The following is a 55527-nucleotide window of genomic DNA, read 5'->3' as shown; positions in this document are numbered from 1 at the left end:
CGTGAGGCCCTTCGTAGGAATTCGGTTCGGGGTGGTCAGTCGAAAGACAACCCCCGAAGCTTACCTAACGTAAGCGTTCCGGGTTGTTGCCGATTGCTAGCCTGGACGAATGGCTGAACCAGGTTTTTCGACGGTGCCCTACCCGGGCCTACCGCCCATGCCTCCCCCGGTCGACTACCCGGAGCGTAAGCGCAAGGCGCCCAGGTGGCTTGCGCCCGCAGCCGTCGTAGCGACGTTGGTAGTGCTCGCGTTGCTCCTCGGCTTCCTGACGAAGAATTCCGGTGTGTCTCACCGCCCCAGCGAGGCGAAGATTCAGGAGACGATCCAGGGCTACCTGAACGCGATGGCCAAATTCGACACCGTGACGCTGGCACGCAACGCCGGCTGCGGACTGTATGACGCGGTGCGCGACAAGGACACCGATGACACGATTGTGCGCGCCAACGCCCAACAGTTCGTGAGCACGTTCGGGACCGCGACGGTCAAGTCGATCGACAAGATCGTGTACTTCTCCGAGTACCAGCTAAAGGTGTTGTTCACCGCGTCAAGTCAGAAGCGCAAGGACACCCCGCAGGGGCAGGCCGAGCTGCTGATCAACGACGGCAAGATCTATGTCTGCTCCGCGTACATGCGCGGCGCCAACGCGTTCTGATCAGTTGAAGGAATCGCCGCAGGCGCAGGAGCCGGTGGCGTTCGGGTTGTCGATCGTGAAACCCTGCTTCTCGATGGTGTCGACGAAGTCGATCGAGGCGCCCTGGATGTACGGGGCGCTCATCCGGTCCACGGTGAGCTTCACGCCGTCGAACTCGGAAACAAGGTCACCGTCGAGGGTGCGGTCGTCGAAGAACAGCTGATACCGCAGGCCCGCGCAACCACCCGGCTGAACTGCGATGCGCAGCGACAGGTCATCGCGGCCTTCCTGATCCAGCAGCGCCTTGGCCTTGACCGCGGCGGCATCGGTCAAGACGGCACCGTGGGTCTCCTCGGTGGAGGTGGCGGTCGATTCGTCTTGGACAGTCATATGGGATCTCCCCTGCGTCGAAGCTCTCGGGCGGACGTCCGTATCGGAAACGTCTTATGACCTCAACGGTACCTCGTGTGCGGCTATTCCTACATATATGCCCCAGCCACGACGCAACCCCCCGGCGGGCCTCGCCGATCCCAATCGATACCCAGAGGGGGTATCGCGTGATTGTGATACCGTTCGGCCATGGCGATTGGCGCGCAAGGTCGCGGCCGTTTCGCGCTGGTGATGTTGTTCTTCGGCATGCTCGTCGCGCTGCCGACCATGCTGCACTGCGTGCCCGGCGGCAAGCATCCGGCACCCCCGGCCGCCCATCATCTGAGCCTGGCCGCACTAACCATCGCCGACTCACCGACGCCGGGCCTCAGTACGGCAGCCGACCATGCGCACGCCGACAACGCCGTGCGCACCGCCCTGTGCCGGAGCGTTGACGGACTCGCGGCAGCACTGCGGGGAAACAACGAAGTGTGGACTCCCGCGGCAGTCGTCACGACGATCGTGGCCGCGGCCGTTGCGGTGCTGCTGTTCTTTGGCATCTCTCGCGACCCCCCGTTACGGGTCACGGGAGCGGCCTTACGGCGGTCAGGGCGTGTGCTGCTGACCGATCTGTGCATCATCCGACGCTGATCTGGACATTCCAGGCCTTGGCTTAGGCCATCACGGGCGCTGTTCGCGGGCTGCCTATCTGCAGTTCGCGGCGTACCACGGGCCGCCCACGTCCAAGAGTTTGTCCACCTGGCCAGCACATGTCCATGAGCATGCGCCGCTTCCCGATTGGGGCTACCCCGCCATGACCTCATTTTTCGATATACACGACACCGAACATCCAGACACCTTGCATCTGGCCTGCTCAGACGGGCCGGTCGTGGTCCATACCGCCAAAACCGCCGTCAGAGGCGAGCTGCTCACCGTCCGCAACATGGGGAACGTGGTGCCCACCGATCCCGCCGACGCCTCCGTCGACGCCGTCCTGGACTACGCCGTCAACCAGCGTCACGTGCGCTCGATCGTGGTGTGTGGGCACTCAAACTGCGGTGCGATGAAAACACTCCTGTCCGAATCGATCGATACTCCCACTAGCCCCGTCTGCCGGTGGCTCGACTATGCGCGCGAGACCCTGATCGCCTATCGCGACCACCACGTGGCCAGGGTCGGCGCGGCCGCCAGCGGATTCGACAATGCCGACCAGCTCGCCGTCGTCAACGTTGCCATTCAGGTCGAACGGCTTGTGCGCCACCCGATCCTGGTGGCGGCCACGGTCTCGGGGCGACTACACGTAAGCGGAACTTTCTACAGCGAATCTGATGCTCGTCTGTATGCAGTCAGCACCAACGGGCTTCCCGCACCGCAGGGTGGATGATCACTAATACCCCTACCCCGTATATGAATACGATTCGTATGGCGTGCAATCCTTCGTATGTTCCATCTCTCATGCATGTTTGGTTGTGATCGTTTGCATGACCACCACTATACCCCCCAGGGGTATAGTGGTGGTCATGCAAACACACAGAGATCATCGCCAGCATTCGACTCCGGATTCGCACAGACCAACGTCGCGGTGGTTTGCGTTGGGAGGCAAATTCTCTGCAGCAGCGGTCATGGCGGCGGGTGCGATGACGTTGCAGGCATTCGCCTCACCGAATCTCGCGAGCGCGCACAACATCGGTGGCGGCGGCAACGCCGACGCCACCGTGCAGCATCTGAAAGAACACGGCTACTCGGTGCAGCTGAACGGCATCGCGGATGCACCGCTGTCTCAATGCGTCGCCACCGATGTCACCGGAATCCCCAGTGATGAAACAGTTTTCACTACCGTCTACGTGACGGTCTCGTGCCGTGCACACACCAGCTGATGGCTAGAAATCGGCCTCACGTGCGACCTTGGCCGCCAATCCGGCCAACTGGCCGGCCGCGTCCGCCATGGCCAGCTGTACGGACCCTGCGAACTGGGTGATCGATTCCGCGCGTGCGATACCCGCCCGCTTGTACTGATCGGCGGTCAACGCCACCTGCCCGGCCAGCACCAGCACCGGGGTGCCGGACGCCTCGGCACCTGCTGCCACCGCTCCGGCGACCTTGCCGTGCAGGGTTTGGTCATCGAACTTGCCCTCGCCGGTGATCACCAGGTCGGCGTGCGTGAAGGCGCTGTCGAGACCGGTGCGCTCGGCGACAATCCGCGCTCCCGATTCACGACGGCCGCCTAGTGCCAGCAGCGCCGCGCCGATCCCGCCGGCCGCCCCAGCTCCGGCGCGATCGCGCACGGATCGACCGGTTCCGGTCTCCAACTGGGCGGCCCAGTCGGTGAGCCGCGCTTCGAGCCGTCGCACGGCGTCCGGGTCGGCGCCCTTCTGCGGGCCGAACACCGCAGCCGCTCCCTCCGCACCGAGCAACGGATGCTCGACATCACTGGCGACCACCAATTCCGTTGTAATCAACCGACGCTGTGCCTCCCTAATCCCCGCCTCGCCGGTCCCGCCCAGACCCGCTATGAGCCCCGCGCCCCCGTCGGTGCAACTGCTACCGCCGAGGCCCACCACGATCCGTGTCGCCCCATCGCCCAGGGCGGCGGCGATCAGCTGTCCCACGCCGGTGCTGTGGGCCTGCCACGCGGTGTCGACGGACGGCGCCCCGCCGAGCAGCGGCAGCCCACATGCCTGGGCGCATTCGATGTAGGCGGTAGTTCCGTCACGCAGCCAGGCCGCATCGACGTCCTCGTCCAGTGGCCCGCGAACACGCGCCGTGTATCGAGTGGCCGCCGGCAGCTGCGCGGCCAGCACATCGATGAATCCTGGCCCCCCGTCCGATTGCGGACTGAGGACCAGAACATCGCCGGGCCGAGTCCGCCTCCAGCCGTCAGCGATGGCGACCGCCGCCTCGGTAGCGGTGAGCGTGTCACCGAAGCTGTCGGGCGCCACCAGAATCTGACTCATTCGCGCAGGATAATCTGGGCGTGTGAATCTGCTCGGCCGAAAGAAATCCACCTCCGAAAACGACGCTGCTGACGCGCACGGTGAGACGGACGCCACATCAGCGGCGCAGGCCGGAAAGGGCCGCCCCACCCCGAAGCGCGATGCCGGCAAGCGCCGCGGACCGATCGCCCCGGCGCCGTTGACCAGCTCCGAGGCCCGCCAGCGGCGCAAGTCGCTGCGTGGCCCGAAGCTCTCGCGCGCGGAACGCAAGGTGGAGAACACGGAGCGCCGCGCTCGGATGTCCGACAGCCGCGAAAAGATGATGGCCGGCGACGAGGCGTACCTGCTGCCCCGCGACAAGGGACCGGTGCGCGCGCTCGCCCGCGACATCGTCGACTCGCGGCGCAATGTGCTGGGGCTATTCATGCCGCTGGCGCTGTTCCTGATCTTCACCATGTTCGCGGTGCCGTCCCCACAGATTCAGATCTGGATGACTCCGGCGATGCTGGTGCTGATGCTCGTCATGATCGTCGACGGAGTGTTCGTCGGCAGACTCGTGAACAAACGTGTGGCCGAACGCTTCCCGGCCAGCGACGAGGGCGGATTCAAATTGGGTTGGTACGCCGCGAGCCGCGCATCGCAGATGCGCAAGATGCGCGCACCACGTCCCCGGGTGAACCGCGGCGAGCCGGTCTAGCCTCACTGTGTCCGACGCTCTTCGCGCAAGCGGCTCATCACCTGCCACGACCACCCTTGTCCTCGGCGGTATTCGTTCGGGGAAGTCGCGTTTCGCCGAATCGCTGCTGCCGACCACCGGACCCGTCCGGTACCTGGCCACCGGGTCCTCTGTGCGCGATGACGTCTCATGGACGCAGCGGGTCGACGCGCACCGATCCCGACGCCCCGACCATTGGGTGACAACCGAGACGACCGATATCGCCGGCGAGCTGCGCGCGGGCGCCGCGGTACCGACACTCATCGACGATCTCGGCGGCTGGCTGACAGCGGTCATGGATGCGCGCGGCGCGTGGGATGCCGGAGCCGAGGCCGTGACCGTCGATGTCGACGAACTGGTCCATGCCGTCGCCACCTACTCCTCCGACCTCGTGATCGTGAGCCCGGAGGTTGGGTTGACCGTCGTGCCCGCCACCGCGTCCGGGCGACTTTTCGCCGATCAGCTGGGCGCACTGAATCAGGCCGTCGCTAGGCGCTGCACGCGGGTGCTGCTGGTGGTGGCCGGTCAGCCGCTGGTCATCAAGGGAGCCCCCGCATGAGCGAGGCACCGCGATTCAGCCCCATCACGGCCCCCAATCCCGATATGGCCGAGGCCGCGCGTAACCGCCAACGCCAGCTCACCAAACCGGCCGGCGCGCTGGGGCGACTCGAAGAGCTCTCAACCTGGATATCGGCCTGCCAAAACCAGTGTCCCCCTGTGACATTCCAGAAACCAAGGGTGGTGGTCTTCGCTGGTGATCACGGGGTGGCCGCCGGCGGAGTGTCCGCCTATCCCCCGTCGGTGACCGCGCAAATGGTGCGAAACATCGACGCGGGGGGCGCGGCCGTGAACGTGCTCGCCGCGCTAGCGGGGGCCGGAGTGCGGGTGGTCGACATCTCCGTAGACACCGCGGCGTCACTGACCGGACACCATGGCGCCCACAGGATTCGCCGTTCCAGCGGAAACATTGCGGTGGAGAACGCCCTCACCACCGAGCAAACTCACGCCGCGCTGGCCACCGGGATCGCGTTGGCCGACAACGAAATCGATGGCGGCGCCGATCTGCTGATCGCGGGCGATATGGGCATCGGAAACACGACGCCCGCAACGGTGTTAGTGGCGGCGCTCACCGGAAGCGAACCGGTCGCGGTGGTGGGCCGCGGTACCGGAGTCGACGATGCCGGATGGACGCGCAAGACCGCCGCGGTCCGCGATGCCCTGCGCCGAACCAAGGATGTACGTACCGATCCGGTGGCGCTGCTCACCTGCGCGGGCGGCGCCGACCTGGCGGCGATGACCGGGTTCTTGGCGCAAGCGGCGGTGCGACGCACCCCGGTATTGCTCGACGGGCTAGTGGTGACCGCTGCCGCGCTAGTAGCCGAGCAGCTGGCACCAGGGGCACGGCAATGGTGGCTGGCCGGGCACCGTTCCACCGAACCCGCGCATACCCTTGCTCTGCAACGCCTTCGGCTGGATCCCGTGCTGGATCTGGAGATGCGCCTGGGTGAAGGCTCCGGTGCTCTCGTCGCGCTACCGGTGTTGCAGGCCGCCGCCGCTACTCTGGCGCAGATGGCCACATTCGACGAGGCCAATGTTGACGGCGCCGAGGGCTCGTCATCATGAACCACCTGCTGCGTGCTCTGCGACCCATCGGCGGCGCTTTCGAATTCGCCACCGTGACACCGGTTCCCGCACGCCTGGCCGGCACGCTCTCGGGTCCGGTGCTGGGCGCGCTGCCGGTGGTGGGCGCCGTGTTGGGCGCCCTCGCAGCGGCCACGGCGTGGCTGACGTCACAGCTGTACACCGGCCCGATCGCAGGCCTGGCGGCGGTGACCGTGGTGGTGCTGGCGACCCGCGGCCTGCACATCGACGGATTGTCCGATACCGCCGACGGGCTGGGCTGCTACGGGCCGCCCGAGCGTGCACTCACGGTGATGCGCGATGGATCCGCAGGGCCGTTCGGTGTTGCCGCGGTAATGATCGCCCTACTGGCACAAACACTGTCGTTCGGAATGTTGGTCTCCTCGCAGGCCTGGCTGGCCATCGCGGTGGCGATCGCCACCGGACGGGTCGGCGCGGTGCTGGCCTGCCGCCGCGGCGTACCCGGGGCCGCTCAGAGCGGTTTCGGCGCCCGGGTCGCCGGTTCTCAGCCGCCGTTGGTGGTCGGACTGTGGGTGCTTGGTGCCGCGGGCGTCGCGGTGTTCGCCGATACTGGGCGCCCTTGGCACGGTCCGGCGGCGGTGTTGGTCGCGCTGGTCGCCGGGGCGCTGCTGGTGCGTCATTGTGCGCGCAGGTTCGGCGGGATCACCGGAGACGTGTTGGGTGCCAGCATCGAGCTGACGACAACGCTTGCCGCCCTGGGGCTGGCCGCGGCGTAATGCCCACGCGAAGATTCACCAACAGTTTCGCCACCGAGTCGGCCTGTGCGGTCGCATCATCTGGCGCAATGGTCCACCATTCGAAACTATGGCCCGCAATCCGTTGACCCCAGCCGGTGAGACACCGGACATGGGGATTCCTCAGCCGATGTCCCAGTCGATGTCGATGGCCGAGCAGTACGAGTGGCATCGCGGGTATCTGCGCCGTCACGCGGTATCGCGACGGAACTTCCTGCGTGGGTCGGCCGCCGCAGCGGCGGTCGCCGCGCTGGGGGTGTCGCCGTTCGGCCGCCGGGCGTATGCGGACGATGCCCCGCTCGGTGTCGCGGGCAGGCGTGTCGGGTACGGCGCGGACTCCTCCAGCCAGCTCGGCTTCTCTGCGCAGCTGTCCAGGAATCCGCACGGTACCAAGATCTTTCTCGACCACGGCCCGACCCCCGAACTCGGCGCCTCACTCGAAGCCGAGGTCCGCAACCTCGTGACGCAAATCCCGTCCAGCGATCACGGAGTGTTGGGTGCCGAACAGTTCTATGTCCATGCGCCCGTGCACGGGATCGGCGGGGGCACCGAGCATTTCTATCGTTGGCGTACCGGCGACGGTTTCCTGAGCGACGTCCGTTCCGCCTCCACGGCCATTCCGTCTGTACGAAATGCGCTCACCTCCTTCCGCTTCACCATGATGGGCGATCAGGGCACCGACGAAACTCCCACCCAGCCACCGGGTCTGGCCACCGGTGAATACGACGACAGCTCGTACACTGCGGACAACGACCCGACCGCCTCACACACGCAGAACGTCCTGAATCAGATCGTGGCGTGCCGACCCGACTTTCACATCCTGGCCGGCGATATCGCGTATGCCGACCCCTCGGGAATGGGCAGGAAACCCCAATTCGTGCCGTCGGGCGGCAAGGCCCCGTCCGGGTTTGATAAGTACAACCCGTTCGTCTGGGACGTCTACCTGACGTCGATCGAACCGAGCGCTTCCACCACGCCATGGATGTTCGCGACCGGTAACCACGACATGGAAGCCGCCTACGGGAACCACGGCTACGGCGGCCACCTGGCCCGTCTCGGCTTCCCGGGCAATGGGCCCAGCGGTTGCCCCTCGGCATACTCGTTCACCTACGGCAACGTCGCCGTGCTCTCCCTGGACGCCAACGACGTTTCTTACGAGATCCGGGCGAATACCGGGTACTCTGGAGGGTCCCAAACCGGTTGGGTGGGAAGGACTTTGGCAGCCTATCGCGCCAACCCGAATATCGATTTCATCGTGTGCTTCTTTCACCATTGCGCGTATTCGACGACGCTGTCGCACGCCAGTGACGGTGGCGTGCGCGACGCATGGTGCGAACTGTTCGATCGCTACCAGGTGGATCTGGTGCTCCAGGGGCACAACCACGTCTTCGAGCGCACCGACCCCATCCGCGCGGGACGGCCGACCAGGGAAGCCGGCGACAACTCGACAGTCGACCCGGAATCCGATGGCACGGTGTACTACACGGTGGGCTCCGCGGGCCGACCCCGCTACGACTTCCAACCGGGCGAGCCCGAGGGCTATCGAGGCCGTGAACTAAGCGACACACTGGTTCCCAACAGCTACGTATGGGCACCCGACGGCAGCAAGCACATCGAAGCGGTCGCGTGGTCTCGCGTGCGCTATCGCAATTACGCCTTCATTCGGGTCGACGTGCGTCCTGGAACCTTGGTCAGCGAGATGGACGTCACGGCGGTCGACGAGTACGGCCGCGAGTTCGACAGGGTGACGTATCAACGGCGAGTTCGGGGCTAGCCGAGCTTGGTGATCCAGCCGTGCGTGTCGGCGAAGGTGCCGCGCTGGATTCCGGTCAACGTGTCCCGCAGCGCCATGGTCACCTCGCCGGGTTCCCCGTCACCGATGATGTACTCGCCACCCGAGTACTTGACGCGGCCAACCGGCGTGATCACCGCGGCGGTACCACAGGCGAACACCTCGGTGATCTCCCCCGAGGCCGCCTTCTTCTCTAGCTCGTCGACATCGATCTTGCGTTCCTCGATAGCGAAACCGGCGTCGGAGGCCAGCTGCAACAAAGACTTTCGCGTCACGCCGGGCAGCAATGAACCGGAAAGCTCGGGGGTCACCAGGCGGGCCTCACCGTCGCGACCGAAGACGAAGAACAGGTTCATCCCACCCATTTCTTCGATGTACTTGCGCTCAATGGCGTCCAGCCACACCACCTGATCGCAGCCCTCGTCGGCGGCCTGCGCCTGGGCAACCAGCGAGGCGGCATAGTTGCCACCGGTCTTGGCGGCGCCGATACCGCCCGGTGCCGCACGCACATACTCATGCGAGAGCCACACGCTGACCGGCCTGATGCCCTGCGAGAAGTAGGCACCGGCCGGGGAAGCGATGAGCAAGTATCGGTATTCGGCGGCGGGGCGCACGCCAAGACCTGCCTCGGTAGCAATGATGAACGGTCGCAGATACAGCGATTCCTCCCCGCCACCCGCGGGCACCCAGTCGGCGTCGACAGCCATGAGCTGACGCAGCGACTCAATGAACAGCTCCTGAGGCAGCTCCGGAATAGCGATGCGGCGGCAGGACTGGATCAACCGTTCGGCGTTAGCCTCGGGCCGGAAGGCGGCGATGGTTCCATCGGGTTGCCGGTAGGCCTTGAGCCCCTCGAAGACCTCCTGCGCGTAATGCAGGACGATCGCCGACGGGTCCAGCGTGATAGGCCCGTACGGCGCCACTTGCGCGTTGTGCCAACCATTTTCGGTGGTCCAGTCGATGGACACCATGTGGTCGGTGAAGTACTTTCCGAATCCCGGCGCCGCCAGTACCTCAGCCCGCCGGGCCGCGCTGGCCGGTGACGGGTTGAGTTGCCTGGTGAACTCGGGAAGCGGATTCATGCTCGGCAGTCTAGCTGTCCGTTGTCGCCAAATCCGAACCGATTATCCGACCTTGACGTCCACGAATGGCGGCTTGACGACCTCGCATTCGATCTCCCGGCCGCGCACGTCGACGACGACGCTTGCTCCGTCCGCGATCTGCGCGGCGGTGTCCAGCAATGCCAGGGCGATGCCGGTCTTGAGCGTCGGCGAGAACGTCCCTGACGTGGTCACACCCACCGGCCGACCATCGGATAGCACCGTGAGCTCGGGCCTCAGCACTCCGCGGCCGGTGGCGCGCAGGCCCCGCAGGGTGCGGCGCGGACCGTCCGCCTTTTCGCTGGTGAGCGCATCGCGGCCCCAGAACGCATCCTTCTTCCAGCCGACCGCCCATCCCGCCCGCGCCTGCACCGGGCTGATATCGGCGGATAGCTCGTGTCCGTGCAGCGGATAGCCCATCTCGGTCCGCAGCGTGTCTCGCGCGCCCAGACCGGCGAGTTGGCCGCCCGCCGCGGTGATCGCCGGCAGCAGCGCATCGAACACCGCGCCCGCCGAATCCCAGGACGGCAGCAGCTCGTAACCGTGTTCCCCCGTGTAACCGGTGCGGCACACCCGCACCGGTACACCGCCCAGCGTCGCATCGGCGTACGCCATGTACTCCATATCCGTTGGCAGCCCGAGTCCTTGCAACACCTCGGCCGACTTGGGCCCCTGCACGGCGAGCACCGCGAAGTCGCGGTGCTGATCGGTGATGGTGATGCCGTCGGGCGCCTCGGCCTGCAACGCGGCCACGACCGCGGCGGTGTTGGCGGCGTTGGGCACCAGGAAGATCTCGTCGTCGGAGACGTAGTAGGCAATGAGATCGTCGACGACACCGCCGGTTTCGGTGCAACACAACGTGTACTGCGCCTTACCGGGCCCAATCTTGTTGAGATCGTTGGTAAAACACGCGTTGACGAATGATGCGGCGCCCGGTCCGCGCACCAGGGCTTTGCCGAGGTGGCTCACGTCGAACAGTCCGACGGCCTCACGGGTGGCGGTGTGCTCCCCCACCGTGCCGGCATAGGACACCGGCATGTTCCAGCCGCCGAATTCGGCGAAGGTGGCGCCCTGCGCGGTGTGCTGGTCATGCAGGGGTCCGGGGACCGGGTTAATGGAGGGCTGGGTCATGGCGTTCACCCTAATTGGCGCATCACTAGGCTGGGATGTCATGAGCGCATACACCGCACCTTCGTTCACCCTGGCCACCTCCATTCCGCAACGCGGAGTCTCCACCGCGGTGTTGCTGGTGGGTGTGCGCCCCAGCGAGAAAGCGTCGGACAAGGGTCCCAAGGTGGTCGATGCGCAGCTGCTGGACAACAAGGCCGTCAAGTCGATCGAGGCCGCGCTCAAGGCGGTGGGAGCCACCGGCTCGAACGAGCAGCTCACCCGGGTAGCTGTCGACGGGTTGCCGGTGGCCAGCGTGCTCGCCGTCGGACTGGGTAGCGCAGACAACCTCGGCCCCGAGGCGATCCGTCGAGCGGCGGGCGTGGCCGCCCGGTCTCTCGACAACGTCGAGACCCTCGTGACGACGCTCTCGGAACGCGATGTCGACGCCAGCGTGCAGGGCCTGGTGCTGGGCGGGTACCGCTTCGTGGCGTTCCGCAGCACCAAGACCGCACCGAAGGACACTGGGCTGCAGAAAGTTACGTTGCTCGTCGGCGACAAGGGCCGCGCGCAGAAGGAAGCCATGGATCGCGGCCTTGCCGTGGCATCGGCCGTCGCTACCGCGCGTGATTTCGTCAACACCCCGCCCAGTCACCTGTTCCCCGCCGAATTCGCCAAGCAGGCAAAGGCATTGGCGACGGCTGAGGGCATCGAGGTTGAGGTACTCGACGAGAAGGAACTGGCCAAGGCCGGTTACGGCGGCATCGTCGGCGTCGGCAAGGGTTCCTCGCGCCCGCCGCGTCTGGTGCGGCTGACCTACCGGGGAAATCAAGGAAAGAAAGCTCGGTCTTCTAAGAAGGTCGCGCTTGTCGGCAAGGGCATCACCTTCGACACCGGCGGCATTTCCATCAAGCCGGCCGGCGGTATGGAGAACATGACCTCCGATATGGGCGGGGCCGCAGCGGTGATCGCGGTAACCCTGCTGGCCGCCCGGCAGCAGCTGCCGCTCGACGTGATCGCGACGGTACCGATGGCCGAGAACATGCCGTCGTCGACGGCGCAGCGTCCCGGTGACGTGCTGACTCAACTGGACGGCACCACCATCGAGGTGATCAACACCGACGCCGAGGGCCGACTGATTCTGGCCGACGCGATCGTGCGGGCCTGCCAGGACGAGCCGGACTATCTAATCGACACCGCGACGCTGACCGGCGCGCAGGTGGTGGCGCTGGGTCTGCGCACCCCCGGGGTGATGGGCACCGACGAGTTCCGGGATCGCGTCGCGACAATCTCGCAGTCGGTGGGCGAGAACGGTTGGCCCATGCCGCTACCCGAGGAACTGCGCGATGACCTCAAGTCCAGGGTGGCCGACATGGCGAACGTCACCAATCACCGCAACGGCGGCATGCTGGCCGCCGGGCAGTACCTGCGCGAGTTCGTGGCCGACGGCGTGCAGTGGGCACATATCGATGTCGCGGGCCCGGCCTTTAACACCAGCGGGCCGTGGGGCTACACGCCCAAGGGCGGAACCGGTGTGCCAGTGCGGACCATCTTCGGGGTGCTGGAGGACATCGCCAAGAACGGGTGATCCCCCTCAACCCTCCGCGGCGCGACGCTTCAAGATCTTCTGCCGGGCGTCGTAATCACGCTTGCGTTGCGGATAGCCGGTGCGGTGCACGTCGTACACCGGAATCTTGAGCTTCTCGGAAATCCGCCGTGCCCCGGCCACCCCGCCGACGCGTCGACGGGTCCATTCGCCGTCGCCCGCGATCAGGATCACCGTGACATCGGAGAAGTTGGTCTGCGGCTCGACGTAGGCCTCGACGCCGGTGTGTGCCGCAGTCCACATGGCGAGGTAGCGCAGATCCTCGTTGGTGCCCCGCTGGTGGGGGTCCCTCCCGCGTGCGGGGGATTGGCCTTTGCTTCGGAAGGCGTCGATCCATGCCATTCGTCCATGGTGCCAGCTAATTCTGAGAACGCGCTGTCATCCCACCAAGAATCTCTTCAGCCTGCTGGTCTGGCCGGCGACGAGCCGCACCGTCGACTTCGGCACGTCCAGGTACTCCGCGAGCAACGCGATCGCGGCCTTGTTGGCCTTGCCGTCGATCGCTGGCTCCCGCACGAACAGAGTCAGCGCGCCGTCGTCGGCAACCTCCACTACTGGCCCCTTGCGGCTGCCGGGCTTGATGACGCAGACGACTGTGCGCTCGCTCATACATCGATCTTGGACCCGGGCAGGCGCGTCGTTCCACTCAGTGACAGGATTGACCCGGCGGACACGTCCCTGTGGTAAGCCAGAGGTGTCTGTGTTGACAGTGCGTGCTGCGAAGCGGCTTTCGACCTAATTTCAGGAGTGGAAAACCATGGCCTTCTCCGTCCAGATGCCCGCCCTCGGTGAGAGCGTGACCGAAGGGACGGTGACACGGTGGCTCAAGCAGGAGGGCGACACGGTCGACGTCGACGAGCCACTGCTTGAGGTGTCGACCGACAAGGTGGACACCGAGATCCCCGCCCCCACATCTGGCGTGCTGACCAAGATCACCGCCCATGAGGACGACACCGTCGAGATCGGCGGTGAGCTTGGCGTGATCGGCGAGGCCGGCGAGGCGGCAGCGCCCGCTCCGGCGGCTGCCCCTGAGCCTGCTCCTGCACCAGCCCCTGAGCCCACTCCCGCGGTCGCTCCGGCTCCCGCGGCAGCTGCCGCTCCGACGGGTCCGGGCACCTCGGTCAACATGCCTGAGCTTGGCGAGTCCGTCACCGAGGGCATCGTGACCCGCTGGCTCAAGAAGGTCGGCGACGAGGTCGGCGTGGACGAGCCACTCGTGGAAGTTTCGACGGACAAGGTCGACACCGAGATTCCGTCGCCGGTGGCCGGTGTGCTGCTGAGCATCTCGGCCAATGAGGACGACACCGTGGCCGTCGGTGGCGAGCTTGGTGTCATCGGGGCCGCGGGTGCCGCGCCTGCCCCCGTGCCAGCGCCTGCCCCGGCCCCGGCGGCTGCTCCCCCGGCACCTCCCGCACCTCCGGTTCCGGTTCCCGCCGCGGCGCCTGCTCCCGCGCCAGCAGCTCCCGCCGCACCCGCACCCGCGCCGGCCGCCGCACCCGCGCCGGCCGCCGCTCCCGCCGCCGGTGACGACAACCCGTACGTCACCCCGCTGGTCCGCAAGCTCGCGGCCGAGAACAACGTGGACCTGTCCGCGCTGTCCGGTAGCGGAGTTGGCGGACGGATTCGTAAGCAGGACGTGCTGGCCGCCGCCGCGGTCGCGAAGTCGGCGACATCCAGCCCGGCACCAGCACCGGCGCAAATCCCCGCCGCCGCTCCCGCCGCATCGCTGGCACATCTGCGCGGAACCACGCAGAAGGTCAACCGGATTCGTCAGATCACCGCCAAGAAGACCCGGGAGTCCCTGCAACAGACCGCGCAGCTCACCCAGACCCACGAGGCCGATGTCACCAAGATCACCTCGCTGAGGTCCCGCGCGAAGGCCACCTTCGCCGAGCGCGAGGGCGTGAACCTAACGTTCCTGCCGTTCTTCGCGAAGGCCGCGGTCGAGGCCCTTAAGGCGCATCCGAACGTCAACGCGAGCTACAACGAGGACACCAAGGAAATCACCTACTACGACGCCGAGCACCTGGGTATCGCGGTAGACACCGATCAGGGTCTGCTGTCCCCGGTGATCCACAACGCCGGCGACCTGTCACTGGCAGGCCTGGCCCGTGCCATCGCAGACATCGCCGCGCGTGCCCGCTCCGGCAACCTCAAGCCCGACGAGCTCGCGGGCGGTACCTTCACCATCACCAACATCGGTAGCCAGGGCGCCCTGTTCGACACCCCGATCCTGGTGCCGCCGCAGGCAGCCATGCTCGGTACCGGTGCAATCGTGAAGCGTCCCAGGGTTATCCGTGACGACGCGGGCAATGAGTCCATCGGTATCCGGTCGGTCTGCTATCTGCCACTGACCTACGATCACCGCCTGATCGACGGAGCCGACGCGGGGCGGTTCCTCACCACCATCAAGCATCGCCTGGAAGAGGGGGCTTTCGAGGCGGACCTAGGGCTGTAGCGCATGCGTGTCGTCATCGCCGGGTCGTCGGGGGTGATCGGGTCGGCGCTTGTCGCGTCGCTGCGGGCCGCCGACCACACCGTGGTCCGGCTGGTACGCCGCGACCCGATGAACGCTGACGAACAGCGCTGGGATCCTGCGAGCGGGCAGGTCGCCCCGGGCGCCCTCGATGGTGTCGACGTGGCGGTCAACATGTGCGGTGTCGGCGTTGGCGACAAACGTTGGTCCGGCGCATACAAGCAGGAGATCTACGACAGTCGCGTCATCCCCACGGAGGTACTGTCCGGTGCCGTCGCCGACGCCGGAGTGCCGGTGTTGATCAACGCCTCGGCAGTCGGCTACTACGGCGACAGCGGTGACCGCGTTATTGACGAAACCGCCCCCAGCGGTACCGGTTTCCTCGCACGAGTGTGTGTCGACTGGGAAGGCGCAACCGCTGAGGCCGCGCACGCGGGCACCAGAGTGGTGATCGTCCGAACCGGCCTGGTGCTGTCCCCCGTTGGCGGGCTGTTCGGCCGGTCGCGCCCGCTCTTCTCTCTCGGCTTGGGCGCACGGCTGGGCAACGGTCGCTGGTACATGCCGTGGATCAGCCTTGAGGACCAGATCCGCGCACTCGAATTCGCCATGACCGAGCCGACGCTCTCGGGCGCGATCAATCTGACCGGCCCGGCGCCCGTCACGAACGCCGAGTTCACCGCCGCCCTCGGCAGGACACTGCATCGACCAACCCTGCTGGCGGCACCGCAGTTCGCCCTGCGCGCCCTCTTCGGCGAATTCGCCGATGCCGATCTGACCCGCAGCATGCGCGTCATCCCCGCGGTTCTCGAACAGCACGGATTCGAGTTCGAGCACCACACCATCGGCGAGGCGCTGGCCTACGCCAACAACACCCGACCGGTGAAGTGAGATAATGGAACCCGTGCACCGCTCCCATGGATCCATCCGGTCCAGCGCAGAGCCCGTCGTCGTGCGGGACCTGGGCACCATCGGCTATGAGGCGGCCTGGGAGCTGCAGCGCGACCTCGTCGATGCCCGCGTCGCCGGAGGCCCGGACACCCTGCTTACCTTGCAGCACCCGGCCGTGTACACCGCTGGGCGCCGCACCGAAGCACAGGAACGACCGATCAACGGCGCACCCGTCATCGACACCGACCGCGGCGGCAAGATCACCTGGCACGGCCCGGGACAGTTGGTGGGGTACCCGATCGTGCGGTTGGCCGAGCCTATCGACGTGGTGAACTACGTTCGGCGCCTTGAGGAATCGATCATCGCGGTGTGCGCGCAACTGGGCCTACAAACCGGTCGTGTCGACGGCCGCTCCGGGGTGTGGCTGGCCGCGGGCGGCGGGAAACCGGAACGCAAGATCGCCGCAATCGGGGTGCGTATACAGCGCGGGGTCACCATGCACGGGTTCTCTCTCAACTGCGATAACAGCCTGGACGCCTATCTGCCGATCGTCGCGTGTGGCATCAGTGATGCCGGAGTGACAACCCTGTCCGCCGAATTGGGCCGGGACGTCACCGTGGCCGAAGTCCATGATCAGGTGGTTTCCTCGGTGCTCGACGCGCTGGAGGGCCGGCTGGCCGTCGGGGCAGCGGGCGGGAACAACGCAGGGGCAACCGCATGAGCGAACCCCGCAAGCTGCTGCGACTGGAAGTTCGCAACGCCCAGACCCCGATCGAACGCAAGCCGGAATGGATCCGCACCCGCGCCAAGATGGGCCCCGAATATAAGGAGCTCAAGTCACTGGTGCGCTCCGGCGGGCTACATACCGTGTGCGAGGAAGCCGGATGCCCCAATATCTTCGAATGCTGGGAGGACCGCGAGGCCACCTTCCTCATCGGCGGTGAACAGTGCACCCGCCGCTGTGATTTCTGCCAGATCGACACCGGCAAGCCCACCGACCTGGATCGCGACGAGCCGCGCCGGGTCGCCGAAAGTGTCCACACCATGGGATTGCGGTATTCGACGGTCACCGGGGTGGCCCGTGATGACCTGCCCGACGGCGGTGCCTGGCTGTACGCCGAAACCGTGCGGTACATCAAGGAGCTCAACCCGGCCACAGGCGTCGAGCTGCTCATCCCGGACTTCAACGCCGTCCCCGAGCAGCTCGAAGAGGTGTTCGCGTCTCGCCCGGAGGTGCTGGCGCACAACTTGGAGACGGTGCCGCGGGTGTTCCGCCGCATCCGGCCCGCATTCAGCTATGAGCGAAGCCTGTCGGTGATCACCGCGGCACGTGAGGCGAAGTTGGTGACCAAGAGCAACCTGATCCTCGGCATGGGTGAGACCAACGACGAGATCCGCGACGCGCTGGTGGCGCTGCACGAGGCGGGCTGCGACATCATCACAATCACCCAGTATCTGCGGCCCTCGCCGCGGCATCATCCGGTGGACCGTTGGGTGAAACCGCAAGAGTTCGTTGAGCTTTCGGACTTCGCGGAGGGTCTCGGGTTCGCCGGCGTGATGGCCGGGCCGCTGGTGCGCTCCTCGTACCGGGCCGGACGGCTGTACGCGCAGGCGATGGCGCACCACGGGCGGGTACTTCCCGCCGCACTGGAGCACCTGGCGTCGGCCGGATCTGCCGCCCAGGAGGCGGTCAATCTCATCGCTCGCTGAGTCTTAGACTCGGCATATGCCTAAATCACTGAATCCCGCCGAGGCCAAGGTCGCCAAGGCCGAGGCGAAGGCACGTCGCAAGGCCGAATCGAAGACGCGCCGCACCCAGATGTGGCAGGCCTTCCAGATTCAGCGCAAGGAAGACAAGCGGCTGCTGCCGTACATGATCGGCGCCTTCGTGCTGATCGTCGCGGTGTTCGCGGTCGCCGGATACTTCTCGGGCGGGATCAGCGTGTTCATGTTCCCGATCCTGGGCGTGGTGCTCGGCGGGCTGGTGGCGTTCATCATCTTTGGCCGGCGGGTGCAGAAGTCGGTGTTCACCAAGGCAGAGGGCCAGAAGGGCGCCGCCGGCTGGGCGCTGGACAACATGCGCGGAAAGTGGCGGGTCACCACCGCGGTCGCCGGCACCACCCAGCTGGATGTGGTGCACCGTGTCATCGGCCGTCCGGGCATCATCTTCGTCGCCGAGGGCGCTCCCGGCCGCCTCGGCCCGCTGCTGGCTCAGGAGAAGAAACGCACCGCGCGCGTCGTCGGCGACACACCGATCTATGACGTCATCGTCGGCAACGAGGACGGCCAGGTGCCGCTGTCCAAGCTGGAGCGCCACCTCACCAAGCTGCCCGCCAACATCACCGCCAAGCAGATGGACTCCCTGGAGTCGCGGCTGACGGCGCTGGGTTCACGCGCCGCGGCGATGCCGAAGGGCCCGAATCCAGGTCAGGCCAAGATGCGCGGCGGTATGCAGCGCACCATCAGACGGCGCTGAGCTCCTCCCCTGCCGCGAGCGCGACGTTATGCACGTCATACACGGCGTGTTGGCGTGCGCAACGCCGCGCTCGTCGAACCGGGATTACTGGCTGAACGCCAGCTCCAGTTTGTGGTGCCGACGCACCATAATGCTCGGAACCCACTGCGCACCACCGGATTTGACGGAAAATTCGCGCGTTTCGTCTAGCAGCAGATTGATGGCGGTGCGCGCCTCAAGGCGCGCCAGCGCCGCCCCGACGCAAAAATGCAGCCCCTTGCCAAACGTGATGTGGCTGCGCGGGCTGGGTCGGTCCAGGCGCAACGCGTCGGGATCCTCGAAGACCGCCGGATCGCGGTTGGCGGCGCCCCACATCAGCGTGAGGTGACTACCCGCGGGCAGCTCAACACCGCCCAGCGAGGTGTCGGCCAACACATGCCGGTGGTGTCCGCGGAACGGCGACTCCAGCCGAAGAGTCTCTTCCAGGAGGGTCGGCAACAGCGCACGGTCTTCGCGAATCCGGTGCTGCAGATCGGGGTTCTCGCCGAGGATGCGCACGGCGTTGCCCATCAGTCCGGCGGTCGATTCACCGCCGGCCCCGACGAGTTGCACCAGGATCATCACGCCGATGTCCAGGGAAATGTCCCCCCGATTACACGCCTGCGCGAGGTACCCCAGCAGATCTTCGCCCGGCGCGGCCAGCTCCTTCTCGAGGTGTTCGCGCAGGTACAGGAGGAGGTACATGGTGTCGGTGACGACCTGTTCCTGCCGCTGCGGGGTATTGAGCCCGCCCAACATCTCGGTGCTGGCGTAGCCCCACTGCACCAGCTGCGGCACGTCCTCATCGGGCAGCCCGATCAGCCGGGCCACCATAGTCATCGGCAGCGCATCACCCATCGCGGCCATCCAGTCGATACCGTCGCCGTTCACACCCCGTTCCCACAGCCGGGCCGCGGTCTCGGCCATGATCGACTCCAGTGCGGTGATCCGCTTGGCGACCAGCGTGGGCAGCACCAGCTTGCGGTGCGCGTGATGAACCGGATCATCACCGGTTGCCAGTACGTGCGTCGGGTCGGCGACGGGGCCCATTCCCGTGACCGTGACGCCACCTTCGGGGTCATCGGATTGCATGAGCACCGCGGTCAGGTTTGACGAGAAGTCCTCGGTGCGTTCGGTCGCTTCGACCACCAGGTCCCAGCGCGAGACAAAGTAGAAGCCGGAGTCACCCACCGGCCACACCGGCGCGGTCTCGCGCAGCCGCCGATAGAACGGATACGGATCCTCGAGGACCTGGGGGTCGAACAGCTCAATAGTGCTCATCACCATGAGGCTGACAGACCGGAAAACCACCCGTCAAGGCATTCGAAAAAGTGAGAAGTGCCTGTTCAAAGCCATGATTGGTGGCGTCTCAACGCACCCACGCCACCAGCACAAATGGTAAGAATCTTGCGTATATTTGTCTCAACTTGCGATAGATTTGAGAACTGATGTCACCGTACACAGACTGGCTGCACCGGGGTGATCGCCGCACCATGGCGGCGGATCGCATCGTGTCGATCGCGGCGAAACAGATTGCGCGCCACGGTTTGGATCAGCTGAATCTCGACGCGGTGGCTCGCGAGGCGGGATGCTCCCGGGCAACGGTGTATCGACACGTCGGGGGCAAGTCCGCGATCGTCGATGCCGTCCTCGCCCGGAACATCGCCGGCGTCACCGTCGCGATCCAACGCGCGGTCGAGTCCTCGGATGCACAACGGCGCGCGGTCACCGCCATCACCGCCTCGCTGGCCGCCATTCGCAACGACCCGGTGATCAGTACGATGCTGACGACCATGTCGCCGTCCTCGCTCGGGTCCTACCTAGCGCCGTCTTCCCAGATTCCACGCTCGGCGTCCACATTCACCGGCCTATCGGACGACATTGCTGGACAATGGATTTCACGGGTCGTCATGGCTTTCCTGTTCTGGCCGGCGACGGACCCCGGTCTGGAATCGGAAATGATCGAACGATTCGTCTACCCGGTCCTAAATGATGCGACCGCGTCTCGCGTCTCCGCTTCGGCGACAAGTGAATCCACGATCTCGCCAGCCCTGACCGCGACATTGGATAACAGCGAAGACGACAGTCCGTGACTGTGTTCCACCGACCCGTTCAGGTAGATGTCTCCCGGGGCATCCGCCCGCGGGCGTAGCCGGTAGTCGCGTTCGACGACCGGCCGGCCGCTCTCATCAAACTCGTAGTGGGAAGCCAACGTCCCCAGGAAGGCCCGAACGTCCAACGGCCGGTAGCCCGTCGCATAGACCACCAAGTCGCAATCAAGCATCTCGGTCGACGATGTCGGCAGATGCGTCAGCGCAAGGCGCACGCGTTCCGGAGCCTCATCCACTGCAGCGATCTTCGAGGCGTTATGCATCCACAACCGGCGCTGCCCGCTTACCCGCTCCCGGTACTCGCGATCGTAGAGGTCGGCAATGAGCGGGGAATCGACTGCCGCGTAGTTGGTATCGCGGTGATAGTCGACCAGCTGTTGACGGATTTCGGCAGGTGCGCCATAGAAGTCGTCCACTGCTGCCGGGTCGAAAATCCGGTTCGCATAGGGACTGTCGTCGGCCGGGCTGTATCCGTACCGCGCAAAAATGGCATGCACCTGCGCATCGGGGTACCGACTGTGCAGATACGCCACCGCCTCGGCGGCACTTTGCCCGGCGCCTACCACCGCAACCCGAGCGGGCGGACCGTCCAGCGCCTCGGTCCTGTGCAGCAGTTCGCTGCTATGCCATTGCCGTGCAGTGGGACTGATTCCCGACGGCATCGCCGGAAACGTGCCACAGCCCAGAACCAATGCCCGCGCATGCATCAGGCGGTCGGGCGAACCCGACATGTCGTTCAGCCGCACCTCGAACCCGTCTGGGGCCGCCTGAATCCCGACCATCCGCGAGGAGTAGCTGACATCTGCCGCGAGCGCCCGCTGCGCCCAGTCCAAATAGTCGTGGAATTCCTCGCGGGTCGGAAAGAAGGTCTGCTGGTTGATGAAGTCCGACAGCCGCCCACGTTCGGTCAGATAGTTGACAAAGGTGTAGTGACTCTTCGGATTTCGCAAGGTCACGAGATCCTTGAGGAAGGCCACCTGCATGCGTGTGCCGGGGATGAGCATGCCGCGATGCCACCCGAACTTGTCCTGCGCGTCAACAAACCGTGCCGTCAACCCGTGTGGATGCTCGGCAAACGCTATCGCGAGCGCAAGGTTCGAGGGCCCAAATCCGACGCCCAATACATCACTAGAGGAACGCAAGAGACCCCTCCAGCCGCTCAAGATAACGTTCGGTGACGCCGTCCTTACTCAACAGCACCAGGAAATCGGACATATCGAAATCCACGTCGTAGGAAGGCGGTCCGCAAATCAGTGCACCTAACCTCGTGTATGCGCGCATCAGCGGCGGAATCTTCGGCTTCGTCGCGGGCGGTATCTCCTCAAGCGATAATCCGTTGACCGACACCGGATTGCGCGGAGTGACCTGATACTCCTGCGTCATGAAATCCTTGGCGAAATCGTAGACAGCACGGACCAGCGCGCCGCGGGGCCCACCATCCTCCATCTGCACCGACAGGCAGCCCATGATGTATTGGTGGCCGGTCATCTTCTGGTAGCGCAGAATCGCCGCCCACAGCATCCCCATCACCGCGCCATTGCGATGTTCGGGTGCGACGACCACGCGGCCCAGCTCAACAAGTTTGGGACGCAGCGGTTCCAGCGCCGACGCATCGAACATCGAATCGGTGAAGGTGCCCCCCGCCGCACGGTACCCCGCGGGCGGCAGCAGCCGCAGGCAACCGACGATTCTGCCGCTGCCCTCCTCACGTGCCAGCAGGTGATCGCAGAAGGGATCTAGTTTGTCGAGATCAATCATCTCGCCCGTCAGCGGGCCCGGAACAGCATGTGGGAGCGGGGCTCCCATTTCATCTGCAAATGCCTGGTACCGAAGCCGTTGCGCCGCTTCAATTTCGGCCGCATCGGTGGACATGACAATGCTGTAGCGCGGGCTCGGGTTCGAGTCGGTCCCCCGATCGGCACCGTCACCGGGCGCCGCGATGAGAACCGCCGCGCTCTCCATGGTCGAAAGCTACTCCCTCTATGTGCGGCGTGCTACCGCAATGCACAAATCCCCGTGGGTACCCGTGCAGGCAGGAGCGATCGCCGATGGCCTAGATAGCTAGCGACTCCCCGGCGACCGGTTCACGCGAGCGCCTCATCGTAGCCACACCGAGCAGAATCAGTGAAATGAACGCGGCGCAGGCCGCCGCGAGGGCCCCCATCGACAGCACGCTATTGATGGCCGCCGCTCCTGCCGCCCGCGCCCCGGCCGCACTACCGACCGCATGCCCGAATGCCACACCCAATCCCGCCACCCCCAAAAGAATGCCGATCTGGCGGCCCGTGCTCACCGTTCCGGTCGCCATCCCGGCATCGTCCACCGGCACAAACTGCAGCGCAGCATCGGACGTCACCGCCGAGAGCGCCCCTAGCCCCAGCCCGGCGAGCACCGAGCCCAGGATGAAATGCGTCCATTCGGTGCCGGCGTCCGCGCCCGTCGCTGCCCACAACCCGATTGCCACCAGCGCCACACCGCCGGGAATGGTGGCCACCGACGGCAGCCGCCGGCCCACCAGGATCCCCAGTGGCGCCCCCGCGACCGTGGCCAATGTCAGCGGACCGGCACGCAGTCCGGTCTCAAAAGCGTTGTAGCCCAAGGTATTCATGAAGTACAGGGCCAGATAGTTGGTGGCCGCGATGAGCGTCCCGGACGCCGCGGACGCCGCCACCCACACCCCGGCGAATCCCGGTGACAACACGAGCCGCAGGCTCAGCATGGGTGCTGGGGTGTGATTTTCCCACCAGAGGAACAGCCCCAACGCCAGCAGGGCGCTGACCGCCAGCGCACCACTGGCCCGAGCCCCGGTGCCCCCATGGTGCAACGAAATCACCGCGAAGACGCCGGTAAGCAGCCCGAAAGTAAGCAGCGCCGTGCCTGGCCAGTCGATGGGCCGCCGCACCTCGGCACGAGTCTCCGGCAGATACACGACGGCGATAAGCATCGCGATCACACCGACCGGAAGATTGACCAGGAAGATGGCCTGCCATCCGAAGTGGGTGACCAGGAATCCACCGAGCAGCGGTCCGGCGGCACTGCCCGCCCCCATCACCGCGCCGTAGATCGCAATGGGCCCGCCGCGACGGTCCGGCGGGTACGCGGCCGCGATGATCGGCAGCGAGACGGCCAGCAGGATCGCTCCGCCGACCCCCTGCACCGCGCGCACCCCGATGAGCATCTCGGCACTGTTGGAGAACGCGCAGCCCAGCGAGGCGCAGGTGAACACCACCATGCCGGTCATATAGACCCGGCGGCGTCCCAGCCGGTCACCCAGGGTGGCCGCGGTGAGCAGCAGGCCGGCCATCGGCAACGCGTAGGCGTCGATCACCCATTGCAGATCGGAGAGATCAGCGCCCAACGACGACTGCAGGTCGGCCAGTGCGCTCGACACAATCGTCATGTCGAGCAGCAGCATGAACACCGCCAGGCAGACGGCAACGAGGATCACTCGCGGAGATTAGCGGGACCGAACCGTGACCGTGCGCGTTACCCGGTCATGCAGACCGCGGCCGTCCTCATCGGTGATGAGGGGCGGAACGATGAGGGTGATCAACAGGTTCCTGACGAATGCACGCCCAATCCCCACCGAGTTGGTCCCATCGGCGGGCGCCACCTGGATGCCGGCCATGTACTGCCCGGGAGTGAACCGCCACAACCGCACAGAGACGACCCCGACGACGAACCACACCATCCATTGGGTGGTCGACCACGGGCCTTCCACAGCGGTATTTCCCCGCACGATCAGCAAGGCCAGCCCGGCGGCGATAACCCAGTCCACCAGCAGCGCGGCCAGCCGACGCGACATGGCGGCGGCCGATCCGACGCCCGTCTCGGGCAGGCCGAGCTGCTCGCCTCGGTACCGAGAGTTGCCCGCTCCCTGCGCCGAACCGAGCCCCGACATCCATGAACCCAGGTCTCGCGCCATACTCACAGCGTAAATGCCTACCGATCTGTGGTTACGCGTAACATCCGCGCAACATATGGTTGACCGGCGGGCAACACCGGCTCCATAGGTTCAGTCGCGCGGTCACAAGAGGCAAAAAGGAATAAGGAGAAGCATGGCGTTCAGTAGCCCCGACGAGGTGTTCAAGTTCATTGCCGACGAGAAGGTCGAGTACGTGGACGTCAGGTTCTGCGACCTGCCGGGCGTCGTGCAGCACTTCTCCATTCCCGCATCTGCATTCGATGCCAGCGTCTTCGAAGACGGACTCGGCTTCGACGGGTCGTCGGTGCGCGGCTTCCAGTCGATCCACGAATCCGACATGCTGCTGCTTCCCGATATCTCGACCGCCAAACTCGACCCGTTCCGCGCCGCCAAGACGCTGAACGTCAATTTCTTCGTGCACGACCCGTTCACTCGTGAGGCGTACTCGCGCGACCCGCGCAACGTTGCCCGCAAGGCCGAGCAGTACCTGATCAGCACCGGTATCGCCGATACCTGTTACTTCGGCGCCGAGGCCGAGTTCTACATCTTCGACTCGGTGAGGTTCGACTCGAAGATCAACGGCACCTTCTACGAAATCGACTCCGAGGCCGGCTGGTGGAACACCGGCGAGCCCTACGAGGAGGACGGCAGCCCCAACCGCGGATACAAGGTGCGTCCCAAGGGCGGCTACTTCCCGGTGGCTCCGTACGACCACTTCGTGGACCTGCGCGACGAGATGACCACCAACCTCATCAACGCCGGGTTCACCCTGGAACGCGGCCACCACGAGGTAGGCACCGGCGGGCAGGCCGAGATCAACTACAAGTTCGACACCCTGCTGGCCGCGGCCGACGATGTGTTGTTGTTCAAATACATCATCAAGAACACCGCCTGGGCCAACGGCAAGACCGTCACCTTCATGCCCAAGCCGCTGTTCGGTGACAACGGATCCGGTATGCACGCCCACATGTCACTGTGGAAGGACGGCAAGCCGCTATTCCACGACGAGGCCGGATACGCCGGACTGTCGGACGTGGCACGCCACTACATCGGCGGCATCCTGCACCACGCCCCGTCGCTGCTGGCATTCACCAACCCCACGGTGAACTCCTACAAGCGTCTGGTGCCGGGCTATGAGGCTCCGATCAACCTGGTGTACAGCCAGCGCAACCGTTCTGCCTGCGTGCGCATCCCGATCACCGGCAACAACCCGAAGGCCAAGCGCCTCGAGTTCCGCTGCCCGGACAGCTCGGGTAACCCGTACCTGGCGTTCGCGGCCATGCTGATGGCCGGTATCGACGGCATCAAGAACAAGATCGAGCCGCTCGCCCCGGTCGACAAGGACCTGTACGAGCTGCCTCCGGAGGAGGCCGCCGGCATCCCGCAGGCCCCGACCAACCTGGCGACGGTGATCGACAACCTTGAGAAGGATCACGAATACCTCACCGAGGGTGGCGTTTTCACCTCTGACCTGATCGAGACCTGGATCGCGTTCAAGCGAGAGAACGAGATCGAGCCGATCAACATCCGTCCTCACCCGTACGAGGTCGCGCTGTACTTCGACGTCTAAAGTCGAGCTTTTACGAAAGTGCCCCGGGAGAAATCCCGGGGCACTTTTGTGTTCGCCGAGTGCCGGAGTACGTTGAAACCAGATGTCCCGTCCCAATTTTGAGGAGTGAGGAATCTCGTGCCGAATGCAGCCGAAGAACTGAGCAGAACTCCAGTCCCCGACCCCGCCGAGGACAACGCCTACTTCCCATCCCCGTACTCATTGAGCCAGTACGTACCGCCCACAACCGACTTCGCCGGTGTCCGCTACGAAAATTCCTACACCGGCGGACGCTGGAAGATCCTCATGATCGCCACCGAAGAGCGCTACATGCTCATGCAGAACGGCACCATGTTCTCCACCGGGAACCACCCAGTGGAGATGTTGTTGCCGCTGCATCATCTGAAGGCCGCCGGCTTTGGGATCGACGTGGCCACGGTCTCCGGCAACCCCGCCAAGCTTGAACTCTGGGCAATGCCACGCGAGGACGATGCCGTGCTGGCCACATACTCCGAGCTTTCCGCGAAACTCAAGAAGCCACAGAAACTCTCACACGTTATCGCCGACGACCTGGGCCCCGATTCCGACTACCTCGCCATATTCATCCCCGGTGGCCACGGGGTGCTTCTGGGCATCCCCGACAGCGAAGAGGTCCGCACGGTGCTGGACTGGGCAATGGAATTCGACAAGTACGTCATCACCCTCTGCCACGGCCCGGGGGCACTGCTGGCCGCCGGGCTTGATCGCGATGAGTCCCCCTTCCGGGGCTACAGCCTGTGCGTGTTTCCCGACAGCCTGGACACCGGCGTGAACATCGAGATCGGTTACATCCCAGGGCAAATGCCCTGGCTCGTCGGCGACAATCTACGCAAACAAGGCGTCACGATCGTCAACACCGGGATTACCGGGCAGACTCACGTCGACCGCAAACTGCTCACCGGCGACAGTCCGCTGGCTTCTAACAACCTTGGACTGCTGGCGGCCGAGACGCTGGTCAACGCGGTGGCAGACGACTAGCCAGGAATAAAGCGGACTGTGGTCCTATTGTTAGACGCATGGCTCTCTCAGATATCGAAAACAAGCTCACCGGCCTGACGCCGGTCGTCCTGTCCACATTCCGCATCGTGGTGGGGTTCCTGTTCTTCCTGCACGGCACCTCCCACCTACTCGGTTGGCCGCTCGCCTCGTATCTTCAGCCCGTGGGAACCCTGCCCTGGTGGGCCGGCATCATCGAATTCGTTGGCGGAGGGGCGATCATCCTCGGGCTAGGGACGCGGGCAGCAGCCTTCGTGGCCTCCGGGGCGATGGCCGTCGCCTACTTCACCCAGCATCAGAAGTTGGGGCTCCTGCCCATCCAGAACAACGGTGAGGCGTCGGCACTTTACAGCTGGATTTTCCTGCTGCTGGTGTTCACCGGCGGCGGCTCGTTGTCACTCGACCGATTCATTACCCGAGCTAAGCGCTAAGTCGTTCCGCCAGAATTGGTTTAGCATCCAGTCCCATGGCCTCCTCCACCACCAGCACAGTCGCCAAGCTCGACGGCGCCACACCTCTAGTCCTGTCGCTGTTCCGCATCGTCTTCGGCTTCCTCTTCGTCTGCCATGGCACATCGAAGTTGTTCGGCTGGCCTCACCTGGCGGGTATGCCGCCGATCGAGTCATGGTCCCTGGGCTGGTGGGCCGGCGCCATCGAGTTCATCGCCGGCGTCGCGATCCTGTTCGGCGCCGGAACACGAATCGCGGCCTTCATCGCATCGGGCACGATGGCATTCGCCTACTTCACCCAGCATCAGAAGTTGGGGCTGCTACCCATCGTGAACCAGGGCGAAATGGCAGCCATGTACTGCTGGGCTTTCTTCCTGCTGGTCTTCACCGGCGGCGGATCACTGTCGGTCGACGCGGCGCTCAAGAAGAAGAGTTAGGCACTGCCCGGGACAAGCACCGTGGCGATGAGCGCCCGGTGGTCGGTGCCATAGATCTGCTCGGTACTCAGCGACGTGGCCGTGGCGCCACGGGTCAGCACATGGTCGATCCCGATCAGCCTTGTGTACCAACGACCCTCGCGCCAGGTCGGAACCCAGCCGGCTCCGGCCTGGTCGACGGCGTCGGCGAATCCGCCGGTGAGGATCTGACGGAACGCGAAATGGTCGTAGGTGGCGTTAAAGTCGCCGCCGACAATGACTTTGACGTCGGGGCGAAGCGCCCGCAGCTGTCGGCCGATGGTGTCCAGCTCCGTGAGCCAGCCCGGCGAGCTCATGTCCTTCTCGGGTGGGCGGGTGTGTACCGCGACGAGCATGACGGGACCCACCTCAGGGATCTCTGCTTCCGCCCAGATCTGCCGGAACGCATAGCCCTGATCGTCCTGGCGCACCGGAGTCAATGGGTATTTGCTCCAGATCCCGGTGCCCGCGGCCTTCGGCTCGGCGATGGTGTACGAATACGGAAGCAACGAATCAATGCCCGCGGCAACAAGTTTCGCCCTGGATTCGGGCGTGAGCTCGTTGACGGTCACCACGCCCGCATCGTGTTCGCGAATCGCCGCAACTACCGCCCCGGGATCGCCCGCACCGAACCGAAGATTGGTCTGCAGCACAGTGACGGCGATTCCCCGTGGATGACTATCGGGCAGGTACAGCGGCGCGAGGGCAAGGGCCTGCAATGCGACGACCACGACGGCCGTCAGCACACCCCACCACTGCCGCACCGCAAGGAACAGCAAGAGCGCGACGATCATCAGCGCACACGTGACCGGCCACGCGGCGGTCAGCCCGATCAGGGGCGACCAGCTCGACCGCGCCCAGCGCGACGCGATGGCCAGGACGGCGACGATGGTCAGCAGCCATCCCACAGCCCCCCCGGCGGTCCGTCCACGCACCTCAGGGACGGTACCTTATGGCACTCTTTTACCCATGCCATCATTCAGCCGCGCCGAACTCGAGGAAGCGTTCGCGCAACACCAGGCCACCGTCCATCGCTGCATCGAAACCGGCGACTGGAACCCGTACGCCGAGATGTACACCGAGGACGCCCTCTACATCGAACACGTGGTGGGTCGCCTGCAGGGCAAGGAGGCAATCCGGCAGTACATCACCGCGGTCATGGCCGACTTCCCCGGCAACCACATGCCCAGCTTGCCCGCCACCTGGACGGTGTTCGATCCCGAAAAGGGTTGGGTGGTTTGCGAAATCGACAATGTGATGAGCGATCCGGGCGACGGCCGGCATTGGGGCGAGCCGAACCTGACCGTGTTGCACTATGCCGGGGACGGCCTCTGGTCGCAGCAGGAGGATGCCTACAACCCCGCCAACATGGTGAAGATGGTGCGGCGCTGGTGCAAGGCCGCCGAAGCCTCGGGCAACCTGCCCGAGGAGGCTCGTGACTGGCTGACCAAGTACGGGTCGCGCAAGAACTAGCCGCAGCGTCCCTACTGTGCGGCGATCGTCAACGTCGCCCGCAGACCACCCAACGGGCTCGATGAAAGCACCACATCTCCCCCGTGCAGCGCCGCCTGCTGCGCGACGAGTGCCAGCCCCAGCCCCAGCCCACCCGGGTCGGCACCGGGTCCGCGTTCGAAGCGCCCGAGCACTCGTTCCCGGTCCGCTTCCGGCAGGCCGCTGCCGTCGTCATCGACCTCGATGGTGACGCTGCCGTCGGCCCGATTGGCGGACAGCACAATGTTTTTGGCATTGCCGTGGTTGACGGCGTTGCGCACCAGGTTGTCCATGGCGAGCCGCAGCCCGTCGGGCCAGCCCAGCACCACACCGCCGTCGTCGGCATTGACGGTGATATCCGGCGTCGCGGCGCGGTGCATCAGGGTATCTCCGGCCACCCGGTCCAGCAGGTCGGCGATATCCACCAGCTCACGGTCTTCGGGCCGGGCCAGGTCCCCGGAAGCCAGTTGACCGAGGGCGGTGATGGTGGCCTCGACGCGGCGCTGCGCGCGCTGCAGGTCGCCGATCACCTCGGTCCGTTCCTCGTCCGACAGGTCGTGTGCCCGCAGCGTGTCTAGGTCGGCACGCATCGCGGTGAGCGGGGTCCGCAGCTCGTGCGCGGCGCTTGCGGCGAAATCCCGTGCTGCGAGAAGAGATTTGGTGGTTTCAGACTGCGCGGCCGACACCCGCCCGAGCATGGCGGCCATGGCATCGGCGAGTTCTTCGGCCTCCCGGGCACCGCGCACCGAGGCAACCTGCAGACCGTCGGTGTCGAGCTGGCGGGTCTGCTCGGTGAGCTGGCGCAGCGGTCGCACCGCGCGCCCGCCGAACAGCCACGCGAAACCACCGGCGAGCAGCATCGCGAGCACACCGACGGCAACGAATGCGGGGATGCCGCGATGGTTCACCAGCACCGCGTCGGCCCGCGTTCCCAGCGAGATCACGGTCTCTTCTTCGGGGTTCGCGATGGTGCGGACGCGATAGTTGACGCCACCGACGGCGACGTTTTCGGTTCCCAGCGGCAGCACCGGAAGCTGAACACCTCGGAAGATCACCAGCCCTCCGCTTTTGGCATCGCGGACGGTCAGCACAAAGGTGGTGTCCCCGTGCCGGGTGGTGGCCTGCACCGCATCCACCAGCACGTCGAGACGTCGGTCGAGTTGCTGAGTATCGTTGCGTGCCAACGCGATACCGGCGATTATGCCAATCAGCGTGACCACCAGGCCGGCCGCCAGGAATGCCGCTACCGCTACCCGGGTGCGCAGTGAGAGTGAGCGTCTCACGGCTCCACTCTCATCACATATCCGACACCCCGGACGGTATGGATGACCCGAGGCGCTCCCCCGGTTTCCAGCTTGCGGCGCAAGTAGCTGACGAAGACATCGGCCACATTGGTCTCGACCTCAAAGTCGTATCCCCACACCAGTTCCAGCAGTCGGGCGCGGCTCAGCACCACTCCGGTGTTCTCGGCCAGCACTACCAATAGATCGAATTCGCGTTTACTCAGCTCGACACGTTCACCGCTGGTGAAGACCAGCCGGCGAGCAACATCGACGGTGACCTGTCCGACGGTGATGGCCGAGGCGGCCAGCCCACCGCCGCCGGCGCCGCGACGGCGCAGCAGCGCGCGGAGCCGTGCCACCAGCTCGCCAAGGTCGAAGGGTTTCGTCAGATAGTCATCGGCGCCGGCTTCTAGCCCGGCGATCCGGTCGTTGACGGTGTCACGCGCACTGAGCACGCAGATCGGTATCTCATTACCCAAGGCCCGCAGCGCCGTCACCACGGCCACCCCGTCCAGCTCGGGCATTTGCACATCAAGCACCAGGGCATCGGGCTCATCGGCCGCGAGCTGGGTAAGTGCATCGCGACCATCGACAGCGACCCGGACGTCGAAACCCGAGTGGCGTAGCCCGCGGGCTACCGAGTTCCTGACGTCCGGGTCGTCATCGACCATCAACACCTTGTGACGAGCGGCAGTTTCCTGATTCATTGCTGCTTAAGGCTATGCCTCAGTCCGCGCCGCCCGTCCCTAGGTGCTGTTAGACGTCCTGCTGATCAACCACCGCGGTGACGGCGGGCGAAGCCGGCTTGGCCGGAGCTGCCGGGGCTGCCTGCTCGGTGTTGGCGGTCTCCTCAGTCGACTGCTGCTGCGGCGCGAAGGGGTTCCACGGCTGCTGCGGCTGCTCAGCGGGGGCCTCGGCGGGCTGTGCAGGCTGGCCAACCAGGCCGGCGGGAGCTGCCGGGGCGGGGGTGCCCTCGTCGGTATCGGCGCCACAGCTGCTCTTCAGGCTCGTCAGCGGCTGGCGGATCTTGTCGAGCTCGGCCTTGGCGGCGGGCTGCCCATCAAGGTAGGTCTTGATGGCCTCGCGGCGCTGCCCCTCGGGAGCACCCTTGGCGGCCTTGGTGATGCCGTCGTTGATCGTCGGGTTCTTGTCCAGGTAGGACGCGACCTGGCTCGACACAGTGGAATGGGTCCGTGCGAACTCGGCGGCGGTGCACTTGTCGGGGGCCGCACCGGCGACACCCGCGAATGCGAACGCGCTGGCCACCGCGCCGGCGCCAACAACACCACTGAGGACAGCAGAGGTGAACTTCATGGAGTAACTCCTTGTTCAGCGTTACAGCCGACGACGTGCCGGCCCGCCCGGGACGTTATCGAGTGTTGGTTGGACCGTCATGGCTCCAACGTTAAGAAACTATGAGAAGCGGACGCAGAATTACATTGATGTAGTTCCGCTGATCGTCTAGCCGTCTGGCCAGCAGCGGTTCTTGAAGTCCTGCACCGGCTGACGGATCGAGTCCAGATCGGCCCGCGCCGTCGGGTTCGCGTCGAAATATGCCTGCACGGCCTCATGTTTGGCGCCACCGTCACCCGGGGCGCGCAGTGCGTCGCTCATCCCAGTGTTGACTTCGGGGTGGCGCTCCAGATACTCCGCGCGCCTGGTCGCTTCCACCGCGTCGAGCCGAGCCTCCTCGGAGACGGTGCAGTCCCCCGGCTTCGCCTGCACGGGCGCTGCCATGCCGAGCGCGCCCGCAAGCACACCGATTCCCACGATGACCTGGATCTTGATCCGCATGAAGCGAAAGCTACTCCCCGAACACCCGCTGCACCACAGCTTTCGCGCGCCTGGTCACCCGCAGATAGTTGTCCAGGAACTCGCCGCCGTCGTGGTCCGGCCAACCAGCAGCGGCGGCCACCGTGTTGAGCAGCCGCCCAGGCCCGGGCAGCTGATCGGTGGGCTTGCCACGCGCCAGCACCAAGGCGTTACGGGCGTTGGTGGCGGTCAGCCAGGCCTGGCGCAGCAGCTCGGCATCCTCACCCTCAATCAGCCCGGCCTCGGCCGCGGCCCGCAACGTCTGCAGGGTTGAGGTGCTGTGCAGCGATTGATACTCGTGGGCGTGCCGCAGCTGCAGCAGCTGCACCGTCCACTCGACGTCGGCTAGGCCGCCGCGGCCCAGCTTGGTGTTGGTGTTCGGGTCGGCACCGCGCGGCAGCCGTTCGGAATCCACTCGGGCCTTGATCCGGCGGATCTCGCGCACCGCATCCTGCGCAATGCCCCCGGCCGGATACCGCGTCTTGTCGATCATGTGCAGGAACCGCAGCCCCACCTCGGGATCCCCGGCGATGCTGTGCGCGCGCAGTAGCGCCTGCACCTCCCAGGCCTGTGCCCACTGCGCGTAGTACGCCTCGTACGCGGCCAACGTTCGCACCATCGGCCCGTTGCGTCCCTCCGGCCGCAGCCCGGTGTCAACCTGCAGCGGCGGATCGGTGCTCGGTGCGCCCAGCAGCTTGCCGACCTGCTCGGCGATGGTCGCCGACCAGCGGACGGCCTCGGTGTCGTCGGCATCGCCGCGCGCTTCGCACACGTACAGAACGTCGGCATCGGATCCGTATCCCAGTTCCCCACCGCCCAGGCGCCCCATCCCGATGACGGCGATGGTGGCCGGGGCCACCTGTCCCTCGGGAACACTGACCTTGATCACCGCGTCCAGTGACGCCTGCAGCACCGCCGCCCACACCGACGTCAGCGCGCCGCACACGTCGACCACATCCAGCAGACCGAGCAGATCCGCCGAGGCCACCCGGGCCAATTCCCGACGTCGCAGTGATCGTGCCGCCGCAATCGCCCGTTCCGGATCGGTGTGACGCGCCGAGGATGCAATCAGTGCCCCGGACACCGAAATCGGTTCCGCTTCAAGGAGTTTAGGCCCGTTGGGCCCGTCGGCGTACAACTGGATGACCTCGGGTGCGCGCATGATGAGATCGGGCACGTAGGCGGAGGTGCCCAGTATCCGCATGAGCCGCTTCGCCACCGCGCTCTCGTCGCGCAGGGTGCGCAGGTACCAGGTCTGGTCGACCAGCGCCTCACTCACCCGGCGGTAGGCCAGCAGCCCGGCGTCCGGATCGGGGGTGTCCGCAAGCCAATCCAAAAGCGTTGGCAGCAGGATGGATTGGATTCGCCCGCGCCGTCCGCCCTCTTTGGTGAGCGCAGCCAGGTGACTCAGCGCGTGCTGCGGCTGTTGGTATCCCAGCGCCGTGAGCTGTCGGGTCGCGGCCTCATTGGACAGCCCCAACGTTTCCTTATCAAACTCGGTCACCGATTCGAGCAGCGGTTGGTAGAACAGCTTGGCGTGCAGGCGCGACACTCGCATCGCCTGCCGTTTGATCTCCGCCCGCAACACCCCCACCGCATCGTTTTGCCCATCGGGGCGCACGTGGGCGGCACGGGCCAGCCAGCGCATCGCCTCGGTGTCCTCCGGGGCGGGCAGGGTGTGGGTGCGCTTGAGCCGCTGCAACTGCAGCCGGTGCTCCAGCAGACGCAAGAACTCATACGAGGCAGTCAGATTCGCGCTGTCGTCGCGTCCGATGTAACCGCCGGCGGAAAGCGCGGCCAGCGCGTCCACAGTCGACGCCACATGCAGAGACTCGTCCACGCGCCCGTGTACCAGCTGCAGCAGCTGCACCGCGAATTCGACGTCACGCAGTCCGCCGGTGCCCAGCTTGATCTCGCGCTCGCGCAGATCTGCCGGCACCAGCGATTCCACCCGGCGGCGCATGGCCTGTACCTCGGGCACGAAATCCTCGCGCTCGCAGGCGGTCCACACCATCGGCATGAGCGCGTCCACATAGGCCTGGCCCAGATCCGGATCGCCGACCGCTGGACGCGCCTTGAGTAGCGCCTGGAATTCCCAGGTCTTGGCCCACCGCCGGTAGTACGCGACATGAGCGTCCAAGGTGCGCACCAACGCACCCGCCTTGCCCTCGGGGCGCAGCGCGGCATCGACCTCAAAAAAGCTGCCGGAGCCGACGCGTATCAACTCCCCGGCGACGCGGGTGGTCAGCGAATCGGCCTCCTCCGCCACGAAGATGACGTCGACATCGCTGACGTAATTGAGTTCGCGTGCACCGCATTTGCCCATCGCGATGACGGCGAGCCGGGGCGGGGCCTGCCCCTCCGGAACCACCAGCGAGACCGCGACCGCCAGCGCCGCCTCCAGCGCGGCATCGGCGAGATCGGACAAGTGCTGGCCCACCACCGGGAACGGCAACACCGGTTCGTTCTCAACGGTGGCCGCCAGGTCGAGTGCGGCGAGTACCAGCAGCCGGTCACGGTAAGCATCCCGCAACGCAGCGAGGGCTGCGGTCTCCGGAACCGAAGCTCGCCCCTGCACAGCGCCCACCGTCGCCAAAAATCGCCGCTGCAGTTCGGCTTTGGACTCCAGCTCGATTTCCCCGACCAGCAACCGCCACCGATCGGGGTGCGCCACCAGGTGATCCCCCAGCGCCAGCGAGGACCCAATGACCGACAGCAGTCGTCCACGTAAGGACGGGTCGGCGCTCAGCGCGGCATCCAACTCCGCCCAGCCTGCTCCCAATTCCTCGCGCAGCCGAATCAGGGTGAGCAGTGCGGCGTCGGCATCGGGCGACCGCGACAGCGACCACAGCAGCGGGATATGCGCTTCGGTGGTCCAACCCAACCCTTCGAGCAGGGCAGCGGCCCGCGAGTCGACGAGGCCAAGCCTCCCGACGCTGGGAACTTTCGAACGCTCGGTAGAGGCCCGGGTCACATCACAGACCCAGGTAGGCCCGCAGTTCGAACGGGGTCACATTGCTGCGGTAGCGCGACCATTCGGCCCGCTTGTTGCGGAGGAAGAAGTCGAAGACGTGCTCTCCCAACGCTTCTGCCACCAGCTCGGAACGCTCCATCTCGATAAGTGCGTTCTCCAGGGTGCTGGGCAGCTCCTTGTAACCCATGGCCTGACGTTCGGCGGCGGTCAGACCCCACACATCGTCCTCGGCCTCGGGGCCCAGCGTGTAGCCCTGCTCGACGCCGCGCAGCCCGGCCGCCAGCAGCACCGCGTACGTGAGGTACGGGTTGCAGGCCGAGTCGGGGCTGCGCACCTCGATGCGGCGCGACGACGACTTGCTGGGCGTGTACATCGGAACCCGCACCAGCGCGGAGCGGTTGGCCGCACCCCATGATGCCGCGGTCGGCGCCTCGCCACCCTGCACCAGCCGCTTGTAGGAGTTCACCCACTGGTTGGTGACGGCGCTGATCTCGTTGGCGTGCTCCAGGATTCCCGCGATAAACGACTTGCCGACGCTCGAGAGCTGCAGCGGGTCATCGGGATTGTGGAAGGCGTTGGTATCGCCCTCGAACAGGCTCATGTGAGTGTGCATCGCACTGCCCGGGTGATCACTGAACGGCTTGGGCATGAAGGTGGCATGCACGCCGTCGATGATCGCCACTTCCTTGACGATGTTGCGGAACGTCATCACGTTATCGGCCATGGAAAGAGCGTCGGCGTAACGCAGGTCGATCTCCTGCTGGCCGGGCGCGCCCTCGTGGTGGCTGAATTCCACTGAGATGCCCATGGATTCGAGCGCATCGATGGCGTGGCGACGGAAGTTCGGTGCGGCCTCGTGCACGGCCTGGTCGAAGTATCCGGCGTCATCGGCGGGGATCGGCGCCGAGCCGTCGTCGGGCATGTTCTTTAGCAGGAAGAACTCGATCTCGGGGTGCACGTAGCAGGAGAAGCCCAGGTCGCCCGCCTTGGCGAGCTGACGACGCAGCACGTGCCGCGGGTCGGACCAGGACGGTGACCCATCGGGAAGCTTGATATCGCAGAACATGCGCGCGGAGTGGTGCTGACCGGCACTCGTCGTCCAGGGCAGGACCTGGAACGTCGACGGGTCGGGGTGCGCGACGGTGTCCGATTCGGAGATACGCGCGAAGCCCTCGATGGACGAGCCGTCGAAGCCGATGCCCTCCTCGAACGCACCTTCCAACTCAGCCGGCGCGATGGACACGCTCTTGAGGTAACCGAGCACATCGGTGAACCACAGCCGGACGAAACGGATATCTCGTTCTTCCAGCGTGCGCAGCACGAATTCCTTCTGACGATCCATGGGGAGAGTATGCCGCAGCTCAGCAGCGCACGTCTTTAGGAGGCACGGTGCCGTCGACGAAATAGCGCGTCACGGCGTCGTCGACACAGGCTTCTCCGTTGAACGCGACCGTGTGTTGGGTGCCCTCGTAACTGATCAGCGATCCACCCAACTGCTGCGCGAGCGCCACCCCGGCCTCGTAGGGCGTCGCGGGGTCGTGGGTAGTGGAGATGACGACCACCGGCGGTAGGCCCGGAGTCGAGGGGGTGTGCGGTCCGGAGGTCGGCGGCACCGGCCAGAACGCGCACATGTCGCGTGGGGCGTATCCGGTGAATTGGCCGTAGCTCGAGAACGGAGCCTGCTCGCGCAGCCGCTTGTCGGCGGCCACCCAGGGAGCGGGGTCCTTCGGGGTCGGACCGTCGACGCACCGAATCGAATTGAACGCGTCCTGCAGGTTGTCGTAGTGCCCTTGGTCGTCGCGCTCCTGGTACTGGTCGGCGAGCCACAGCAGGTCGTCGGGTCCGCTGCCGTCCACCAGGCCCGATAGGCCGGAGGTGAGGTACTTCCAGTATCGCGGCGTGTACATCGCCTGGATGGTGCCGGTGATGGCGTCCTGATAACTCAGGCCGCGCGGATCGTTGGTCTTGGCGGGTTTGGACACCAACGGGTCGATCAATTGATGAAACCGTGCCACTGCCTGCTTCGGGTCGGTCCCCAACGGGCACTTGGGGTCCTTGGCGCAGTCGGCCGCATAGTCGTTGAACGCCACCTGAAATCCGGTCATCTGCCGGACGTTCGACTCGATCGGGTCGACGGTCGGGTCGATGGCGCCGTCAAGGACCATGGTGCGCACGTTCTGCGGGAAGTACTCGGCGTACTGCGTGCCCAGCTCGGTGCCGTAGGAATAGCCCAGATAGTTCAGCTTGCTGTCCTTGGCAACCGCCCTGACGATGTCCATATCCCTTGCGGCGGATGCGGTTCCGGCATTTGCGAGGAAGTCCAGGCCCATCCGGCTCGCACAATCGGACACGTACTGCTTGTACAGCCCTTCAATGTGCGCGACGCCGGCCGCGCTGTAGTCGGCCAGTGGGTCCTTGCGGAAGGCGTCGAACTGAGCATCGGTGCGGCACCGCAGGCTCGGCGTGGAGCCGCCGACGCCGCGCGGGTCGAATCCGACGATGTCGAAGCTCTGCCCCACCGGGGTGTCGGCGAGCTTGGCGCCCATGCCGGCGGCCAAGTCCACACCGGATCCACCTGGACCGCCGGGGTTGACCAGCAGCGCGCCGACCCGTTTACCGGTGGCGGGCACCTTGAGCACGGCCAACTCCGCCACCGCGCCCATCAGCTTGTCGTAGCTGACGGGCACCTTCACCTTGGCGCAGGTGGCGGTGGGGATCCGGCTGGTGTCGCCGACGAAGCTGCCGCAGCTGCCCCAGGTGACCTGCTGGTCGTAGAACGCCTGCAGCGACGGGCTCGGAGTCGGCAACGGCGCGGCCGCCGCGGGACTGGCGGATACCGCTAGCAAAACCGGGGCGACCATCAAAAGAACCACCGGCAACGCCCGGCGCATCCGCATCATGGGCCACATAGTGCCATGTCGGACCCCAAAAGGGATCAGCAGCGGGTGCCTTCGGCCGGAGTCGTGACCTGGATGAGATATGTCTGGGCCGCTTGGTCGATGCACTGATTCCCGTCGAACACGATGGTGTGCTTGGTCCCGTCGTAAGTGAGCAGGCCGCCACCGAGCTGTTTGGCCAGCTCAACGCCGGCCTGGTACGGGGTGGCCGGGTCGTAGGTGGTGGAGACCACGAGCAGTTTGGGCAGCCCGGGCACGTTGATCGGATGCGGCTTGCTGGTCGGCGGTACCGGCCAGAACGCACACACGCCCAGCGGCGCATTGCCGGTGAAGGTGCCGTAGTCCTGGAATGGTGCCACCTCGCGGATGCGACGGTCCTTCTCGACGGCCTTGGCGCGATCCGTCTGCGGCGGTTCGTCGACGCAGTTGATGGCGGTCTGCGCATCCTGTGCGTGGCTGTAGTGACCCTCCTCGTCGCGCTTCATGTAGGCGTCGGCAAGCAGCTGCAAGATGTCGCCCGACCCCTCACTGAGTTGGCGCAGCGCCTTGGTGAACGCCTCCCACAGCGTGGGCGAGTACATCACCATGATGGTGCCGATGATGGCGTCGCTATGCGACAGGCCGCGACCGTCCTTTGTCGGGACGGGATGCTCGACCAACGGATCGACCATGGCCCGGTAGCGGGCGGTCGCCTGCGCGGGATCGGTACCTAGCGGGCACGTCGGATTCTTGGCGCAGTCGGCCGCGTAGTTGTCGAAAGCCTTTTGGAATCCTGCAATCTGGTCGATATCGGCCTGGGTGGGATCGGCGTTGGGGTCGATCACGCCGTCGAGAATGAGGGCCCGCACGTTCTTGGGGAACTCCTCGGCATATGTGGTGCCGATCCGGGTGCCGTACGAGTAGCCCAGGTACGTCAGCTTCTCGTCGCCGAGGGCGGCACGGAGTCGGTCCATATCCTTCGCGACGTTCACGGTGCCGACGTTGGCCAGGAACTCGAGCCCCATCTTGTCGACGCAGCGCTTCACGAAGTCCTTGGAGTCCTGCTCCATGCGGGCGACGCCCTCGGGGCTGTAGTCGGTGTCGTTCTGCGCACGCATCTTGTCCACGTCCGAATCGGAGTTGCACTCGACCGCCGGGGTCGAGGATCCGACGCCACGCGGATCGAATCCGATGAAGTCGAAGCGGTCCCGGATATCCCGGGGAACCTGCTTGACGATGGCGGTTGCGGCCTCGATACCCGACTGCCCGGGGCCCCCGGGATTCATCAGCAACGACCCGATCTTTTTGCCCTTGGCCGGGTACTTGATGATCGCCAGCCGCGCCTTGGCGCCATCGGGCTTGGTGTAGTCGACGGGGACTTCCAACTCGGAGCACTCGGTGCTCGACGGGACGGTGATGCCCTCCCCGACGAAGCCGTCGCACCCACCCCACGTCAGGCTGTCTTCCGACGGGCGCGCCGCCGTCGCCTCACCTTCGACCGACCGCACACAACCAGAGACGACGGCCACCACCGAGGCAAGAGCCAATACGGCAGCAACCCGCCGACTACCAAACATCATGTCAGCCATGGTGCCATGAGGCTCAGATTCGGGCCTTCAGCTCCTGCAGCGCCACGCCGAAATCGTCGGTCAGGGTGGACAGATCGGGCATCAGATCGGGGCACGAGATGAGGCCGACGTTGAGCTTGCCGTCCAGCGACATCACCGTGACGGTGAGTGCGGCGCCGTGGAAGATTGGCCCCAACGGATACATCCCGACGACCTCGGCACCCAAGAAGTACAGCGGCACTTGCGGTCCCGGCACGTTGGAGATGACCAGGTTGTGGATCACGGGATGACGGTCTGCCAGCCGGATGCGCGAGTAGACCCGCATCGCGGTGCCGAACACCGCCGGCGCCGCGAACTGGCTCCAGTCCTGCAGCAGGGTGGCACCCAGCATCGCGGTGTGCTCCTTGGCGACATTATTCGCCTCGGAGATGGAACGGAGACGGATCACCGGATCTTCAATGTTGGTCTCCAAGCGGGAGAACATGCCCGACACCTGATTTCGGCCGGGGCGGTCGGATTTCTCGTGTACCGATACCGGAACCATGGCCACCAAGGAGGTCTCCGGAAGCTCCCCGCGGTCCTCAAGATACTTGCGCAGCGCGCCGGCGCAGATGGCCATGACGACGTCGTTGACCTTGATGCCGAAGTGATTCTTGACGGCGCGGACATCCTCAAGGTCCAGCTGGGCGTAACCGACGTTGCGACGGCTGGTGATGGTGGAATTAAACGAGGTTCGCGGCGCCGAGAAGGGCGCCGTCATGGCCTCGCCGCGTTTGGAGCGTTCCAGCCACGCGGGGATCACCCCGATGGTGGACGGCAGCAGCTTGGCCAATTTCAGCGGACGCGACGCCCACTTGAGCGCGCCGGTGACCGCGATTTCGAGGCTGTTGGCACCACCCACACCCGGGGCGGGTTCGGGCGCTTCGGCGTCGGGCTCCAGACCGCACAACGCAGATATCAGGTTGGCGCCGGTAACGCCGTCGACGGCGGCGTGATGCATCTTGGTCATGACCACCAAACGAGTTCCGCCGCCCGTTGCCCCCGTCTCTATGACCCACATCTCCCATAGCGGTCGCGCTCGATCCAGCGGCAGCGAGGCGATGTGTCCACACATGTCGGTGATTTCGGCCTTGCCTCCGGGCGCGGGCAGGCCGACGTGATGCAGGTGCCGGTCGATGTCGAAGTCGTCATCGTCGACCCAGACCGGGTGATCGAGGTTCAGGCGGCTGTCGGCGAGCTTCTCCTTGAAGGACGGGATGCCCTCGATCCGCTCCGCCAGCTTGGTCCGCAATTTCTCGAACGAATAGCCACCAGGAATGGTTGTGGTGTCCAATTCCAGGACCCCGCACACGTGCATGGGTTGGGTGGGTGTTTCGAGGTAGAGAAAACTGGCGTCGAGTCCGGAAAGCCGCTGCATGCCGCAGATGCTAGGCGAGGTGAGTAGCGCCTCGTTACCGATTCACTGTGACTAACTGCACTCGTGAGGATGTTCACCTCGCGAGTTCCCGATGGCAGACTAAACATCGTTAGAAACCCAGGGACCCGGACGGGCCTTGAGGAATTCAAACGAAGGTGACACAGATGTCCGAATCTGCCTTGTATGGCGCTGCTTCCGAGACCGCGGCCAAGCCTCGCGTGAAAACTCGCGTGCACCACTTGCAGAAGTGGAAAGCCGAGGGCCACAAGTGGTCGATGCTCACCGCATACGACTACTCGACCGCTCGAATTTTCAACGAGGCTGGGATTCCCGTTCTGCTGGTCGGAGATTCGGCCGCAAACGTGGTCTATGGATACGACACGACCGTGCCAATCACCATCGACGAGCTGATCCCGTTGGTACGCGGCGTGGTTCGCGGCGCCACCGAGGCACTGGTGATCGCCGATCTGCCCTTCGGCTCGTATGAAGGCGGCCCTGCTCAAGCTCTCGCGACGGCCACCCGCTTCATGAAGGAAGCCGGCGCGCACGCGGTGAAACTCGAAGGCGGAGAACGGGTTGCCGAGCAGATCGCCACCCTGACCGCCGCCGGGATTCCGGTGGTCGCACACATTGGATTCACCCCGCAGAGCGTGAACGGCCTTGGCGGATACCGGGTTCAGGGTCGCGATGACGCCGCCGCACAGCTCATCCACGATGCTATCGCGGTGCAGGAAGCCGGCGCGATCTCCGTCGTGATGGAGATGGTGCCCGCGGATCTGGCAACCCAGATCACCGGCAAGCTCACCATCCCCACCGTCGGCATCGGAGCGGGTCGCGAATGCGACGCCCAGGTACTGGTGTGGCAGGACATGGCCGGGATGACCAGCGGCAAGACCGCCAAATTCGTCAAGCAGTTCGGCCAGGTCGGCACGGAGCTACGTAAGGCCGCCGAGCAGTATGCCGATGAAGTCGCGCGCGGAACGTTCCCGGCTCCCGAACACTCGTACTAAAGATTCAGGCGTGCACGCCGAGCTTGTTGTTCAGGTACTCCTGGCGACACGCTCGGCGTGCGAGCTTTCCGCTGGTGGTACGCGGAATCGCGCCGGCCTGAACCAGCTGTATGTCGGCGATGGGCAGGTTATGGCGCCGTGACACGGCTGCCCGGATGGCATCGACAATGGGCTCCGGTGCGGCACGTCCCGCGCCGGCGGCACGCTCGGCGACGATAACCAGCCGCTCCCCTGTCCCGTTTCCCCGATCGACCCCGGCCGGCAGCTCATCGGCGGGGGCCGAGAACGCCGTCACGAAACCGTGCCGCACCGCTGGTGAGGCCTCCTCGACGGTGGCCTCGATGTCCTGCGGGTAATGATTACGGCCGTCGATGATGACGAGGTCTTTGACGCGTCCGGTAATGAAAAGCTCACCGTCCAGGTAGACACCGAGGTCTCCCGTGCGGAACCAGGTGGCACCTGGCTCGGTACCGGTGGCGTGACTGCCGTGATCGAGCCGGGCCTGCAATTTATTACTGAACGAGAAGTCGGACTCCTTGGGCCTGCCCCAATAGCCGCGGCCGATATTGTCGCCGTGCAGCCAGATCTCGCCGACCTCGCCGTCGGCGAGCTCGGCATCGGCGTTCGGGTTGACGATCACTGCCCACTGGCTGCGCGAGATCTTGCCGCAGGACACCTGCGGGACCGCGTTCTCGTCGGCAGGTTCGACCTTCACCGCGCGTCCATTGCCGAGCTGGTTGCGATCGAGGTATATCGCCGACGCCTCGGCGTCGGCGTCAATGGTGGAGACGAACAGCGTCGCCTCGGCCATCCCGTAGGACGGCTTGATAGTGGTCGGCGGCAGCCCGTATGGGCCGAAGGCATCGTTGAACTTGCGAATCGAGGAGATGCTGACCGGCTCAGATCCGTTGATGAGGCCCGCGACGTTGCTGAGGTCGAGCGTCTCCCCGTCCTTGGGCAGGCCACGCTCGGCAGCCAGCTCGAAGGCGAAATTCGGTGCGGCGGCGAAGGTCCGGCCCAGGTGTGCCTCGGCGGCGAGCTCCTTGATCCACCGACCGGGACGTCGCACGAACGACACCGGGGACATCAGGGTGATCCGGCCGCCGCACAGCGGGAACACGATCATCAACAGACCCATGTCGTGGTACAGCGGCAACCAGCTGACGCTGCGGATGCTGTCGTCGAGCCCCACCGAGATGATCATCTGCAGGACGTTGGTCATCACCGCGCGGTGGGTGATCTCGACGCCGGCAGGCACCCGGGTAGACCCCGAGGTGTACTGCAGGTAGGCGATGTCGTCGGTAGCCGGTGTCACCTTGACGTAGGTGGCGGCCACCGAATCGGGGACGCTGTCGACCGCCACCACACGGGGACGCCGGTCCCTGGGCAGCCCTCGCACGAAGCGGCTGACCGATTCGGCGGCGGCATCGTTGGTCAGGAGCACAGTTGGCTTCGCGTCGGCAAGCACCGCGTCGAGTCGCTCGGTGTGCCCTGGAAGTTCCGGAGCAAACAATGGGACCGCGATGTTCCCGGCCTCGATGGCGGCAAAGAAGCCGATTACGTAGTCGATGCCCTGGGGTGCCAGGATGGCGACCCGATCGCCGGGCTTGGTTACTTGCTGAAGCCGAGCAGCGACGGCACGCGAACGCAGGCCAAGCTGCATCCAGGTGAGATCCCTCGGTTCGCCGTTGGGGTCACTGTTGAAGTCGAGGTAGCGATAGCCCACAGTTTCGCTGAGCTCATCGACGGCACGCTCAAGGTAATGGTTGACGGTATAGCCGTCTGGCAAGGTTATAGCGCCCGTGCCGTCCAGGTACTCCTCAACGCGCAACTTCATGGTCACCTCGGTCTAGCTGGTGTACACGACTGCCGTTCCCTACCGGACAATACCGACCTGGCAACACCGATACCCGGCAGCACACGCGGTGCGCGACGAATATGGCATCCCATCCCGATACCCCGATCTTATGAGAACCCTAAGAGAATCTTAGATTACCTCGTGTCGAGTCAAGAGCATTGTTTACCTGAATGTGGCACCGTGTCGCGTATTCGTCAGTCTCAGCATCCAGTCCCTTCGATCGTCAGGCCGAACACCTATGCCATCGCAGCACGTCGAGGTCGAGCGGAAGTTCGATGTCACCGACGCGACGATCAATCCGTCCTTCGACGGGATCTCCGCCGTCGCGCACGTGGACCAGCTACCACAGCAAAATTTGGACGCCGTGTACTTTGACACGCCTGACCAGCGGCTGGCTCAACATCGCATCACCCTGCGGCGACGCACCGGCGGCATCGACGCGGGCTGGCATCTGAAGCTGCCGGCCGGTCCGGATACCCGAACCGAACTGCGCCTCCCCCTCGACGACGGCGATGACGCAGATTCTCACTCAGTCCCCGAAGAGCTACGCGACACCGTGCTCGCGATCGTCCGCGAGGACGAGTTGTCCCCCGTTGCGCGAATCAGTACCGCGCGCACGGTGTGGCGGCTGATCGGACCCGATGGGGAGGAGCTCGCGGAATTCTGCGATGACCACGTCACCGCGGGAGAGCTGGCGTGGCGGGAATGGGAACTCGAACTTGCCGAGTCCAGCTCCGGTGAGGTCGATACGGCGCTGTTCGACCGGATCAGCGCGCGACTGCTCGATGCCGGCGCGACTGTTGCCGGGCACGGCTCCAAGCTGGCCCGGGTTCTTGACGTCCCCAAGCGGGAACGGCCCAAAGGCGCCGACTCGATCCAGCGCGCGCTGCTCGAACAGCTGGAGCAGCTGAAGGGCTGGGATCGTGCCGTCCGGGTCGACACCGACGATTCGGTGCACCAGATGCGCGTCACTATCCGGCGCATCCGCAGCCTGTTGCAGTCCAATCCCGAGCGCTTCGGGCTGGACACCAACACCGAACCGCTCGACGAGCTGCGCCTGCTGGCCAACATCCTTGGGGTGGCGCGGGATGCCGAGGTATTGGCGCAGCGATACGACGCGGCGCTTACCGAGCTCCCCGACGGCCTGATTCGCGGCCCGGTGCACGAGCGGCTGGTGGACGCGGCCAATCTGCGGTACGAGGACGGATTACGGCGGTCCCTGGCCGCGATGCGTAGCCATCGGTATTTCCGGCTGCTCGATGCCTTGGACACGCTGGTGGGTTCCGCCGGTCCGGCATCGGACGCTGATCACGCGGAGGAGGGCGGCACGCTTGACGCCGCGTACCGCAAGGTGCGCCGCGCGGCGCGGGCGGCGGCGCGGGCCGAGGGCGAATACCGCGACGAGGCGCTACACCGTATCCGCAAGTCCGCCAAGCGGCTGCGCTATGTGGCCAGCGCTGCGGGTGCCAAACGAATTGCCCAGGCTGCCAGGGATATTCAGGAGTTACTGGGCGAGCACCAGGACAGTGTGGTGAGCCGCACCTATCTGGGGACACAGGCCGTCGAGGCACACGCCGCCGGTGCGGACACCTTCACGTACGGGGTGCTGTACCAGCGCGAACATGATGCGGCCGAGGCTGCACGCCATCAGATCGAGACGACGCTCAAGGCCCTCCGTACGGCCGTGCGCCGCAAGAAGTGATCAGCTGCCGTCGGCAGGGAAGCCAAAAATCACGGTCCGGGTAGTCGGATCCGCTTCCCGTAGGGTGAGTTTGGCGCGCTGACCTTCCGGTGGATCACCTTCGCAGCGGGCCAGAATCGGCGGATCGGTCACGAAAACCTCTGCGGCACGCTTCTTCTCGGCGCCTCGCAGCACCGCCGAATCGAAGGTCTGGCCCTTCTGCGGCGCCAGTACGGTGGCCTCTGTGAGATCCACACACGCCTGTTCCACCTTGTTCGACAACGTATTCGACCTCAGCAGGGACGATCTTGCGTCGGCCAAACCGTCACGCGCCCACTGCGGCACCGGCACGCCTGCACACAGCGCCAGGCAGACCTCGGTGGCGAAGCGGTCCCCCAGCCGGCGCAGCGGCGCCGTCACATGGGCGTATGGGGCGGCGATACCCGCGTGCTGGGCGGCCTCATCGTCCGGGCGAGTTCCGTCGAAAACCAGATAGGAAGCGCCCCGCAGGAGCGTGGTGGCCTGCGTCATCATCGCCAATGTGGTGGTGGCGCCGGGGTCCAGCGCGGCAAGCTGTGCGCCGATCGGGGTCTCGTTGGTCCACGGCAGGCCCAGCGCGTCGGCGGTGCGCCGCATCCATCGGCGCACGTCGCCGTCCGCGGGTGGCAGGGTGCGCAACATGCCGACGCCGCCGTCGAGCATGATCTGCGCCGCGCAGATCCCGGTAAGCAAGGATACCTGGGCGTTCCAGCCGTCGGTTTCGGTGCGCGCCTCGATCGCGAGCTCCCATCCACCACTGGGGCCGCGCACCACTTCCTGCTCGGGGAGGTTCAGTTCGATGGCTCCCCTGGCCAGCGCCAGATCTCTTCTCTTGCGCCCAAATTCGGGTAACGCGGCAATCGCTGGATGAGAGTTCCCGGTGTCCGCCGCGTCCTGCGCTTCCCGATAGGTCAGCTGCTGCACAGATCTCACCAGGGCACGCTGAACCGTCCAGCTGAGCGGGTTTGCGTCGCCGTCGGTTTCGATGCGCCACAGCGCGGCGGGGCGAATCTCGTTGGGCAGCAAGCTCGCCGAGCCTTCCGAGAACACCAACGGGTGGAGCGGAACCGAACCGTCGGGCAGGTAGATGGTCTCACCGCGCTGGCGCGCCTCGACGTCCAACGCACTCCCCGGTTCGATCTGCGCAGCGACATCGGCGATGGCGTAATGCAGCACATAGCCATTGGCGGAGCGCTGCAGGTGCAGGGCTTGATCCAGATCCCGTGAGCCCGGCGGGTCGATCGTGACGAGCGGCAGATCGGTGCGGTCGAGGCGCTCGCCATGATGGCTGTCGACGGCGCCTTCGGCGTCGCGGAGCGCGTCGGGACCGAATTCGGTGGGTAGCGCGAATTCCGCCCGAATTCCGTCGAAGCTGAGGTCGCGGGCGACCAACCGCTTCAACGTCACCGACCCAGAGTAACGGCGAGGCGGGCGAGTTGGCCTGTAAGCCGGATCCTGTTCCGCATGACCTGGGCATTACCCCGGCCACGCGGCGACGACCATCCATCTGGGCACACCGTCGCCGGGTACCTCGAGCGGCCTACCCGGAAGCTCGGGCGAGCAGCCCTCGAACGCTTCCGCAGCTGTGCACGCACAGCCTTTTGGCCTTGCTTCGGGTGGGGTTTACCGAGCCGAACCGGTCACCCGGTCCGCTGGTGCGCTCTTACCGCACCGTTTCACCCTTACCGCCGCCGAATCCCGAAAGACCCGGTGGCGGCGGTTTGTTTTCTGTGGCACTGTCCCGCGAGTCACCTCGGATTGCCGTTAGCAATCACCCTGCTCTGTGAAGTCCGGACTTTCCTCGTGCCGCGGGATTACTCCCACGACGCGCAGTCGCCCGGCCAACTCGTCCGCGCGGTCATCTTACCCAGGTAGGGGTGGTGCCGTGGAACGGTAGACCACCCCCGTCGGCGTCGTGACCTCGATGGTGTGCCGATCCGCGCCGGACACCGGCTCCGCTTTCCACCCCGGCGCTTCTTTGGAGTAGTTGCATCGCTCGCACAGACCCTGTCCGTTGGCCATGGACGTCGCGCCACCCTTGGCGCGCCCCAAGGCATGGTCGTGGTGACGGATCGGCGCATCGCAGTACGGCATGCGACACGTCTGGTCACGCAGATCAATCAGCTCCGCCAGCCCCTTGGGGAACAGACGACTTCGCGATTCAACCGCCACTAATGCGCCTGTCCCACAACGTGTATAGAGTCGTCGCGCCGACATTTTCGCATCGGCGCCGATAGCCTCGGAGACGAGTCGGCGCGCCACGGCGGCCGGGATCGGGCCATGACCCGCGACGATCGCCGGCTCGGTGCCACCGCCCAGCAGCGCTTCGTCGGAGATGGTGATGTTCACACCGACCGGGACGGCCGCCGCGGTCGATACTCCGGTGACTCGCTCCACCAAGGTGTCGGCCATGATCTGGCCTTGGCCGCGGACGGAATCCATCGACGTGTTGGCGGCACGTTTCAGGGCCGCATAGACGGCCACACCCTGTTTCACCGGGAGCAGCGCGGTCAGATAGGTCATGGTGTCCGGCGCGGGTCGAATCGATACGCGGCGTTCGTTCTCGGCGCGGCGGGCGCGGCGCACCACCGCTTCGGCATCTAGCCGATAGGCGAGGCGCTTCACGTCGGCGGTCAATCGCGCGTCGCCCAACCCACGCAGCCGCGAAGGGTCGGCGCACATCTCGACGTCGATCTTCTGGCGGTCTTCGACCGCGAGATAGGCGGTCTCACGGACCAGGATCGTCGCGCGCCATTCGTTTAGCGCGCCGCCCTCCAAGGCCGCGAGCGTATGCGGCATTTCGTTGACGAGGGCCTTGGCGAAGCCAAGGTGACGACTTCCCCGCGCGGGCGAATCCTGGCGCGCCAGCGCGACTTCCGCAGCGACTCCCATTCCCTGGCGTCGCCGCGGCACGCCGTTGGCGGCCTCCTCCGCGCGGCGGACGCGGTCCAGCCGAACAGCGGCATGAGCCTGCTCCGCCGCGGCAGCAGACTTGCGCTGTTCACACTCGGCGATACACGCAACCAGCGCTTCCGCCGATAGATCGACATCGATGTCGTCCATCTCCAACCCCCTGGATATTCGAACTTATGTTCGATAATATCGAAGGTATCCGACACCGGCAAGGGTTCGTGACAAGCTCACTGAACACGAGGCAGGAAGGACCACCATGACAGCAACGGCCCGATTGGGCGCGGTGTCCATCGACTGTGCAGACCCGGCGGCGCTGGCCCGGTTCTATCAGCAGGTTCTCGATCTCGAGATCCTGTTCGAGAGTCCGGACATGGCAGCCCTCAAGGGTGCCGGCATCCTGCTGACCTTCCAGCGGGTGGCCGATCATCGCCCGCCGCAGTGGCCGGAGGGCGAGGTGCCCAAGCAGCTGCATCTCGAGCTGGCCGCATCGGACCTTGACGCCGAGGAGGCGCGCATCGTCGCCCTCGGTGCGACCAAGGCAAGTACCCAGCCCCGCCCCGATGGGTGGCGGGTATTGATCGACCCGGCCGGCCACCCGTTCTGCATCACCAATCTGTTCCCCGAGGGCTCCTTGTCGTGACGCAGGCGCCGCCGGCGCGATATCTGCTGCGCGCCAAGGACTTGGCGGATTCACGGTATGCCGACGACATCACCGTGACCGACCTGGCGATGGCTGCCGGACTGTCCCGCGCGCATTTCAGTCGCACGTTCAGCCGGACGTTCGGAGAGTCGCCGCACGCATATCTGCAGTCTCGGCGTCTGGAGCGGGCCGCGGCACTATTGCGGTACACCGATCACTCCGTCGCCGATATCTGCGTGGAGGTTGGCCTGCGCAGCGTTGGATCGTTCACGTCGACGTTTACCCGCATATTCGGCATGTCGCCCACTGTCTATCGCGCCAGCATGCCACCGGCGTCCACATATGCCCGCGTGCCCGGGTGCATCCTGCGGATGCGCACCCGACCCGATATGAAGACAGCACATATGGAGAAGACGGATGCCCGCACGCGGCTCTAGCGTGAGCGCATGGTGAACATCGGCAGCGTGCAATTGTGGGTCCACGACCAGGAGGCCGCCCTGGCATTCTGGACGGAAAAGGTTGGCTTCGAGGTCCGTTCGGACGTGAGCATGCCGGAGCTCGGCGATTTCCGCTGGCTGGCGGTGGGCCCGCCCGGGCAGGACGACGTAGACATCGTATTGATGGCGGTACCCGGTGAACCGGTGATGGACGAACAGACCCGTCAGTCGGTACTGGACCTAGCCGCCAAGGGATTTGCGGGCACGGTGTTTCTCACCACCGACGACTGCATGAAGTCCTATGAGGAGATGTCCGCGCGCGGCGTCGAATTTACCGAGAAGCCCGAAACACGGCCCTACGGAGTCGATTCCGCATTCCGCGATCCATCCGGGAATCACATCCGCATGGTGGAGCGCACCGTCTACTGACCATCTGCCAGGGCTCCTTGTTGATATTTAGAGTCTGATTCGCACCGTCATGCAACGATGAGGCATGAACGGTCTCGACAAGCCGCTCATTCGAGCGGCCGGGCTCATCATCCTCGTCGTGATGTCCGTCGTCGCGTTGCGCGGCTATCTGCCCGCGACAAACGCCGTGCCGCCACCGCTGCGGCGTCCGGATGAGTCTCGCTCACTTGGCGTGCAGCTCTTGCTGTGCGGCGTCCTGGCCCTTCTCATCCTGCTGAGCCTTCGCCGCCGGCACCGCCGCCCGGCGCCATCGTCTGACGGCCCGTCATACCTACGGTTGCGGGGGCTGACCCGGCGTGAGGTGATCATCGCCGTCGCGACCGTGCTTGCCCTTCTCGGTGTGGTGTGGACCTTGCTTTATGCGACCAGGCCGACGGGAGAAGGTCCGGCGCGGGAGCCCGGCGGGGGTACCGCGGAACCGAGGCAGCCCGAACGCACAGAGCCTCGGTCCCCAGGGAAACGGGAAGCACAAAACGAACCCGACACCGCGCTGCTGATCCTCGGTGCCGTCTTGGTCGGCATGGCCGTCGTAGTGCTGGTTCTCAAGCGCCGTGCCCCAGACGTCGATCTCGGCAGCACTGAGCAGTCCGCTGACAGCGCCGAGACGACATCCGGATCACTCGCACACCTCGTGGAACTCGGCCTCGCCGAGGTCGCCGAACCCGGTCGCGATCCCCGCGCATCGATCATCGCGTGCTACGCGGCCATGGAGCAGGGACTGACAACAGCCCCGGATGCCGCACCGCTCGCGTCGGACACTCCGTCGGAAGTCTTACAGCGTGCGATCCATCTCGGCGCGCTGCAGTCACGCGCAGGCACCCAGCTTGTCGCGTTGTTCTCGGAAGCTCGGTTCAGCCCACATCAGATGACCCAGACCGATCGTGAATCCGCCACACAGTGCCTGCAGACCGTGTTGGACGACCTTCGGAGCAGACCATGAAATGGCTGGTGGCGGGCTCGCTACTGGTGGTGATATTGACCGAGGCCCTCATGGCCGCCAGCCCAGCTCGCGCGTTCGCCCTCCCGATAACAGGAGCTGTGGTCGCTGTCGCGTTGTACCTGCTGTGGCGAGAGGCGCGACGCCCTCATGCCTCAAAGCCCTTGGCTGCCGCGACCCTCTCTGCGGACGAGACATTGCAACGGTCGCTCGCTCGTACCGAGGCGAGGGTGAGTTGGGCCGAACGGACCCGAGGCGATTGGGATCGGCACATTCGTCCTCTGATCGCGGCGGACTTCTCGACAGCGATGGGTCAACACCAGTCCAAAGACCCCGCTGCCCTAGCCGCGACAGGACGGATGACGTTCGGTCCTGAGCTATGGCCTTGGGTCGATCCCAATGGTGCGTCGTTCGCGGACCAAGCCGAACCCGCACCCGGCCGCGCGGTACTGCAGTCGATACTCGAACGATTGGAGAAGATGTGACGACGATTTCGGTCTCCGCCGCGACGGAGCGCGCCGATGCGGTACTGACGGAGATCGGACGTGTTGTCGTCGGCAAACGCGATGCACTGCAACTGATTCTGCTGACCATCCTCGCGCGCGGGCATGTGCTCATCGAGGATCTGCCGGGCCTGGGAAAGACGTTGATCGCCCGGTCGTTCGCGGCCGCTCTAGGTCTGAATTTCGCCCGGGTGCAGTTCACCCCCGACCTGCTGCCCGCGGACTTGCTGGGCTCGACGATCTACGACATGTCCTCCGGGCGTTTCGAATTCCGGGCCGGACCCATCTTCACGAACCTGCTGCTGGCCGACGAAATCAACCGAACCCCGCCCAAGACCCAGTCGGCATTACTCGAAGCGATGGCCGAGGGCCAGGTCAGCATCGACGGCGAAACTCGCCGACTGCCACCACCTTTCGTGGTGCTGGCGACGGACAATCCGATCGAGTACGAGGGCACCTATCCGTTGCCGGAGGCCCAACTGGACCGATTCGCCGTCCGACTCGAGTTGGGTTACCTCACCGAGGACCTGGAGATCGAGATGCTGCAGCGTCGACTGAATCGCGGATCAGTACCGCCGACGGTATCGCAAGTGGTCGATTCGGCAGAGCTCATCTTGATGCGTGAGGCGGTGGAGCAGGTGTCGGTCCATGCGGACGTCCTGCGCTACATCGTCGCGTTGGCGGCCGCCACTCGTAATCACTCGCATGTTGAGGTGGGCGCCAGCCCACGCGCCGAACTCGACCTGGTGCAGATGTCCCGGGCTCGCGCCATGCTGCTCGGACGTGACTTTGTGATCCCCGAGGATGTCAAGGCGCTCGCGGTGCCCGCGGTGGCACACCGGATCAGCCTGCGTCCCGAAATGTGGGTGCGTCGCATCACCGGCGCGCATGTGGTCGACGAGCTGTTGCATCGATTACCGGTACCGCGAGCGTCCGGATGATCCGTTGGCACGCTTCTCCGTTGACGGTGGCGCTGGCAGCCTGCGCCGCCGTCGCACTGGCACTCGCGATCATCGCCGGACGGTGGCAGCTGGTCTTGTTCGCCGCGCCGTTCATCGGGGTCCTCGTCGGCGCGGCCAGCCGCCCCACGGACGCCCAGGTGTGGGTCTCCGATGTGCCACAGCCGTTGCGGTGCTTGGAGTCCGAGACTGTGACGCTGTCTGTGTCGGTCTCATCGACCGAGGCGGCAGCGGCCTACCGGGTGCGCGCCGGGCACATCGACGGTCTGCAGATCCAGGCGGACACGACCACCGAGCCCAACGAGGTGACGATGCAGGTGACCGCCGAACGGTGGGGCCGCTACCAGATCCCGATCGAAGTTCACACGGTCTCGACGTCTGGGTTCTGGGCCGGCGCCCCGGTCACGCTGTCCGCCGCTGAGTTGCGCGTGTATCCACTCGCGGACCCGCAGGACGTTGTGCTGCCGCCCGCTGACCTCCCCGACCGTATCGGCACTCATCTGACGAGGCATCACGGTCCGGGCGTCGAGTACGCGGATGTCCGCGAGTACGTCCCGGGCGACTCTCTGCGGACGGTCAATTGGCGAGTCAGCGCGCGACGCGGGCGCTTGCATGTCACCGACCGGCTTACCGATCGAGCCGCGGACGTCGTCGTTCTGATCGACGCCTATCCCCAGCCCTCGGGGCCCGCGACAACTGCGACCGAACGATCTGCCCGCGGCGCCGCCCAGCTTGTGCAGTCGGTGTTGCAGCGCGGGGACCGCGCGGGCGTGGTGGTGTTGGGCACGTCACCGCGATGGCTCGCTCCTGACATCGGTCGCCATCAGTTCTACCGTGTGCTCGACGCCATTCTCGATGCCGGAGAATGGCATTCGCAGAGCGCCAGCGCGCTTGCCCCGCGCGCGGCGATGCCACCGAACTCGATCGTGGTGGCCTTCTCCACCCTCATGAATGCCGATTTCGGCCTCGCGTTGACCGACCTTCGGCGACGGGGTCACCCGGTCGTGGTCGTCGATGTGCTCGACCGTTTGCCCTTTCGTGGCGAGCTGGACCCGATCGTGGCCCGCTGGTGGCGCTTGGAACGCTCAAGGATGTATCGCAATATCGCGGTGACAGGTGTCGACGTGATCGCCTGGAGTGCGGACGCCGGACTCAATCACGCCATGCATCTCATGCCGCGGCACCCACGATCGGGACGACGCCGGTGAACGTGCGCGCAGCACTCTCGGCCGCACTCGGCCTGCTGATGGTGGCGGCTTCGTGTGATGCCACCGCGAAATATGGTGTGCCGGTCGCGATTTACATAGCGGCCCTGGTTCTCGTCGGTTCCCGTTATCGGGCGGTCGCGACGCTCGCGGTGGTGTCGGCCATCGGCGTGCTGGCGCTGGGCAATACGCCCGCAGTGCTGGCGCTGCTCGCCGGCCTGGCCGGCGCGGCTTATCTGCTCACCGTCTATCCGCTGCGCTGGCCGTCGGAGGTGATCGCCGCCAGATACGAGGTGATCATGCCCGCATTGGTGTTCGGGTGCGCGGCACTGCTGGCCACCGCGCTTCCCGCGCAGGAATCGTCCTGGCTCCCGTTGATGGTGCCGGTGGCCGTCGTGCTTATCTACGCGGGTGTGTTACGGCCGTTCCTGCGCTAGCTTCGCCAGTTGCACTGTGGCGGAGCGAAGTTCGTCAATCGAGCTAATGGGGTCGAGGTAACCCACGCGGGTCACGGACCAACCCCGCGGAGTGCTCACCCGGATATCCAGCCCGTACCGATCCGCGCCCTCACAACGAGCGTCGGTGGCATCGGGGTACCCGCCCAGCCGTTGTGCCATCGCAAGCAGCGCCTGCCCGTGGTCGTCATTGAGATGATTGACGGCCGCGGCGGACTTCGGCGAGACAAGATCGGGTGCGGCAGAGTCGTAGTCGGCGCCAGTGGCCGAGTCCATGCGGCCGTACCCGCCCACCCAACGGACTCGTTCGACATCCAGGATCCAGACAGAGAAGTCGCTGTAGTCGATGTAATACCGCGCGGCGGGCACGGCCGCGATATGGGCCTCGCGGGCCGCCGGCAGCTCCGCCGAAGCGGGCTGACGTACCGTCCCGGCGAGGGTGATCCGAGTATTGGCCAGCGGGTCCAGCGGCGGGTTGGGTGCCACGATGGAAACGCTTGCCCTGGCATCGCGTATCAGGTTGCGGCCGTGCTCGGCCATGCGCGAGACACACAGCACCGGCGACCCGCCCAACAGTCCATAGGTGACCAGGGAGGCCCACGGGTCACCATCGGCAGACAGGGTGGCCAGCGTCGCGGTGTTCGTCGACGCGGCGACGGTGCGGGCCTCCTCGGCGGCCGAGGGCCGAACAGGGTTGGCGACGGCCGTCAGAGCTGGGGCAATGGTGGGTGCGTCGCCCGGATCACCGTGGTCGCGAGAGGCCATGGCGACAGCATAGGGCCTACGCCAGGTACGACGTCTCGTTCACCAGTCGCACCGAGGCCGGACCGTCCGAGTAGAACTCGGCGATGCTCAGCGAGGCCAAGTCGAGGTGCAGCCGGTAGAGCAGGCTGGGCCCGGCGTCGAGCGCCAGACGCAGCAGCGTCTTGATGGGCGTGACGTGCGAGACCACCAAAACCGTTGCGCCACC

General features: G+C 65.6%; 57 protein-coding genes, 1 other RNA gene and 1 pseudogene (1 of these 59 cut by a window edge). 31 read left to right on the top strand and 28 right to left on the bottom strand.

Features of this window, described 5'->3' with window-relative positions; all coding sequences use genetic code 11:
- Positions 1-109 precede the first annotated feature (109 nt).
- Entirely contained in the window at positions 110-652 is a 543-nt protein-coding gene (locus tag FZI91_RS12710; protein ID WP_155939339.1) for a hypothetical protein, read from the top strand.
- Here the strand turns inward: FZI91_RS12710 and FZI91_RS12705 are convergent, their stop codons facing one another.
- Positions 653-1021 carry an iron-sulfur cluster assembly accessory protein gene (locus tag FZI91_RS12705; protein ID WP_155939338.1) on the bottom strand — a complete coding sequence of 123 codons (369 nt, stop codon included), beginning with the start codon at positions 1019-1021 and terminating at the stop codon, positions 653-655.
- 189 nt (positions 1022-1210) lie between these two features.
- Between FZI91_RS12705 and FZI91_RS12700 the strand changes: the two genes are divergently transcribed.
- From FZI91_RS12700 to FZI91_RS12690, 3 genes are all read left to right on the top strand, one after another.
- Positions 1211-1651 carry a hypothetical protein gene (locus FZI91_RS12700; RefSeq protein ID WP_155939337.1) on the top strand — a complete coding sequence of 147 codons (441 nt, stop codon included), beginning with the start codon at positions 1211-1213 and terminating at the stop codon, positions 1649-1651.
- Between the two features lie 163 nt (positions 1652-1814).
- Positions 1815-2384, top strand: a complete 570-nt coding sequence (locus FZI91_RS12695) for a carbonic anhydrase (protein ID WP_155939336.1) — start codon at positions 1815-1817, stop codon at positions 2382-2384.
- A 238-nt stretch (positions 2385-2622) separates the two neighbouring features.
- On the top strand, positions 2623-2877 hold the full coding sequence (locus tag FZI91_RS12690) for a hypothetical protein (protein ID WP_162526359.1): 255 nt from the start codon (positions 2623-2625) through the stop codon (positions 2875-2877).
- Between the two features lie 3 nt (positions 2878-2880).
- Here FZI91_RS12690 and FZI91_RS12685 read toward each other — a convergent pair whose 3' ends face one another.
- Entirely contained in the window at positions 2881-3954 is a 1074-nt protein-coding gene (locus FZI91_RS12685) for a glycerate kinase (RefSeq protein ID WP_155939334.1), read from the bottom strand.
- Between the two features lie 22 nt (positions 3955-3976).
- On the opposite strand from FZI91_RS12685, the gene FZI91_RS12680 reads away from it, so the two are divergent.
- The 5 genes from FZI91_RS12680 to FZI91_RS12660 all read left to right on the top strand — a co-directional run bounded on the left by FZI91_RS12680 (position 3977) and on the right by FZI91_RS12660 (position 8818).
- Positions 3977-4630: a DUF3043 domain-containing protein gene (locus FZI91_RS12680; RefSeq protein ID WP_162526358.1), complete on the top strand. Its 654-nt coding sequence runs from the start codon at positions 3977-3979 to the stop codon at positions 4628-4630.
- Positions 4631-4637: 7 nt separating this feature from the next.
- The gene (locus FZI91_RS12675; RefSeq protein WP_162526357.1) at positions 4638-5207 is read left to right on the top strand and encodes a bifunctional adenosylcobinamide kinase/adenosylcobinamide-phosphate guanylyltransferase; all 570 of its coding nucleotides are present in this window, start codon (positions 4638-4640) and stop codon (positions 5205-5207) included.
- On the top strand, positions 5204-6271 hold the full coding sequence (gene cobT, locus FZI91_RS12670) for a nicotinate-nucleotide--dimethylbenzimidazole phosphoribosyltransferase (RefSeq protein WP_155939333.1): 1068 nt from the start codon (positions 5204-5206) through the stop codon (positions 6269-6271). Before FZI91_RS12675 ends, cobT begins: the two co-directional genes overlap by 4 nt.
- Positions 6268-7026, top strand: a complete 759-nt coding sequence (locus tag FZI91_RS12665; protein WP_155939332.1) for an adenosylcobinamide-GDP ribazoletransferase — start codon at positions 6268-6270, stop codon at positions 7024-7026. Before cobT ends, FZI91_RS12665 begins: the two co-directional genes overlap by 4 nt.
- 88 nt (positions 7027-7114) lie before the next feature.
- Positions 7115-8818, top strand: coding sequence for a metallophosphoesterase (locus tag FZI91_RS12660; RefSeq protein WP_155939331.1), 1704 nt, complete (start codon positions 7115-7117; stop codon positions 8816-8818).
- On the opposite strand, the gene FZI91_RS12655 is transcribed toward FZI91_RS12660, so the two are convergent.
- Positions 8815-9918, bottom strand: coding sequence for a branched-chain amino acid aminotransferase (locus tag FZI91_RS12655; RefSeq protein WP_155939330.1), 1104 nt, complete (start codon positions 9916-9918; stop codon positions 8815-8817). The genes FZI91_RS12660 and FZI91_RS12655 overlap by 4 nt on opposite strands.
- Positions 9919-9960: 42 nt before the next feature.
- Positions 9961-11067 (bottom strand): glycine cleavage system aminomethyltransferase GcvT, encoded by a 1107-nt coding sequence (gcvT, locus tag FZI91_RS12650; RefSeq protein WP_155939329.1) that lies wholly within the window; start codon positions 11065-11067, stop codon positions 9961-9963.
- 40 nt (positions 11068-11107) lie between these two features.
- Between gcvT and FZI91_RS12645 the strand changes: the two genes are divergently transcribed.
- Positions 11108-12631 (top strand): leucyl aminopeptidase, encoded by a 1524-nt coding sequence (locus FZI91_RS12645; protein WP_155939328.1) that lies wholly within the window; start codon positions 11108-11110, stop codon positions 12629-12631.
- A gap of 6 nt (positions 12632-12637) precedes the next feature.
- Here the strand turns inward: FZI91_RS12645 and FZI91_RS12640 are convergent, their stop codons facing one another.
- Together FZI91_RS12640 and FZI91_RS12635 are read right to left on the bottom strand one after the other, a co-directional pair.
- The gene (locus FZI91_RS12640) at positions 12638-12991 is read right to left on the bottom strand and encodes an oxidoreductase (RefSeq protein WP_155939327.1); all 354 of its coding nucleotides are present in this window, start codon (positions 12989-12991) and stop codon (positions 12638-12640) included.
- A gap of 36 nt (positions 12992-13027) precedes the next feature.
- Positions 13028-13258 (bottom strand): DUF167 domain-containing protein, encoded by a 231-nt coding sequence (locus FZI91_RS12635; RefSeq protein WP_155939326.1) that lies wholly within the window; start codon positions 13256-13258, stop codon positions 13028-13030.
- Between the two features lie 148 nt (positions 13259-13406).
- Here FZI91_RS12635 and sucB point away from each other — a divergent pair, with 148 nt between their 5' ends.
- The 5 genes from sucB to FZI91_RS12615 are packed head-to-tail and all read left to right on the top strand — an operon-like array spanning position 13407 to position 18489.
- A complete protein-coding gene (sucB, locus tag FZI91_RS12630; RefSeq protein ID WP_208091266.1) occupies positions 13407-15107 on the top strand; it encodes a 2-oxoglutarate dehydrogenase, E2 component, dihydrolipoamide succinyltransferase in 1701 nt (566 codons plus the stop codon).
- Positions 15108-15110: 3 nt separating this feature from the next.
- Entirely contained in the window at positions 15111-16013 is a 903-nt protein-coding gene (locus tag FZI91_RS23810) for a TIGR01777 family oxidoreductase (RefSeq protein ID WP_203448850.1), read from the top strand.
- 4 nt (positions 16014-16017) lie between these two features.
- Entirely contained in the window at positions 16018-16734 is a 717-nt protein-coding gene (gene lipB / locus FZI91_RS12625) for a lipoyl(octanoyl) transferase LipB (RefSeq protein ID WP_155939325.1), read from the top strand.
- Positions 16731-17723, top strand: coding sequence for a lipoyl synthase (gene lipA / locus FZI91_RS12620; RefSeq protein WP_155939324.1), 993 nt, complete (start codon positions 16731-16733; stop codon positions 17721-17723). The genes lipB and lipA overlap by 4 nt, the downstream gene beginning before the upstream one ends.
- A 16-nt stretch (positions 17724-17739) precedes the next feature.
- Complete coding sequence (locus tag FZI91_RS12615; protein ID WP_155939323.1) at positions 17740-18489, top strand: DUF4191 domain-containing protein; 750 nt, start codon at positions 17740-17742, stop codon at positions 18487-18489.
- 84 nt (positions 18490-18573) lie between these two features.
- Here the strand turns inward: FZI91_RS12615 and FZI91_RS12610 are convergent, their stop codons facing one another.
- On the bottom strand, positions 18574-19788 hold the full coding sequence (locus FZI91_RS12610) for a cytochrome P450 (protein ID WP_155939322.1): 1215 nt from the start codon (positions 19786-19788) through the stop codon (positions 18574-18576).
- An 88-nt stretch (positions 19789-19876) separates the two neighbouring features.
- Positions 19877-20170: pseudogene (locus FZI91_RS24215) on the bottom strand (hypothetical protein).
- On the opposite strand from FZI91_RS24215, the gene FZI91_RS12605 reads away from it, so the two are divergent.
- Positions 20064-20600 (top strand): TetR/AcrR family transcriptional regulator, encoded by a 537-nt coding sequence (locus FZI91_RS12605; RefSeq protein ID WP_309224146.1) that lies wholly within the window; start codon positions 20064-20066, stop codon positions 20598-20600. The pseudogene FZI91_RS24215 and the gene FZI91_RS12605 overlap by 107 nt on opposite strands.
- Here the strand turns inward: FZI91_RS12605 and FZI91_RS12600 are convergent.
- The 4 genes from FZI91_RS12600 to FZI91_RS12585 all read right to left on the bottom strand — a co-directional run bounded on the left by FZI91_RS12600 (position 20483) and on the right by FZI91_RS12585 (position 24543).
- Entirely contained in the window at positions 20483-21760 is a 1278-nt protein-coding gene (locus FZI91_RS12600) for a lysine N(6)-hydroxylase/L-ornithine N(5)-oxygenase family protein (RefSeq protein WP_155939320.1), read from the bottom strand. The genes FZI91_RS12605 and FZI91_RS12600 overlap by 118 nt on opposite strands.
- A complete protein-coding gene (locus tag FZI91_RS12595) occupies positions 21747-22580 on the bottom strand; it encodes a GNAT family N-acetyltransferase (RefSeq protein WP_155939319.1) in 834 nt (277 codons plus the stop codon). The genes FZI91_RS12600 and FZI91_RS12595 overlap by 14 nt, the downstream gene beginning before the upstream one ends.
- A 91-nt stretch (positions 22581-22671) precedes the next feature.
- Positions 22672-24066: an MFS transporter gene (locus tag FZI91_RS12590; RefSeq protein WP_162526266.1), complete on the bottom strand. Its 1395-nt coding sequence runs from the start codon at positions 24064-24066 to the stop codon at positions 22672-22674.
- A gap of 9 nt (positions 24067-24075) precedes the next feature.
- Positions 24076-24543 (bottom strand): RDD family protein, encoded by a 468-nt coding sequence (locus FZI91_RS12585; protein WP_155939318.1) that lies wholly within the window; start codon positions 24541-24543, stop codon positions 24076-24078.
- A 133-nt stretch (positions 24544-24676) separates the two neighbouring features.
- Here FZI91_RS12585 and glnA (FZI91_RS12580) point away from each other — a divergent pair, with 133 nt between their 5' ends.
- From glnA (FZI91_RS12580) to FZI91_RS12565, 4 genes are all read left to right on the top strand, one after another.
- Positions 24677-26113: a type I glutamate--ammonia ligase gene (gene glnA / locus FZI91_RS12580; protein ID WP_155939317.1), complete on the top strand. Its 1437-nt coding sequence runs from the start codon at positions 24677-24679 to the stop codon at positions 26111-26113.
- 117 nt (positions 26114-26230) lie between these two features.
- Positions 26231-27109: a glyoxalase III HchA gene (hchA, locus tag FZI91_RS12575; protein ID WP_162525572.1), complete on the top strand. Its 879-nt coding sequence runs from the start codon at positions 26231-26233 to the stop codon at positions 27107-27109.
- A 38-nt stretch (positions 27110-27147) separates the two neighbouring features.
- Positions 27148-27558 (top strand): DoxX family protein, encoded by a 411-nt coding sequence (locus FZI91_RS12570; protein WP_155939316.1) that lies wholly within the window; start codon positions 27148-27150, stop codon positions 27556-27558.
- A gap of 35 nt (positions 27559-27593) precedes the next feature.
- On the top strand, positions 27594-28013 hold the full coding sequence (locus FZI91_RS12565) for a DoxX family protein (RefSeq protein WP_155939315.1): 420 nt from the start codon (positions 27594-27596) through the stop codon (positions 28011-28013).
- Here the strand turns inward: FZI91_RS12565 and FZI91_RS12560 are convergent.
- Positions 28010-28966, bottom strand: a complete 957-nt coding sequence (locus FZI91_RS12560; RefSeq protein WP_162525573.1) for an endonuclease/exonuclease/phosphatase family protein — start codon at positions 28964-28966, stop codon at positions 28010-28012. The two genes, FZI91_RS12565 and FZI91_RS12560, sit on opposite strands and share 4 nt — an antisense overlap.
- A gap of 34 nt (positions 28967-29000) precedes the next feature.
- Between FZI91_RS12560 and FZI91_RS12555 the strand changes: the two genes are divergently transcribed.
- A complete protein-coding gene (locus tag FZI91_RS12555; RefSeq protein WP_155939314.1) occupies positions 29001-29504 on the top strand; it encodes a nuclear transport factor 2 family protein in 504 nt (167 codons plus the stop codon).
- Positions 29505-29515: 11 nt separating this feature from the next.
- On the opposite strand, the gene FZI91_RS12550 is transcribed toward FZI91_RS12555, so the two are convergent.
- From FZI91_RS12550 to FZI91_RS12510, 9 genes are all read right to left on the bottom strand, one after another.
- Positions 29516-30805, bottom strand: coding sequence for a sensor histidine kinase KdpD (locus FZI91_RS12550; RefSeq protein WP_162525574.1), 1290 nt, complete (start codon positions 30803-30805; stop codon positions 29516-29518).
- Entirely contained in the window at positions 30802-31482 is a 681-nt protein-coding gene (locus FZI91_RS12545; RefSeq protein WP_309224060.1) for a response regulator transcription factor, read from the bottom strand. The genes FZI91_RS12550 and FZI91_RS12545 overlap by 4 nt, the downstream gene beginning before the upstream one ends.
- Before the next feature lie 79 nt (positions 31483-31561).
- Positions 31562-32119, bottom strand: a complete 558-nt coding sequence (locus tag FZI91_RS12540) for a hemophore-related protein (protein ID WP_155939312.1) — start codon at positions 32117-32119, stop codon at positions 31562-31564.
- A 147-nt stretch (positions 32120-32266) separates the two neighbouring features.
- The gene (locus FZI91_RS12535; protein WP_155939311.1) at positions 32267-32599 is read right to left on the bottom strand and encodes a hemophore-related protein; all 333 of its coding nucleotides are present in this window, start codon (positions 32597-32599) and stop codon (positions 32267-32269) included.
- A gap of 10 nt (positions 32600-32609) precedes the next feature.
- Complete coding sequence (locus tag FZI91_RS12530) at positions 32610-35591, bottom strand: bifunctional [glutamine synthetase] adenylyltransferase/[glutamine synthetase]-adenylyl-L-tyrosine phosphorylase (RefSeq protein WP_162525575.1); 2982 nt, start codon at positions 35589-35591, stop codon at positions 32610-32612.
- Between the two features lies 1 nt (position 35592).
- Positions 35593-36933, bottom strand: coding sequence for a type I glutamate--ammonia ligase (glnA, locus tag FZI91_RS12525; protein WP_155939310.1), 1341 nt, complete (start codon positions 36931-36933; stop codon positions 35593-35595).
- A gap of 19 nt (positions 36934-36952) precedes the next feature.
- A complete protein-coding gene (locus tag FZI91_RS12520) occupies positions 36953-38491 on the bottom strand; it encodes an alpha/beta hydrolase (protein ID WP_155939309.1) in 1539 nt (512 codons plus the stop codon).
- 35 nt (positions 38492-38526) lie between these two features.
- Positions 38527-40056: an alpha/beta hydrolase gene (locus FZI91_RS12515; protein ID WP_155939308.1), complete on the bottom strand. Its 1530-nt coding sequence runs from the start codon at positions 40054-40056 to the stop codon at positions 38527-38529.
- A 13-nt stretch (positions 40057-40069) separates the two neighbouring features.
- Positions 40070-41452: a wax ester/triacylglycerol synthase family O-acyltransferase gene (locus FZI91_RS12510; RefSeq protein ID WP_155939307.1), complete on the bottom strand. Its 1383-nt coding sequence runs from the start codon at positions 41450-41452 to the stop codon at positions 40070-40072.
- A gap of 164 nt (positions 41453-41616) precedes the next feature.
- Here FZI91_RS12510 and panB point away from each other — a divergent pair, with 164 nt between their 5' ends.
- Complete coding sequence (gene panB, locus FZI91_RS12505; RefSeq protein WP_155939306.1) at positions 41617-42462, top strand: 3-methyl-2-oxobutanoate hydroxymethyltransferase; 846 nt, start codon at positions 41617-41619, stop codon at positions 42460-42462.
- Positions 42463-42466: 4 nt separating this feature from the next.
- Here the strand turns inward: panB and FZI91_RS12500 are convergent, their stop codons facing one another.
- Complete coding sequence (locus FZI91_RS12500; protein ID WP_155939305.1) at positions 42467-44299, bottom strand: fatty acyl-AMP ligase; 1833 nt, start codon at positions 44297-44299, stop codon at positions 42467-42469.
- A gap of 259 nt (positions 44300-44558) precedes the next feature.
- Here FZI91_RS12500 and FZI91_RS12495 point away from each other — a divergent pair, with 259 nt between their 5' ends.
- Positions 44559-46022, top strand: coding sequence for a CYTH and CHAD domain-containing protein (locus FZI91_RS12495; protein WP_155939304.1), 1464 nt, complete (start codon positions 44559-44561; stop codon positions 46020-46022).
- On the opposite strand, the gene FZI91_RS12490 is transcribed toward FZI91_RS12495, so the two are convergent.
- From FZI91_RS12490 to FZI91_RS12480, 3 genes are all read right to left on the bottom strand, one after another.
- A complete protein-coding gene (locus FZI91_RS12490; RefSeq protein ID WP_162525576.1) occupies positions 46023-47447 on the bottom strand; it encodes an RNB domain-containing ribonuclease in 1425 nt (474 codons plus the stop codon).
- Positions 47448-47468: 21 nt separating this feature from the next.
- An RNA gene (gene rnpB / locus FZI91_RS12485) (RNase P RNA component class A) lies at positions 47469-47889 on the bottom strand.
- Between the two features lie 14 nt (positions 47890-47903).
- Positions 47904-49103: an HNH endonuclease signature motif containing protein gene (locus tag FZI91_RS12480; protein ID WP_155939303.1), complete on the bottom strand. Its 1200-nt coding sequence runs from the start codon at positions 49101-49103 to the stop codon at positions 47904-47906.
- A 106-nt stretch (positions 49104-49209) separates the two neighbouring features.
- On the opposite strand from FZI91_RS12480, the gene FZI91_RS12475 reads away from it, so the two are divergent.
- From FZI91_RS12475 to FZI91_RS12440, 8 genes are all read left to right on the top strand, one after another.
- Entirely contained in the window at positions 49210-49593 is a 384-nt protein-coding gene (locus FZI91_RS12475) for a VOC family protein (RefSeq protein WP_155939302.1), read from the top strand.
- A complete protein-coding gene (locus tag FZI91_RS12470) occupies positions 49590-50030 on the top strand; it encodes a helix-turn-helix transcriptional regulator (RefSeq protein ID WP_162525577.1) in 441 nt (146 codons plus the stop codon). Before FZI91_RS12475 ends, FZI91_RS12470 begins: the two co-directional genes overlap by 4 nt.
- Positions 50031-50039: 9 nt before the next feature.
- On the top strand, positions 50040-50459 hold the full coding sequence (locus FZI91_RS12465) for a VOC family protein (protein WP_155939301.1): 420 nt from the start codon (positions 50040-50042) through the stop codon (positions 50457-50459).
- A 64-nt stretch (positions 50460-50523) separates the two neighbouring features.
- Positions 50524-51438, top strand: a complete 915-nt coding sequence (locus FZI91_RS12460; RefSeq protein WP_155939300.1) for a DUF4129 domain-containing protein — start codon at positions 50524-50526, stop codon at positions 51436-51438.
- Complete coding sequence (locus FZI91_RS12455; protein WP_155939299.1) at positions 51435-51920, top strand: hypothetical protein; 486 nt, start codon at positions 51435-51437, stop codon at positions 51918-51920. Before FZI91_RS12460 ends, FZI91_RS12455 begins: the two co-directional genes overlap by 4 nt.
- The gene (locus FZI91_RS12450) at positions 51917-52879 is read left to right on the top strand and encodes a MoxR family ATPase (protein WP_162525578.1); all 963 of its coding nucleotides are present in this window, start codon (positions 51917-51919) and stop codon (positions 52877-52879) included. The genes FZI91_RS12455 and FZI91_RS12450 overlap by 4 nt, the downstream gene beginning before the upstream one ends.
- Complete coding sequence (locus FZI91_RS12445) at positions 52876-54105, top strand: DUF58 domain-containing protein (RefSeq protein WP_155939298.1); 1230 nt, start codon at positions 52876-52878, stop codon at positions 54103-54105. Before FZI91_RS12450 ends, FZI91_RS12445 begins: the two co-directional genes overlap by 4 nt.
- Positions 54102-54539 carry a hypothetical protein gene (locus FZI91_RS12440; protein ID WP_162525579.1) on the top strand — a complete coding sequence of 146 codons (438 nt, stop codon included), beginning with the start codon at positions 54102-54104 and terminating at the stop codon, positions 54537-54539. The genes FZI91_RS12445 and FZI91_RS12440 overlap by 4 nt, the downstream gene beginning before the upstream one ends.
- On the opposite strand, the gene FZI91_RS12435 is transcribed toward FZI91_RS12440, so the two are convergent.
- Both FZI91_RS12435 and FZI91_RS12430 read right to left on the bottom strand, forming a co-directional pair.
- Positions 54519-55322 (bottom strand): HugZ family protein, encoded by an 804-nt coding sequence (locus FZI91_RS12435; protein ID WP_155939297.1) that lies wholly within the window; start codon positions 55320-55322, stop codon positions 54519-54521. The two genes, FZI91_RS12440 and FZI91_RS12435, sit on opposite strands and share 21 nt — an antisense overlap.
- Before the next feature lie 16 nt (positions 55323-55338).
- A protein-coding gene (locus FZI91_RS12430; protein WP_162525580.1) for a bifunctional RNase H/acid phosphatase crosses the window boundary here: on the bottom strand, positions 55339-55527 show its end. The gene runs 924 nt beyond the window's last position; the window shows 189 of its 1113 coding nt (coding positions 925-1113); the start codon falls outside the window, past its right edge; the stop codon is at positions 55339-55341.

The organism is Mycobacteroides sp. CBMA 271, assembly GCF_009729205.1.
Taxonomy (GTDB): domain Bacteria; phylum Actinomycetota; class Actinomycetes; order Mycobacteriales; family Mycobacteriaceae; genus Mycobacterium.
Note: the sequence above shows the minus strand (reverse complement) of the source record. Positions and strands in the feature narration are given on the sequence as shown.

Excerpts from the sequence above, each read along its gene's own strand:
- FZI91_RS12710 (WP_155939339.1), top strand. The coding sequence starts at position 110 with ATGGCTGAACCAGGTTTTTCGACGGTGCCCTACCCGGGCCTACCGCCC.
- FZI91_RS12705 (WP_155939338.1), bottom strand. The coding sequence starts at position 1,021 with ATGACTGTCCAAGACGAATCGACCGCCACCTCCACCGAGGAGACCCAC.
- FZI91_RS12700 (WP_155939337.1), top strand. The coding sequence starts at position 1,211 with ATGGCGATTGGCGCGCAAGGTCGCGGCCGTTTCGCGCTGGTGATGTTG.
- FZI91_RS12695 (WP_155939336.1), top strand. The coding sequence starts at position 1,815 with ATGACCTCATTTTTCGATATACACGACACCGAACATCCAGACACCTTG.
- FZI91_RS12690 (WP_162526359.1), top strand. The coding sequence starts at position 2,623 with ATGGCGGCGGGTGCGATGACGTTGCAGGCATTCGCCTCACCGAATCTC.
- FZI91_RS12685 (WP_155939334.1), bottom strand. The coding sequence starts at position 3,954 with ATGAGTCAGATTCTGGTGGCGCCCGACAGCTTCGGTGACACGCTCACC.
- cobT (WP_155939333.1), top strand. The coding sequence starts at position 5,204 with ATGAGCGAGGCACCGCGATTCAGCCCCATCACGGCCCCCAATCCCGAT.
- FZI91_RS12665 (WP_155939332.1), top strand. The coding sequence starts at position 6,268 with ATGAACCACCTGCTGCGTGCTCTGCGACCCATCGGCGGCGCTTTCGAA.
- FZI91_RS12660 (WP_155939331.1), top strand. The coding sequence starts at position 7,115 with ATGGCCCGCAATCCGTTGACCCCAGCCGGTGAGACACCGGACATGGGG.
- FZI91_RS12655 (WP_155939330.1), bottom strand. The coding sequence starts at position 9,918 with ATGAATCCGCTTCCCGAGTTCACCAGGCAACTCAACCCGTCACCGGCC.
- gcvT (WP_155939329.1), bottom strand. The coding sequence starts at position 11,067 with ATGACCCAGCCCTCCATTAACCCGGTCCCCGGACCCCTGCATGACCAG.
- FZI91_RS12645 (WP_155939328.1), top strand. The coding sequence starts at position 11,108 with ATGAGCGCATACACCGCACCTTCGTTCACCCTGGCCACCTCCATTCCG.
- FZI91_RS12640 (WP_155939327.1), bottom strand. The coding sequence starts at position 12,991 with ATGGCATGGATCGACGCCTTCCGAAGCAAAGGCCAATCCCCCGCACGC.
- FZI91_RS12635 (WP_155939326.1), bottom strand. The coding sequence starts at position 13,258 with ATGAGCGAGCGCACAGTCGTCTGCGTCATCAAGCCCGGCAGCCGCAAG.
- sucB (WP_208091266.1), top strand. The coding sequence starts at position 13,407 with ATGGCCTTCTCCGTCCAGATGCCCGCCCTCGGTGAGAGCGTGACCGAA.
- FZI91_RS23810 (WP_203448850.1), top strand. The coding sequence starts at position 15,111 with ATGCGTGTCGTCATCGCCGGGTCGTCGGGGGTGATCGGGTCGGCGCTT.
- lipB (WP_155939325.1), top strand. The coding sequence starts at position 16,018 with ATGGAACCCGTGCACCGCTCCCATGGATCCATCCGGTCCAGCGCAGAG.
- lipA (WP_155939324.1), top strand. The coding sequence starts at position 16,731 with ATGAGCGAACCCCGCAAGCTGCTGCGACTGGAAGTTCGCAACGCCCAG.
- FZI91_RS12615 (WP_155939323.1), top strand. The coding sequence starts at position 17,740 with ATGCCTAAATCACTGAATCCCGCCGAGGCCAAGGTCGCCAAGGCCGAG.
- FZI91_RS12610 (WP_155939322.1), bottom strand. The coding sequence starts at position 19,788 with ATGAGCACTATTGAGCTGTTCGACCCCCAGGTCCTCGAGGATCCGTAT.
- FZI91_RS12595 (WP_155939319.1), bottom strand. The coding sequence starts at position 22,580 with ATGGAGAGCGCGGCGGTTCTCATCGCGGCGCCCGGTGACGGTGCCGAT.
- FZI91_RS12585 (WP_155939318.1), bottom strand. The coding sequence starts at position 24,543 with ATGGCGCGAGACCTGGGTTCATGGATGTCGGGGCTCGGTTCGGCGCAG.
- glnA (WP_155939317.1), top strand. The coding sequence starts at position 24,677 with ATGGCGTTCAGTAGCCCCGACGAGGTGTTCAAGTTCATTGCCGACGAG.
- FZI91_RS12570 (WP_155939316.1), top strand. The coding sequence starts at position 27,148 with ATGGCTCTCTCAGATATCGAAAACAAGCTCACCGGCCTGACGCCGGTC.
- FZI91_RS12565 (WP_155939315.1), top strand. The coding sequence starts at position 27,594 with ATGGCCTCCTCCACCACCAGCACAGTCGCCAAGCTCGACGGCGCCACA.
- FZI91_RS12555 (WP_155939314.1), top strand. The coding sequence starts at position 29,001 with ATGCCATCATTCAGCCGCGCCGAACTCGAGGAAGCGTTCGCGCAACAC.
- FZI91_RS12540 (WP_155939312.1), bottom strand. The coding sequence starts at position 32,119 with ATGAAGTTCACCTCTGCTGTCCTCAGTGGTGTTGTTGGCGCCGGCGCG.
- FZI91_RS12535 (WP_155939311.1), bottom strand. The coding sequence starts at position 32,599 with ATGCGGATCAAGATCCAGGTCATCGTGGGAATCGGTGTGCTTGCGGGC.
- glnA (WP_155939310.1), bottom strand. The coding sequence starts at position 36,933 with ATGGATCGTCAGAAGGAATTCGTGCTGCGCACGCTGGAAGAACGAGAT.
- FZI91_RS12520 (WP_155939309.1), bottom strand. The coding sequence starts at position 38,491 with ATGATGCGGATGCGCCGGGCGTTGCCGGTGGTTCTTTTGATGGTCGCC.
- FZI91_RS12515 (WP_155939308.1), bottom strand. The coding sequence starts at position 40,056 with ATGGCTGACATGATGTTTGGTAGTCGGCGGGTTGCTGCCGTATTGGCT.
- FZI91_RS12510 (WP_155939307.1), bottom strand. The coding sequence starts at position 41,452 with ATGCAGCGGCTTTCCGGACTCGACGCCAGTTTTCTCTACCTCGAAACA.
- panB (WP_155939306.1), top strand. The coding sequence starts at position 41,617 with ATGTCCGAATCTGCCTTGTATGGCGCTGCTTCCGAGACCGCGGCCAAG.
- FZI91_RS12500 (WP_155939305.1), bottom strand. The coding sequence starts at position 44,299 with ATGAAGTTGCGCGTTGAGGAGTACCTGGACGGCACGGGCGCTATAACC.
- FZI91_RS12495 (WP_155939304.1), top strand. The coding sequence starts at position 44,559 with ATGCCATCGCAGCACGTCGAGGTCGAGCGGAAGTTCGATGTCACCGAC.
- FZI91_RS12480 (WP_155939303.1), bottom strand. The coding sequence starts at position 49,103 with ATGGACGACATCGATGTCGATCTATCGGCGGAAGCGCTGGTTGCGTGT.
- FZI91_RS12475 (WP_155939302.1), top strand. The coding sequence starts at position 49,210 with ATGACAGCAACGGCCCGATTGGGCGCGGTGTCCATCGACTGTGCAGAC.
- FZI91_RS12465 (WP_155939301.1), top strand. The coding sequence starts at position 50,040 with ATGGTGAACATCGGCAGCGTGCAATTGTGGGTCCACGACCAGGAGGCC.
- FZI91_RS12460 (WP_155939300.1), top strand. The coding sequence starts at position 50,524 with ATGAACGGTCTCGACAAGCCGCTCATTCGAGCGGCCGGGCTCATCATC.
- FZI91_RS12455 (WP_155939299.1), top strand. The coding sequence starts at position 51,435 with ATGAAATGGCTGGTGGCGGGCTCGCTACTGGTGGTGATATTGACCGAG.
- FZI91_RS12445 (WP_155939298.1), top strand. The coding sequence starts at position 52,876 with ATGATCCGTTGGCACGCTTCTCCGTTGACGGTGGCGCTGGCAGCCTGC.
- FZI91_RS12435 (WP_155939297.1), bottom strand. The coding sequence starts at position 55,322 with ATGGCCTCTCGCGACCACGGTGATCCGGGCGACGCACCCACCATTGCC.